This window comes from Streptomyces sp. NPDC059695 (genome assembly GCF_042733785.1).
Classification (GTDB): Bacteria; Actinomycetota; Actinomycetes; order Streptomycetales; family Streptomycetaceae; genus Streptomyces.
In genome coordinates, this window is record NZ_JBHWFF010000011.1 from 159,430 (window position 1) to 204,252 (window position 44,823).

Consider the following 44,823-nt stretch of genomic DNA (forward strand, 5'->3'; position numbering starts at 1 on the left):
CCCCGGTTTGTGGGGGGGGTGGGGGGGTGTGTTTTTTTTTCACCCCCCCCCCCCCCCGCCCGCCCGCCCCCCCCCCCCGCCCGCGGGGGGGGGGGCGCCCCCCGCCCCCCTCCGGGAGGCGGTCGGTGCCGCTCAGGGAGCGATCGGCAGCTGCCGCTTGTGCTCGGTGAGCTCGTAGCGGCGGACGATCGTGGCGTACGCGGCCTCGGCGACCGGCTTCCCCTCCAGGAAGTCGTCGATGTCGTCGTAGGTGACGCCGAGGGCGTCCTCGTCGGCCTTGCCCGGGTCGAGGGTCTCCAGGTCGGCCGTGGGGACCTTCCACACCAGCGAGGCGGGGGCGCCCAGCTCGTCGGCGATCGCGCGGACGCGGCGCTTGGTCAGGCCGGTCAGCGGGACGACGTCGGCGGCGCCGTCGCCGAACTTGGTGAAGAAGCCGGAGACGGCCTCGGCGGCGTGGTCGGTGCCGACCACGAGACCGTCGTGGGCGCCGGCGACGGCGTACTGGGCGATCATGCGCTGCCGTGCCTTGATGTTGCCCTGGACGAAGTCCTGGTGGTGGGCGTCGCGGAAGGTCACCCCGCCGGCGAGGCAGGCGTCCAGGGCCGCGTCGCTGGACGCCTTGACGTCCACGGTGAGGACCTGGTCGGCGCGGATGAAGCCGAGGGCGGTCTGCGCGTCCCCCTCGTCGGCCTGGACGCCGTACGGCAGGCGCATCGCGTAGAAGGTGGCGTCGTGGCCGGCGGCGCGGGCCCGCTCCACGGCGAGCTGGCAGAGCCGTCCTGCGGTGGTGGAGTCGACGCCGCCGCTGATGCCGAGGACCAGGGACCGCAGGCCGGTGGAGGTGAGCCGCTCGGTGAGGAAGGCCACCCGGCGCTCGATCTCCGCCGTCGGGTCGAAGGTCTCGGCGACCTGGAGGTCCCGGGCGATCTGCTGCTGGAGGGCGGTGGACGCCGGGTCGGTCACGGAGTTCTCCTCGTCGGGGTTCGGTCGGCGGCGGACCGAGGGGTACGGGACGTACGGGGTGCACGGCGGCGCACCGGGACGTACGAGGTGCGCCGGGGTCGACTCTACGCGCCGCCCGGCCGGCCGTCGGACGCGTCCGGGGCGCAGAGCACCTCGACCCGCTGGACGTGGTTGGCGGCGAAGCCGCCGCGGTTCCACGGCCCGGTGAGCGGCTGGACGTTCCCCGCGGCGTCGGTGGCCCGCACGGTCAGGTGGCGCAGGCCGGGCGTCGCCGTCCAGGTGGCGTGCCAGGCGGACCAGGCCCACGGGTGGGCGGGGTCCCGGTCGAGGACGGCGTCGGTCCAGGCCGCGCCGCCGTCCTCGCTGATCTCGACGCGGGTGACCGGGCCGTGCCCGGACCAGGCGCGGCCGGTGAGCGGGACCGGCCCGGGGCGGACGACGCGGGTGCGGGACATGAAGTCGGGGAAGCCGGGCGGCACCATGAGGGCCCGGGGTGCGACGAGGGTGACCGGCTCCCCGGGTTCGTCCGCCGTCCGGCGCAGCCGGTAGGCGACGCTCTGCTGGAAGCCGGTGTACGGGGTGGCGGTGACGGTGACGTCCCGGAGCCACTTCACGTGGGCCATGCCGTACCAGCCGGGGACGACGAGGCGGAGCGGGCTGCCGTGCTGCGGCGGCAGGGGCGCGCCGTTCATCGCGTACGCGACGAGGACGTCCCGGGCGGGGTCGGCGGCGGTCGTCAGCGGCAGGCTGCGGCGGTAGTCCTGCTCGACGCCCCGCTCGACGCCGTGGTCGGCGCCGGTGAACACCGCCTCGGCCGCGTCCTCGGCGACGCCGGCCTCGGCGAGGAGGGCGGCCAGCGGGACACCGGTCCAGTCGGCGGTCCCGACGGCCTCGACGAGCCAGGGCTGGCTGACGGGGCGGGGGCTGAGCAGGGCCCGGCCGTTGCCCGCGCACTCCAGGGTGACCCGCCGGGTCACGGCGGGCCGGGCGCGGAGCGCCGCGAGGTCCAGGTCGAGGGGCCGCAGGACCCGGCCGTGGACGGCGAGCCGCCAGCGGTCCGGGTCCGTGGCGGGGATGTCGTAGTGCACGAGGAGGTAGTGGAGTCCGGGCGGGGTGACGTCGTACCGCAGGGCCTCCAGGGGGAGGCCGTGGTTGCGCGCGGCGAGGGCGAGCTCGTGCGCGCTGATCCCCTCGCCGTCCTCGGCCACGCGTCCCGGTGCGCTGATGTCACCCGGCCCGCGCCGGGATCCGTCCATACCCTCCATCGTCCGCCCGGGCCGGGGCCGGGGCACCTCGGCGGGGTCCGGGGGCGGGGCCAGGGCTCACGCCTGTGTGCCGGGGCCCTCCAGGGCTCGGGCGAGGCCGTCCTGGGGCAGGCCCGTGAGGGCGCGGACGAAGATCTCCTCGTAGGCCGGTTCGCCTATCGTCGCGCGGGCGGTGTCCGTGTACTTCTCGTGCAGGGCCCGGAGCCCGGGCAGTCCGCGCCGGGGCTGGCCCGTGGCGCGCCAGTACGCCTCGCCCGTGCCGCTCACGTCCGCCGCGCGTTCGCCGTCCCCGGCCGCCGCGAGGGCGGTGGCCAGGACGTCGAGGCCCAGGGCGACGCCGAGGCTCGCGCCGAGGCCGCGGGTGCCTTCGAGCATGGCGCGGGCGTGGCCGGCGGCGGCCAGGGGGTCTCCTTCCAGGAGGCCGGTGAGCGCGAGCTGGTATTCGAGGGCGGTCCGCGTCCAGTGTTCGTCGAGCTCCTGGCACAGGGCGCGCAGGCGGAGCGCCCCCTGCCGGGCCTCGGCGAGCCGGCCGAGACCGGTGAGGGCGAAAACGCGGACCAGGTGGCAGCGGAGCCTCGCGGCGGAGTCGGCGGGGCCGCCCCGCGCGGCGTCGAGGACGTGGCCGACGACGACGTACGCGGACATCGGCCGGCCGGTGGTCAGGGCGAGGAGTCCGGCGAGGGCGGCGGCGTCGAGGGTGAGCTCGCCGGGGCGGTCCCGGCCGCCGCGCGGGGCCTCGTCCCGCTCGGCGTACTCGGTGTACTCGGTGTTCCGGGCTTCGCGGGCGCAGCGTTCGCTCACCTCCTGGGCGGGGCCGAACTCGCCCTGGAGGACCAGGGTGACGCCGAGGGCCCACAGGGCGCGGGCCCGGACGCGGCCGCGGGCCTCGCCGAGGACCAGGGCCTGTTCGAGGCCGTCGCGGGCCTCGCGGAGCCGGCCGCGGCAGGACCAGGCGAAGGCGACGGAGCCGATGAGGTCGAGGGCGGCGTCGGGGTCGGTGCGCAGCAGCCGGTCCAGGGCGGTGCGCAGGTCGGTGTGGTGGGCGTCGACGGTCCGGTACCAGCGGAGCTGGCGGGCGCCGTGCCACTCGGTCTCCGCCCGGCGGGCCAGGCCGCGGAAGTGCGTGGCGTGGCGGTCGGCGACCGTTCCGGTCTCGCCGGTCCGGTCCAGCCAGGTCGCGCCGTACTCGCGGATGGTGTCGAGCATGCGGAGTCTGCCGCCGGCGTCGGGCGGGCGGACGACGGAGGAGCGGACGAGTCCGTCGAGGGCGGCGGGCAGGGTCGCGCGGTCCAGCGGACCGCCCGTGCACACGGCCAGCGCGGAGGAGAGGTCGAAGGGGCCGCGGAAGACGGAGAGCCGGGCCCAGAGGAGGCGTTCGAGGGGCGTGCTCAGCTCGTGGCTCCAGCCGATGGCGGCCCGCAGGGTCTGGTGGCGGCTCGGCCAGACCCGCTCGGTGTGGGCGAGCAGGTCGAAGCGGGCCTCCGGCGGGGCGTCGAGGCGGGTGCCGAGCTGGTCGCGGACGGCTTCGGCGCCCTGGAGGCGGATCTGTGCGGCGGCGAGCTCCAGGGCCAGCGGGATGCCCTCCAGACGTACGCAGATCTCGCCGGCGGGTCCGGCGGCCGGGAAGTCCTGTCCGGCGGCGCCGCGCAGCAGCTGCAGGGCGTCGCCGCCGGCGGGCGGCAGCGGGTCGAGGGGGACGACGTGCTCGCCCGCGACGCCGAGGGGGCGGCGGCTGGTGGCGAGGACGGTGAGTCCGGGGGCGGCGGCGAGGAGTTCGGTGACGAGTCGCGCGCACGGCTCGGCGAGGTGTTCGCAGGAGTCGAGGACGAGCAGCAGGCGGTCGTCGGCCAGCCGGCGGCGGAGTCCGGTGGTGGCCGCGCCGGGGGTGTGGTCGGCGAGGTCGACGGAGTCGGCGACGAGCGGGACGAGGAGCCGCTCGCCGTCGAGCTGGTCGAGGTCGGTCCACCAGGCGCCGTCCGGGAAGCCGTCGGCGGCGTGGTGCGCGGCGCGCAGCGCGAGCCGGGTCTTGCCGACTCCCCCGACGCCGGTCACGGTGACGAGGCGCCGCTCCGCCAACGCGGCGGAGACGCGCTCCAGTTCCGTGCGGCGTCCCACGAAACCGGGGTTCTCGTCCGGCAGATGTCCACGCACGGGAGCAGTGTCCCTCATGCGCGTCCCGAACGGACCGGTGGAACCGGTTCGTTACGCGTGGGCGGACCGCGCTCCGCCGCGACCTGCGGCAATTCGTTTGACCGGGCCGCGGGACGGGGCTGCACTGTGCGGGGCACCGCGGCGGGTGGTGCCGGTGTTCGGGAGGCAGACGCACCGATGGAGATCCGTTCCACGACCGACCAGGACCGACAGCCGCCGGTCTCCTCGGCGCCGCGCCACGTCGCCGTGCACCGGGACGCCGACGGCGTCCCGGACGGATACGCGAGCTACTCGGTGGAGAGCGGCACCCTGACCGTCGACGAGACCGTCGCCGTCGACGACGCCGCCTTCACGGCCCTGGCCCGGTTCGTGCTCGGGCACGATCCGGTCGGCACGGTCGTGTTCAAGCACGTGCCGCCCGGGCACCCGCTGCGCTGGCAGCTCGCGGACTTCCGCGCGGGCGAGGTGGGCGGCGACACCGACTGGCTGTGGGTGCGGCTGCTGGACGTGCCGGGGGCGCTGACCGCGCGCGGCTGGTTCGCGGACGGTGAGCTCGTCCTCGACGTCGAGGATCCGTTCCTCGGCGAGCACGGCCGCCATCTGCTGACCGTCCGGGACGGCAGGGCCGAGTGCGTCCCGACGGACCGGGAGCCGGACCTGTCCCTGGACGTGCGGGACCTGGGTGCGGTGTACCTGGGCGGCACCGCCCCGAGCACCCTGGTGCGGGCCGGGCACGTGACGGCGCACCGGCCGGACGCGGCCGCGCGCGCCGACGCCCTCTTCCGGGGCGAGCGGGACCCGCACTGCCTGCACTGGTTCTGACCGCGGCGGGGCGGCTTCACGGTCCTTCGACCGTCACGTCCACGGAGTACCACCCCTGGGCCCCGTCGGGCATGGTGTCGGTGCGCTCCTCCGGCTGGGTGGCGCCCGTGCCGTCGGTGGCGCGGACGGTGAGGGTGTGGCGGCCGGGGGTGGCGGCCCAGGGGTGGACCCACTGGCGCCAGGTGTCGGCGCTGTCCTCGGCGGCGAGCCGGGCGTCCTGCCAGGGGCCGTCGTCGATCCGTACCTGGACCCGGCGGATGCCGCGGTGCTGGGCCCAGGCGACCCCGGCGACCATGACGGTCCCGGCGGCGGGGCGGGCGAAGGGGCGCGGGGTGTCGATGCGGGACTGGGTCTTGACGGGTGCCTGGGCCGCCCAGCCGCGCGGGACCCAGTAGGCGTCGTAGGCGTCGAAGGTGGTGAGTTCGATCGACTCGATCCACTTGCAGGCGGAGACGTAGCCGTACAGGCCGGGGACGATCATGCGGACGGGGAATCCGTGGGTGAAGGGCAGGGGTTCGCCGTTCATCCCGAAGACGAGGAGGGCGTCGCGGCCGTCCATGACGGTTTCGACGGGGGTGCCGATGGTCATGCCGTCGACGGAGCGGGCGACCAGCTGGTCTGCGGGGCCGCCCGCGGAGGGCGGCCGGACGCCTGCCTCGCGGAGGAGGTCGGCGAGGCGGACGCCGAGCCAGCGGGCGTTGCCGACGTAGGGGCCGCCGACCGGGTTGGAGACGCAGCACAGGGTGATGTCCCGCTCCACCACGGGGCGGGCCATGAGCTCGCGCAGGGTGACGGTGCGTTCCTCGCGGACGCCGCTGCCGTGGATGCGCAGCCGCCAGTGGTCGGCGTCGACCCTGGGGACGACGAGCGCGGTGTCGACCCGGTAGAAGTCGCGGTTCGGGGTGACGAAGGGGCTGATGCCGGGGACGGGGAGCTGTGCTCCGGCGGGCACGGCCGGGGCGGGGGAGGCGGGCCGGGGCAGGCGCAGGGCCTCACGGGAGGCGACGGCGTTCTCCTGTACGGGACTGCCGATGGCGCGGGCGATGGCGGCGGCCCCGGTCGCGGCGAGCCCGGTGGAGGCGGCGACGATCAGGAAGCCGCGCCGGTCCGCCCGCGCGGTGCCGGGCACCGGTGTGAGGAGCCGGCCGGTCAGGACGTACAGCAGGAGGGCTCCGGCGGCGCCGCCGACGAGGGAGGGCACGGCGTCCAGGGCCGAGTCGGAGTCGGGGCGGGTGACGGCGGCGACGGCTCCGAGGACGCCGAAGGCGGCGACGGCCGCCGCGCCGAGCGCGCGGTGGCGGAGCGCGAGCAGCCCGACGCCGAGGGCGAGGACGGCGAGGAGGAGCAGGATGCCGAGCTGGAGGACCGTCTTGTCGTTCTCGCCGAAGGCGCGGATCGCCCCTTCCTTGAGGGCCGCGGGGGTCCGGTCGACGACGGTGCCTCCGACGGCGACGACGGGGCCGGCCTCGGGGCGCACCCAGAAGGAGGCGAGGTCCGCGACGGCCAGGGAGACACAGGCCGAGACGAGGCCGCCGAGCGCGGCGAGGAGTCGGTCGGTGCGGGTGGGTGCGGGGTGTGGCCCGGGCGCGGTCCTGATGGCGTTCATGGGGGGAGTTTCGGCACGCCGGGGCGCCCGGTTGGGTGTGTTCACCCGGGTGGGCGATGCCGGGGAGGGCCGCTACGGGTCGCCCGGCGTCGCCAGGTCGTCCACGGCCCGTGCGCCGACGACCGCCCCGGTGGTCCTCCTGCCTCGGCGGAGCCTGCGTTCGAGCCACGAGGCGAAGCTGGTGAGGGCGAAGTTCAGGACGACGAACAGGACGGCGACGACGGTGAAGCAGGCGATCGTGTTGGCGCCGTAGTTGGCGCTCATCGGGCGGACGGAGGCGAGGAGTTCGGAGAAGCCGAGCATGGCGCCGCCGAGGGCGGTGTCCTTGACGATGACGACGAGCTGGCTGACGAGGGCGGGGAGCATGGCGGTGACGGCCTGCGGCAGGAGGACGTACGCCATCGTCTGGCCCTTGCGCATCCCGATGGCCAGGGCCGCGTCGGTCTGGCCCGCGGGGAGGGCGAGGATGCCGGCGCGGACGACCTCGGCGAGCACGGAGGCGTTGTAGAGGACGAGGCCGGTGACGACGGCGTACAGGGGCCGGACGTCGGGGCTGATGTCGGTGAACTGGGAGTAGGCGGCGTTCGCGAAGAGCATCAGGATCAGGACGGGGATGGCCCGGAAGAACTCGACGACGGTCCCGGCCGCGCCGCGGACGGCGCGGTGGTCGGAGAGCCTGAGGATGCCGAGGAGCGCGCCCAGGGGCAGGGCGATGACCATGGAGAGCGCGGCGGCGATCACGGTGTTCTTCAGGGCGGGCAGGAGGTACGTCTCCCAGACCCGGGGGTCGGTGAAGAAGGGCGCCCACTTGTCCCAGGCGAGCTGGTTCTTGTCGGCGAGGCTCGCCACGACCCACCACACGACGGCGGCGAGGCCGATCAGGAAGAGCAGGGTCCAGAGCAGGTTGCGCCGCCGGGCGCGCGGCCCGGGGGCGTCGTAGAGGACGGTGGGTGAGTCCTTCACCGCTTCACCGCGACCTTCTTGGCCACCCAGCCGAGGAAGAGGCCGGTGGGCAGGGTGAGGCAGAGGAAGCCGACCGCGAAGATCGCGGAGATGAGCAGGAGCTGGGCCTCGTTCTCGATCATCTCCCGCATCAGCAGGGCCGCTTCGGCGACGCCGATGGCGGCGGCCACGGTGGTGTTCTTGGTGAGGGCGATGAGGACGTTGGCGAGGGGGCCGACGACCGAGCGGAAGGCCTGCGGGAGCACGATCAGGCGGAGGATCTGGGGGAAGCCGAGGCCGATGGCGCGGGCGGCCTCGACCTGTCCGAGGGGGACGGTGTTGATGCCGGAGCGGAGGGCCTCGCAGACGAAGGCGCTGGTGTAGGCGGTGAGTCCGAGGAGCGCGAGCCGGAAGTTGATGGTGGTGAACCGGTCGGCGCCGAGGGTGACTCCGAGGGTCTGGAAGAGGCCGAGCGAGGTGAAGACGATGATGACGGTGAGGGGGATGTTGCGGACGATGTTGACGTAGACGGTGCCGAAGCCCCGCATGAGGGGGACGGGGCTGACGCGCATCGCGGCCAGCAGCGTCCCCCAGACGAGGGAGCCGATCGCGGAGTAGACGGTGAGCTGCACCGTCACCCAGAAGGCTCCGAGCAGGTCGTACCCCTGGAGGAAGTCGAACACGGCGGCCTGCTCACTGGACGACGACGCCGATCTTCGGGGCGGGCTCGTTCTTGTAGCCGGCGGGGCCGAAGTTCTTCGTGACCGCGGCCTGCCAGGAACCGTCGGCGACCATCTTCTCCAGGGCCGTGTTGATCTTGGCCTTGAGGTCGCTGCCCTTCTGGACGCCGATGCCGTAGTTCTCGTTGCTCATCTTGAAGCCGCCGAGCTTGAACTTCCCCTTGAACTCGGGCTGCGCGGCGTATCCGGCGAGGATCGAGTCGTCGGTGGTGACGGCGTCGATGACCCCGTTCTCCAGGCCGGTCAGGCACTCGGAGTAGCCGCCGTACTCCTGGAGCTGGGCGTCGGGGGCGATCTTGTCCTTGACGTTCTGCGCGGAGGTGGAGCCGGTGACCGAGCAGAGCTTCTTGTTGTTGAGGTCCGACGGCTTCTTGATGGAGTCGTCGTCGGCCCGGATCAGGACGTCCTGGTGCGCGAGGAGGTACGGGCCCGCGAAGTCGACCTTCTCGGCCCGCTTGGGGGTGATCGAGTACGAGGCGGCGATGAAGTCCACGTCCCCGCGCTGGAGCAGCGTCTCGCGGTCGGCGCTCTTCGCCTCCTTCCACACGATGTCGGACGGGTCGTGGCCGAGCTGCTTGGCGACGTACTTCGCCACGTCCACGTCGAAGCCCGTATAGGTGCCGTCGGGGGTCTTCAGGCCGATGCCGGGCTGATCGAACTTGATGCCGACGGTGATCTTGCCGTTGTCGTCGCGGTGGACCGCGCCGGCCGCGCCGTGCGCGAGGCCGGCGGAGGTGAAGGAGAGGACGACGGCCGCCGCGACGGCGACGGCGGCCCTGTGGGTGCTGAGCGGGTTCATGCGGATCACCCCTGGGGGCTGCGGTTCGGGCGACCGGGGGGCGGCCGCGGGCCCGGTGGTGCGGTCTCGGGCGGGTCAGTGGTGGAGGATCTTGGAGAGGAAGTCCTTGGCGCGCTCGCTGCGCGGGTTGCCGAAGAACTCGTCCGGGGTCGTCTCCTCGACGATCTTCCCGTCGGCCATGAAGACGACGCGGTTCGCGGCGGAGCGCGCGAAGCCCATCTCGTGGGTCACGACCACCATCGTCATGCCGTCCCTGGCCAGTTGCCGCATGACCTCCAGGACCTCGTTGATCATCTCGGGGTCCAGCGCAGAGGTCGGCTCGTCGAAGAGCATCACCTTCGGATCCATCGCGAGGGCGCGGGCGATCGCCACCCGCTGCTGCTGTCCCCCGGAGAGCTGGGCGGGGTACTTGTCGGCCTGGGAGGCGACCCCGACCCGGTCGAGGAGGGCGCGGGCCCGCTCCTCGGCCTCCTTCCGCTCCTTCTTGCGGACCTTGATCTGCCCGAGGGTCACGTTGCCGAGCACGGTCTTGTGGGCGAAGAGGTTGAAGGACTGGAAGACCATGCCCACGTCGGCCCGCAGGGCCGCCAGCTCACGTCCCTCTGCGGGCAGCGGCCGCCCGTCGACGACGATGTCGCCCGCGTCGATGGTCTCCAGGCGGTTGATCGCCCGGCACAGCGTCGACTTCCCCGAGCCCGACGGCCCGATGACGACGACGACCTCGCCGCGGTGGACCGTGAGGTCGATGGACCGGAGGACGTGGAGGGGGCCGAAGTGCTTGTCGACCCCGCGCAGGACGACGAGTGCGTCGCCACCGTCCGGGACGGGCATGGCACCCTCCAGGGTCACGCCCCCGCTTGCCGCTCCCTCCTCAGGTTCATGCTCCGCCCTCGGCCCGGCGCGCGCACTCCGGAGGCGGGGTGTACGGAGGGTGAGCGGCGCGTGCGGAGGGTGCGCAGGGTGCACGGAGGGTGCGCGCCGGGCGGGCTCCGCGCGCGCCGGCACCCGGTCGGCGACCCGGACCCTGCGCGCGGGGGCGGCCGGGCCCACACTGGGGGTGGGAGCCGAGTGTGCGAGGAGGGTCCGCCATGAGCAGAGTCGCGCCCAAGGTCAGCACGTTGCCGCCGGAGCACCGGGAACGTCTGATGGCCTTCGCCGAGGACGTGTACTTCGAGTCCGGCCACCGTCTGTTCGAGGAGCAGCAGCACGCCGACCGGTTCTGGATCGTCAAGACGGGCGCGGTGACCCTCGACGCGAAGGTGCCGGGCCGGGGGTCGCCCGTGATCGAGACCCTGCGCCACGGGGAACTGGTCGGGCTGTCCTGGCTCTTCCCGCCGTACCTGTGCCAGTCGGGGGCCGAGGCCATGACGCCGGTGCGGGCGTACGAGTTCGACGCCCACGCCGTCCGGTCGATGTGCCACTCGGACACGGAGTTCGGCGCCGCGGTCGTGTTCTGGGTGGGGTCGATCCTCGCCCACCGTCTCCATGTGACCCGGGTCCGTCTCCTCGACCTGTACGCGCCGCACGGGAGCGGCATCATGGCCTGACCCCCCCCCCCCGCGGTACGGGCCCCGGGCGGCGGTACGGTGGGCAGGGCGCACCGCGCACCCCCGTACGAGACCCCGTACGCGCACTCCGGCGAGGAGCGGTGAGGCCCGCATGAGCGACCCGAGGACGGCACGCGAGGCGATCGCCCTCGTCACCGACGACTTCACCGAACTCCGCTTCGACGAGGGGCCCTTGCCGGACGACGGGCCGATCGGGTGGCCCGGCTACTCGGCCGCGCACGCGCGGGCCGCCGCGCGTGCGGGCGAGACCGAGTCGGTGGTCTGCGGCACGGCCGTGGTGGGCGGGGTGACGGCGGTGCTGGTCTCCTTCGAGTTCCGGTTCCTCGGCGGGTCCCTCGGGGAGCGGACCGGCGCGCGGGCCTCCGCCGCCCACGCCCTGGCGCGGGAGCGCCGGCTGCCCGTGGTCGTCCTGCCGGCCACGGGGGGCAGCCGGATGCACGAGGGCATGCGCGCCCTCCTCCAACTCCAGCTCCTGGCGCGCGAGTCGGAGCTCACCCGGGCCGCCGGACTGCCTCAGGTCGCGGTCCTGCGGGATCCGACGACGGGCGGCGGCTGGGCCACCCTCGGCGCCGGGTCCGACGTCGTGCTCGCCCTGCCCGGTGCCCAGGTCGGCTTCGCCGGCTCCCGGGTGCGGCCGCCGGACGCGGACCCCGCCGCGTACACGGCCGAGGCGCAGTTCGCCCACGGTCACATCGACGCGATCGTGCCGCCCTCCGAGCTGCGCGGGACCCTCGGGCGGTGGCTCTCGCTGCTGGCCCGCCCCGCCGAGGGCCCGGTGCCGCCGCCGCACGCGCTCGGCGACGCGGGGGCGCCGCCCGCTCCGAGCGGGCGGGAGGCCGTGGCGCGCGCCCGGCACCCGGACCGGCCCCGGGCCGCCGCGTACCTCGACGCCCACTTCACGCTACGCGAGGAGATCTCGGGCGACCGCTGCGGGGGCGTCGACCCGGGCGTGCGGTGCGGCTTCGGCCGGCTCCCGGACGGGCGCACCGTCGCCTACGCGGCGCAGTGCGGCACCGCGACCCGTCCGGCCGGCTTCCGCACGGCGGCCCGGCTGGTGCGGCTCGCCGGCCGCCTCGGGATCCCGGTGCTGACCCTCGTCGACACCCCGGGGGCCGCGAACGACCCGGAGGCGGAGCGCGCGGGCGCGGGGACCGCGATCGCCGATCTCTTCGCGGCGGTCGCCTCCGCCCGCACGCCCCTGACGTCGCTGCTCGTCGGCGAGGGCGGTTCGGGCGGCGCCCTGGCCCTGGCTGCTCCGGGCAACACCTGGGCCACACCGGACAGTTACTTCTCCGTCATCGCCCCCGAACTGGCCACCGCGATCCTGAAGCGCCCTCCCGAGGACGCGCCGGCCACGGCGGACCGGCTCCGTCTGCGGCCCGAGGACCTGGTGGCCCTGGGGGTGGTGCGGGGAGTGGTGGACCGGGCGGACCCGAGGGACCGCTGACGGACGGCTCCGGTGCCCGCACCGGGGGGCACGGCGGCGCGTAGGATCATCATGAAAATCGACAACCGTGTGTTCCGCGGCTTCGGGCGTCCGACGCGTGCGGACGGGCGGACGGGCGGATCACGACACCGGTTCACCACCGGGGCGACGGCGGCCGGAGCCCGGGGCGGCAGAGCCGTCCGCCGTGTGGCCGGACCGCCCGTGAGAGGAACGAGAGCGATGCTCGGCTACTGCCTGGCGGTCGTCCGCCGACTGGCCCCGACCGCGCTGGCGGTCGGCGTGGTGTGCGCGGCGGCCGTGACCGCCGCGCTGGTCCTCGGCGACGGCGCGCCGTGGAGCGGGGCCGCTCCGGAGGCCGTGGCGGTGGGTGCGGTGGTCGCCCTCGCCTTCGCCGCCGTACTGACCGTCACCACCGTGCTGGGCGCCGCCCGCACGGCTCACCGGTACGGTTTCACGCTGAGCGCCGACGCCGTGGCCCTGCCCGCCGTCCGCGAGGTGCGGATGCCGGCCGTGGCGGGCAGGACCGCCCACCAGCTGACGGACAGCGTGCGGTACGAGGTCGAGAACGACCCCGTCCTGCGGGTGCGCGAGGTCACCGCGTTCGGGCACGGCGTCCTGGACCTGACCCTGCGCGGACCGTCGGACACGGCGGTCCTCGTCCGGGTCCGCGTCACGACCGGACCGGAGGAGACGGCCGTCGTCGTGGAGGCGCGTCCCGAGGACACGTACAAGCGGCTCGACGGCGCGCTCTGCTGGGCCCTCGCCCGCGTCGTCGAGGAGCGGGTGGCACGGGCCCTGCGCGCCGAGGCCGGGGACGGCGCCCGCTGACGCCGGGCTCGCCCGCACGGGCGCCCGGACCACGTCAGTCCGCGCGGCCCCCGTCCCGTCCCGGTGGCGCGCCGACCTCCAGCCACACCACCTTGCCCACAGCCCCCGGCGCCTTGTCCTGGCTGCCCCAGGCTCCGGCGAGACGGTTCAGCACCATCAGGCCGTGCCCGCCGGGCAGGGCCGGCGACCGGGGGACCCGCGCGTGCGGGTGCTCCGGGCTGGCGTCGGACACCTCCACGCGCAGCCGGCCGTCCCCGTGCCTCAGGACCAGTTCCTCGGGGCCTCCCGCGTGCAGGCACGCGTTGGTGACGACCTCCGACACCAGCAGCAGGACGTCCTCGACCCGTTGCTCCGCCTCCTCGCCGTCCGCCGGGGTCCAGCCCCAGTCGGCCAGCGCCCGTGCCGTGAAGTCCCGGCAGCGCGAGACGACCCCGCGCGACCCGTGCAGCACGAGCCTGCGGACCTGCTCCGGGGGCGGCCCGGCCGCGCCGTCAGCCACGGGCCTCCTCGCCGTCCCCCGGGGCGGCCTGCTCGTCGGCGAGCGCCGCGGCCAGGTCCCCGTACACGCGGAAGACCCGCTCCGCCCCGGTGATCTCGAACATCCGGTCCACCGGCGGGCGGATTCCGGCGAGGTCCAGGCGCCCTCCGGTCTCCCGCAGCCGCAGCCGCGCCCGCAGGAGTTCGTTCAGGCCGGTCGAGTCGCAGAAGGTCAGGCCCGAGCAGTCGACGACGACCCGCCGGGCCCGGGGGTGGGCGTCGAGCGCCGTGCTCAGCGGTCCGACCGTGTCGTGGTCGAGCTCCCCGCGCAGGGCGAGGACCACCACGTCGTCGGACGTTCCGGCCGCGGCCGGGACCCTGACGGCGAACCGCTCCTCGCCGCCCTCGTCGGCGTCCGTGGACACCACCCACCTCCTCGTACCGTTCGGCGACGTCTCTCCCCTACCCAGTTTCGGACAGGTGGCCGCACATGACCTCCGCGGGGCGGGACGGCCCGGCGGAGGGACCGCCCGCTAGCGGGGCTGGACCGCGCCGTCGTAGACGTGGTCCGGTGTCACGATCGCCGTGATCGCCCGGGCGAGCAGCGTCGACGGCTCCTGGCCCTGGCTGGTGATGTCCGTGTTGATCATGATGACGAGCGTGGCGTCCCGCTCCGGCAGGTACACCGTCACCGTCTCGTACCCCGGGATCGAGCCGTTGTGCCCGATCCAGCCGTTCGCGTCGAAGATGCCGAGGCCGTAGCTCAGCCCCGGGACCCCCGTGGGGAGGGTCTTCAGGCGCTGCTCCTGCGTCCCGGGGCGGAGCAGCTCCCCCGTCGCGAGGATCTTCGCCCAGCGGCGCAGGTCGTGCAGGTCGGAGATCATCGCTCCGGCCGCCCAGGCCCAGCTGGGATTCCAGTCCGTGCTGTCGGCGACCGCGCCGCCGAGGGTCTGGTTCGTGTAGCCCCGGGGGTGGGGCTCGGGGAACTCGGTTCCGCTCGGCAGGAGCGTGTGGCGCAGCTGGGCCGGCCGGAGCACCCGGTTGCGGAGGAAGCCGGCGAGCGGCTGCCCGGTCACCTTCTCGACCACCAGGCCGAGGAGGACCAGGTTGGAGTTCGAGTACTCGAACCTGGCGCCCGGCCTGAACGTGTTCTTGTGCTTGAAGCCGTACGCGAGCGACTCCTCCGGGGTGAAGGAGCGCTGCGGGTCGCTGAGCAGGTCGTGGACGAAGTCCGGGTCGGACGTGTACGGGAAGAGGCCGCTGCGCATCTCGGCGAGGTGGCGCAGGGTGATCCGGTGGCCGTTCGGCACGCCGTGGACGTAGCGGGAGATGGGGTCGTCGAGGCCGATCCGGTGGTCGTCGACGAGCTTCAGGAGCGCGGTGACGGTGAAGGTCTTCGTCTCGCTGCCGATGCGGACGTAGCCGTCGGTGGACATCGGCCGGCCGGTGGCCCGGTCGGCGACCCCGGTCGCGCGGACGTAGCTGCCCCGCCCCGGCATCCAGAGGCCGACGGCGACGCCGGGGATGCCGGCCTGCGCGCGGACGTCCTCGATCGCCCGGTCGAGCCGGGCGGTGAGCTCGGGCCCGAGCCCGCCCGGCGGGCAGTCGTCCTCGCCGTGCCGGTCGGCGCCGACGGCGCTCACGGCGTGGACTGCGGCGGCGGGCGTCGCCGTCATCGGGGCCAGCACGGACGCCACGAGCAGCGTCGCGGCGAACAGCCGGCGGGAGGGGGTGCGTCTCATGTGGGGGGCGCCTCTTCCGGATCAGGAGAGCTTCGGGACGGCCACATCACCACCGGGGGCCGGCACGGCGACGTTCCGCCCCGGCGCCCGTCCGGCGAGTCCACCCGTACGGGGCCACGCGTACGGGACCACGCGGGAAGCCGGGACGGCCTCCGGCCCCGGCCGCCGGACGTCGGATAATGACGGCCGACCCCTACACCTGGAGACGAAGGACCGATGACACCGACAGTGGGCCTGCGGGTGAAGCTGACAGCCGATCTCCGGCTGGCGGGACAGGTGGTTCCGGCCGACGAACCGCCCGGTGAGGCCGGGACGGGCCCGGGAGCGGGCTTCCTGGTCCTGGCGGCCGGAGTCGAGGGCACGGTCGAGCGGGTGGACGAGGACCGGCCGCAGAGCCACGAGGTCCGCGAGTACGAGCGGCTCAAGTCGCTGCTCGACGACTTCGGCCACCAGATGCCCCCGGGCAGCAGGCGGCAGCTGGAGGAGCAGGTCGCCGCGCTCGAGCCCGAGTGGACCGCGTACCGGGAACGGAAGCTGCGCCTGACCGTCCGCGTGCGCTTCGACAACGGCTTCGCGCTGGACGACGCCCCCGGGGACCTGTTCGTCTCCCTCTGACCTTCCTCTGACCTTCCTCTGACCTTCCTCTCCCGCAGCACTGCTTTGCGGTTTCCGCAACGTTCTTTGCCAGTCCTCCTCCTTCGGTCCGAGTCTGGACACCGTCCGCACTCGTCGAAGGGGGAACTCACGTGCTCACGACGTCCCAGGCGGCCCCACCGCCCGCCCCGCTGAGCGCGCGCCGTCGCTGGACGGTGCTCGCGGTCTGCGCGCTCAGCATGTTCCTGGTCGGTGTCGACGCCACCATCGTCAACGTCGGGCTGCCCGAGATCGGGCGGGGCCTCGACGTGGGCACCCGAGGCCTCGAATGGGTCGTCGACGCCTACACCGTGGCCATGGCCAGTCTGCTCATGGTGGCCGGCGCCCTCGCCGACCGGCTCGGCCGCCGCCGGGTCTTCCGGTACGGGCTGGTCGTCTTCGGTCTGGCCTCCCTCGCGTGCGCCTTCGCGCCGTCGCCCGGCGTCCTCGTGGCCGCCCGGGCCGTGCAGGGGATCGGGGCCTCGATGCTGAGTCCGGTGGCCCTGGCGATCGTGGTGAACGCGATGCCCGACCCCCGGGAACGGGCCCGCGCGATCGGCGTCTGGGCCTCGGTGTTCGGGCTGAGCATGGCGGCGGGCCCGGTCACCGGCGGGGCGCTCATCGCCGCGTTCGGCTGGCGTGCGGTGTTCTGGATCAACGTGCCGGTGGTGGTCCTCGCCCTCGTCCTGGTCGCGGTGTTCGTGCCGGAGTCCCGAGGGGAGCGGGCCCGGCGTCTCGACCTGCCGGGTCAGGTGCTGCTCACGGCGGCGCTCCTCCTGACCGTCGGCCTGCTCATCGAGGGCCCCCGCATCGGCTGGACGTCGCCCGCGGCCCTCGCCGGATACGTGCTGACGGCGGCGGCCGCGGCCGGCTTCGTCCGGGTCGAACTCCGGCGCGACGAGCCCCTGATGGACCTCGGCCTGTTCCGCCGGCCGCCGTTCGTCATGGCGGTGCTCGGCGCCACGGCGGTCTTCGTCGCCCTCAACGTGACCCTGCTGCTCAGCACCCTCTACCTCCAGCAGGCCCGTGGCTGGACCCCGCTCGCGAGCGGCGCGGCCACGCTGCCGATGGCCCTCGGGGCCACGCTGTGCGCGCCGTGGTCCGGCGTCCTGGTGGGCCGCGTCGGACCCCGGCGTCCGCTGCTCCTCGCGGGCGGGTTCACGGCGGCGGGCGGCCTGAGCCTGGTGGGCCTGGACGGGGACACGGGCCTGCCGCTGATCCTGCTCGCCTTCCTCCTGGCCGGGATCGGGTTCGGCTTCGCCAACGCTCCCCTGACGAACACCGCGGTCGCCGGTCTGCCGCCGTCCCGGGCCGGGGTGGCGGGGGCGATCACGTCCACCTCGCGCCAGGTCGGCGTGGCGGTCGGCATCGCCGTCGCGGGCGGACTGGTCTCGGGCGCGGCCCCGGCCGGTCTCGCGGCGGCGACCCGTCCGGGCTGGCTGGTCGTGGCGGCGTGCGGGCTCTTCCTGCTCGTCGTGGCCCGCACGGCGGCGTCCCGCCGCTGAGCCCGGCGAGTCTTGGTCGCGCGCTGCACGCCCGCTGTACGTCCGCTGTACGGGGGCTGTACGGCGCGCGGCGAGAGTGGCAGCACCCGAACGCAGCGGTGTTCGGGGCCCGTTCACTCGATCCAGGAGCCTCTGATGAAGCGCAAGCCCCGTACCCGGGCCGTCCTCGCCGGCGGTCTCGCCGCGGCCGCCCTCGGCACCCTCGTCGCCGGGGTCGGTGTGGCGCAGGCCGACGAGAAGCACGACCGGCGGGCGAAGACGACCGAGCGGGAGATCGCCGGTCTCTTCGACCGCTGGAACGCGGCCCTGCGCTCCGGCGACCCGGAGCGGGTCACCCGCCTGTACGCCGAGGACGCCGTCCTGCTGCCGACGGCCTCGCCGCGGATCCGCACGGACCACGCGGAGATAGCCGACTACTTCGCGCACTTCCTGCGGAAGAAGCCGCGGGGCGAGAAGATCCGTACGGAGATCGAGGTCCTCGACTCCGACTCGGCGATCGACGCCGGCCTGTACCGCTTCCACCTGACCGACCCGAAGACCGGCGTCACCCAGCCGGTCGAGGCGCGCTACACCTACGTGTACGAGAAGCGGGACGGCAGGTGGCTGATCGTCAACCACCACTCCTCGGTGCTCCCGGCCGAGGGCTGATCCACCGGGGCCCTTCGGCCCCGGTCCTCAGCAGGATCCTGACGCACAGTCCGCCGCCGGGCGCGTCCCGCAGGGCCACTCCGCCGCCGTCGTCGGTGACCAGCTGCCTGACGATGGCGAGCCCCAGGCCGGAGCCCGAGCGCCCGGTCAGCCCCTGACCGCGCCAGAACCGGTCGAAGGCCCGGGCCTGTTCGGCGGCGGACATGCCGGGGCCCTGGTCGAGGACCTCGAGGACCACCTCCTCCGGGCCGCCCGTCTCCATCCGTACGGTGATCGTCCCCCGGTCCGGGGAGACCTCCAGGGCGTTGGAGAGCACGTTGTCGAGGACCTGGTCGAGATTGCCCGGTCCGGCGAGCACCCGCGGCAGGTCGTCGGCCTCGCCGGTGAGCACGATGGTCACGCCGCGTTCGTCGGCGGCCGGGCGCCAGACCTTCAGCCGCTCCTCCACCAGCTCGCGCAGCGCCAGCGGTTCGGGCGCGGACACCTTGGCCTCGGCACGGGCGAGCACGAGCAGACCGCTGACCAGCCGGCTCATCCGTACGACCTCGGCGGTGGCCTGGTCGACGTCCTCGCGGACGAACTCGTCGTCGACGCCGTCCGCGATGTTGTCGAGGGAGAGGCGCAGCGCGGTCAGCGGGGTCCGCAGCTGGTGGGAGGCGTCCGCGACGAAGATGCGCTGGGAGGCGACGAGGGTGTCGAGGCGTTCGGCGCCCTGATTGAGCGTGCGGGCCAGGGTCTGCGTCTCCTGCGGCCCGGTGACGGGCGAGCGGGCGGTCAGGTCGCCGTCGCCGAACCGGCTGGCCATGTCGTTGAGCTGGCGCAGCGGCTTGGTCAGCAGCCGGGCGACGATCGCGCCGAGACCGGCGGCGACCGCGAGGACACCGACCGCGAGGATCGCGCGGAAGCCCCAGATCCGCCACAGCCGGTCGGTCAGGTCGGCGGTCGCGTACCGGACGCGCACGGCGCCGACGATCCGTTCCGCCGCGGCGCCCCGCTCCCCCACCGCCGTGTCCTGCCGGGCGAACACGGGCACGGTGACGACCAGTTCCGGTCCCCAGACGAGCCGGGACCCCCAGTCGACGGTGGTCCTGCCGTGGCGCAGCGCCTCGTCGAACGCCGGATCGCCGGGGCGCGCGGGCGGGGACAGCGGCTCCAGCTCGCCGCGGCCGTCGGCGGCCACCCCCTCCACGGTCCCGGGCGTCTCGTCCGCGTAGGCCCGGGCCATCCGGGCCAGCGCCTGCCGGGCGGGCGCGTCGCCGTCCCCGAGCAGCAGCGCCATGGTGGTGGCCTCGCGGCGTACGGACTCCTCGGTGTCGCCGCGCAGTTGGGCGGTGAGGGTGAACGCGACGGGCACGGTGAAGGCGGCGAGCGCCACCGCGACCAGGGCGACGTAGCTGAGGATGAGGCGCCTGATCACGGGTGGTCCCGGGACTCCACGACCAGGCGGAAGCCCACGCCGCGCACCGCCTCGACGGTGACCGCTCCGGCCAGCTTGCGCCGCAGCGCCGCCACGTGGACGTCGAGCGTCTTGGTCGGCCCGAACCAGTTGGCGTCCCAGACGGCTTCCATGATCTGCTCGCGGGACATCAGCGCGCCCGGCTCCTCCGTGAGGAACGCGAGCAGGTCGTACTCCTTGGGCGTGAGCGCCACTTCGGCCTCGTCCAGCCACACCCGCGCGGCCTTGCGGTCGACGCTCAGCCGGGCGCCGTACCGCTGGGGTCCGGCGGGCTGCTCCGCCGGCCGCACCCTGCGCATCACGGCCCTGATCCAAGCAATGACCTCGCGCACCCCGAAGGGCTTGGAGACGTAGTCGTCCGCGCCGATCTCCAGGCCGACGACCCGGTCGGTCTCGTCGCTGCGGGCGCTGATCACGATGATCGGCACGTCGCCGCGCCGGCGGAGCGCCCGGCAGACGTCGAGCCCGTCGGTGTCGGGGAGGCCGAGATCGAGCAGGACGAGGTCGTACGGGGTGGTGACGGCGAGTCCCGCCGCCCCCGTGGTGACCCACTCCACCTCGAACCCGTAGCGCAGCAGCCCGCGTCGCAGGGACTCCGCGACCGGCTCGTCGTCTTCCACCAGGAGTACACGCACGGGGCAACCCTAGTTCGGGTTCCGTACGCCCGTTCACCACCGGAGAGCGGGCCCGGGGTCGGTCGGGGCTCACCCGGTCGAAGTGGTCGTCAGATGCCGGGCCCGTAGCCCGGGTCCGGGCCCTGGCGCGGATGCCACCAGGCCGCGAGACCCCAGAGCGCGAGTCCCGCGACGGCGACGCACACGAGCGCCGCCACCCAGGGCCGGAACCGCCGGACGGCGGCCGCCCAGGTCAGCGGAGGGACGACGAGACCGGCGAAGAGGATGAGCGGCACGTCGACGAGGATCACGCCCCAGTCGCGGGCGTGCGCCTCGAAGCCGCCGTCGATGCTGTACGCGGCCCGGGGCAGCGCGAAGGCGCCCGCGACCGCGACCCCGATGACGGCGAGCAGGCAGCCGACGGCGCTCTCCGCCCGGTCCCGCGATTCCTGTGACGGGTTCTCGCTCATGCCCGGGACGGACGCCGGGAGGCGCCGCCCGGTTCCGCGCACCCGCGCCTTGCGGGCGTCCGCACGGCCCGCGTCCGCCCGCACCGCCGCGTCGGCACCGCCCGCCCGCCCGTCCGTCCGTCCGCACCGCCTGTCCGTCCCCACCGCCGTACGGCTACCGGGTCAGGACGATGGCCGTGAGCACCAGTCCCTCGCGCACGAGCCAGCGGCCGGTGAAGCGGTCGCGCCGGACGCCGCCGGTCACCGGGCCGGGGACGAGCAGCCGGGCGGTGAACGTGCCGGTGTGGCCGCGCGGGTCCGGGGCCGGTTCGAACACCAGGGACGCCTCGTCGAAGCCGAGCTCTCGCCCGGTCAGCGGGTACCAGGTCTTGAAGACGCTCTCCTTGGCGCTGAAGAGCAGCCGGTCCCAGGGGACCCCCGGGAGGCGGGCGGCCAGCTCGTCCAGGTGGCCGCGCTCGCCGGGCAGCGACACGCCGTCCAGGACCCCCTCGGGAAGGGGTTCGGCGGGTTCCGCGTCGATGCCGAGCGACAGGACGTCCGTGGTCCTGGCCAGCGCGGCGGCCCGGTAGCCCGCGCAGTGCGTCATGCTGCCCGCCACGCCGTGCGGCCAGCGGGGCGCGCCGCGGACGCCCGGCGCGAGGGGGGCCTGCGGCAGGCCGAGGCGGCGCAGCGCGAGCCGGGCGCAGAGCCGTACGGTGGCGAACTCGCGCTGCCGTCTGGGGACGGCGCGGGCGACGGCGGCGGCCTCCTCGGGGTAGAGGGCGACGGGCTCCGTGTCGTCGCGGCGCCAGGCGGAGGCGACGGGGGCCGGCAGCAGGTCCGCGATCATCCGGCGCTCCTCCCGGCCTCTTCGGTGGCCCGCTCCCAGGCGCGCAGGAGCTCGCCGGGCAGTCTCCCGCGATCCGGTACCTCGATGCCCTGCGCCCGTCCCCACGCGCGGAGTTCACGGGTGTCCAGCCCACCGGGGCGGCTCATGACCGGCAGCCGGGGGGCCGTCGGTGGCCGTGCGCCGACGGGCCGTTCGGCGTTCGCCTCCCACCGGGAGCGGTGCGGCCGCACGGTGGGAGTGATCGGTTCGAGCATGTCCGCGACAGTACCGGCCGTGACCGCCACTCCCCCGGTCGGCCCCGCTCGCCGACCCGGCGGCGGCGGGTGACGATGGCCTACGGGACCCGTCGGGGGCGAGCCAGTGCTGGAGGCACCCGTGGCGCACCACCGCACCACCACCGACGTCCTGATCGTGGGCGCGGGCCCGGTCGGCCTGAGCGCCGCCGCCGAGCTGCGCCGGCACGGTGTGCACTGCCGTCTCGTCGACCGGCTTCCCGCCCGGCTCCTGTACGCCAAGGCGGTCGGCATCCAGCCGCGCACCCTGGAGCTGTGGGACCGGATGGGCCTGATCAGGGCCGTCCTGGAGGCCGCCGTGCCGCTGCGCGGGCAGATGACCTACGACGAGGGGCGCGAGTCGGGCCGCATCGAGCTCACCCTGCCGCCCGAGGTGCCGTACGGGTTCGCCGCGCTTCCGCAGTACGAGACGGAGCGGCTCCTGGAGGAGTACGTGGCCCGGCTGGGGACGGTGATCGAGCGCGGCACCGAGCTGGTGTCCTTCACCCAGGACCGGGACGGGGTCACCGCGCGGCTGCGCACGGCGTCCGGTGCCGACGAGGAGCTGCGGGTTCCGTACCTGATCGGCTGCGACGGCGCGCACAGCGTGGTCCGCAAGACCCTGGGCCTGTCCTACGAGGGCGGGGCGTTCCAGGAGGCGTACATGCTCGGCGACGTGGTCGCCGACTGGGACCTGCCCCATGAGTACGGCATCCGCTCCAGCCGGAGGGCCGCCGACGGTTCGACCGACGTGCTGGTGTGCATCCCGCTGCCGGGCGAGGGGCGCTACCGGATGTCGATGAAGCTCCCGCCGGGGCTCGCCGGCTCCCCGGACGCCGGCACGGCCCCCGGCACGGGAGCGCCGGACGGTGTGGCGCACGGTCTCCAGGGCGGCGGGGGCCCCGGTCTCGCCGACCTCCAGGCCGTCGTCGACCGGCTCGCGCCGCGCCCGGCCCGCCTGTCGGGGCTGCGCTGGTCGTCGGTGTTCCGCATCAGCCACCGCATCGTCGACCGGTACGGCCGGGGCCGGGTCTTCGTGGCGGGCGACGCGGCCCACATCCATCCGCCGACGGGCGCCCAGGGGATGAACACGGGTGTGCAGGACGCCTGCAACCTGGCCTGGAAGCTCGCCCTCGTGGTGCGCGGCGGGGCGGGTCCCGAGCTGCTCGCCACGTACGACGCGGAGCGCCGTCCGGTCGGTGAGGAGGTGGTCGGACGGACCGTGCGGCACGCCGTGCGGGGCATCGAGGCCGACCCCGAGGACCGCCGGACGCTGCTCCTGCGCGAGGCGCAGCTGCTCGTCGGCTACCGGGGCGGTCCGCTCTCCGGTGCCCCGTACGGCCCGGAGGGCGCTCCCCAGCCGGGCGACCGCGCCCCGGACTGCGCGGGTCTGACCACTCCGGTGGCCGCGTTCCCGCTGCGGCTCCTCGACGTGCTGCGGGGGCGCCCGGGGCACGTGGTGCTGCTGTACGGCTCGGACGGGCGTGAGCTGGCGGGAGCCGCCGCGGCGGCGCGGGAGGTCGCCGGTCTCCCGGCCGTGGCGGTCCTCGCGGCCGGGACGGGCGGCACCGACCGGCCCGCCGGAACCGGCACCCCGGGTGGGGCCGACGGAGCCGACGGGCGCGTGGATCCGTCCCTGCCCGTGTACCGCGACGCCGCCGGGGAGTTCGCACGGCTGTACCTCCCCGACGGCGCCACCGGTTTCCTCGTGCGTCCCGACGGGCAGCTGGGCGCCCGTTTCCCGCTGGCGGGTACCGCCGCCGCCCTGAGCGGCTGTCTCAGGGCCCTGTCCGTGCGGCGGGACGGCCGGCTAGGGGACCCAGTGGTTCCCTGAGGCCGTGATCATGACCTGGAGCTGGATGCTGGCCGAGAAGTAGCTGCTGGTGTCGACCGGGGTGGCCACCATCTTGTTCCACAGGGCGTCGAGCCAGGCCTGGCTGCCCGGGTCGGTCATGGCCGCGACCGCGAACGGGGCGAAGAAGGCGGCCTCGCTGCCCGAGGAGATCTGGGTGCCGTTGAGCTTGTAGCCGACGGCGATCTTGTTCGGGTCGCCGCCGGTCTTGGTCTTGATCCAGCCGTTGAGCTTCCGGGCGGCGGCGAGGGAGCCGGCGTCGCCGCTGGTCACGGCGTCGTCGCCGATGCGCCACGGCGTACGGCAGGCGTTCCACCAGTAGGCGCCGTCGTTGGGGTCCTCCAGGACCTGCCCCGGGGCGGGCTTGGGCGTGGTGTTGGTGTCGACGACGAAGTCGGGCAGGAGTCCGGTGCCGGAGGCGTACGTGGACTGGAGGCGGGAGATCTGGGTCTGGTGCGCGCTGCGCACGGAGTCCCAGGTGGTGTCGCCGGAGGCCGCGCGGAAGGCGCGGAAGTGGTCGACCATCCAGTCCGAGGTGCGGGTGATGTAGTAGTACTGGTCGCCCGAGCCGCTCCAGTCGCCCAGCTTCAGGAGCTTGGTCGTCGGGTTGACCTCGTCCTTCTTGATGGCGGCGATGTGCTTGAGCGCGAGGTCCTTGTAGTTGTACGTGCCGGTGCTGCCCCACTGCTTGTCGGCGAGGAGCAGTCCGTAGGCCACGTCCATGTCGCCGTCCGTGGCGCCGTCCCCGCCGTTGACGCTCTTGCAGGCGGTGTCCTGTTCGGCGGCGAGGAGGTTCGGGTTGACCGAGGACGGGTGGTCGATCTTCCACTTGACGAGACCGTCGAAGATCTTCTTGGCGTCCGGGTCGGCGCCCGCCATGGTCGCGGTGACGACCATGCCGTACCCCTGCGCCTCGGCGACGTACGGGTGGTCGGCGTCGGGCGAGATGACCTGGTACCAGCCGTTGCCGCAGTTCTGCCGGACGAAGGCGGTCTTCCACTTGTTGTAGTAGTCGACGACCTTCTGGTCGAGGGCGGACTGCGTGCCGGTGGGCTTCAGGGTCCCGGCGGCGTACGGCCTGAGGTGGCTGCCGAAGGGGACGGCCGGCCCGGTGCCGCCTCCGCCGCCGGTGCCTCCGGGCGCGCCGTACACCTGGAACTCCCAGAGGGAGTAGCCGTACGCCGTGCCGCGGCCGGTGCCGTACATCCTGACGTACCGTCCGCTGCCGGAGACCGTGAGGTCGTCGGTGGCCCCGTCACCGGCGGTGGTGGAGTAGACGTCGGTCCAGGTCGACCCGTCGTCGGAGGTCTGAATGCGGTAGGCCTTGCCGTACGCGTCCTCCCAGTCGAGCTTCACGCGGGAGATCGTGTGGCGGGTGCCGAGGTCGATCCGTATCCACTGCGGATCCACTCCCTCGGCGCTCGCCCAGCGGGTGGCGGCGCTGCCGTCCACCGCGAGTCCCGCCCCGAAGGCCGAGGTCTCGACGGACGAGGCCGTCACCTGTTTCCCTCCGGACACCAGGCCGTCGGCGGCCTGCGCCTGCGGCAGGACCGTCAGGGGCACCGCCAGCAGACCCGCGATTCCGAGAAGCGTGACGCTTCGTCGACGCATGTCAACTCCCTTTCCCTCCAGGGCCAATGGTTAGGAAATATTCCTAACCATTGGCCGGGAGAGTAGAGAGGCCGCCCGCCCGGCGCAAGACCCCGCGCACGGGGGCGTCAGGTCCTCGCCGCCCGCAGCGCCGTGTGGACCGACCAGACGACCGAGACCAGCGGCACCGCCACCACCGCGCCCACGACGCCCGCGGCGATCGAGCCCGCGATCACCGAGACGGCCACCACCAGCGGGTGCAGCCGCACCGCCCAGCTCATGACGAGCGGGTGCAGCAGGTGCCCCTCGATCTGGCCGATGACCACGATCAGGGCGACGACGATGCCCGCCACCAGCGGCCCCTGTGAGGCGAGCGCCACGACGGCGGCGACCGCGAGGGCGATCGGCGAGCCGATCAGCGGGATGAAGGCGGCGACGAACTCGAGCAGGGCGAGCGGCACGGCGAGCGGGACGCCGAGGGCCCAGAGGGCGATGCCGACGAGCACCGCGTTCACCGCGGCCACCAGGACGATGCCGTGCGTGTAGCCGGTGAAGGTGCTCCAGGCCGCGCGTCCGCCGATGCCCACCCGGCCGCGCACCGACCGCGGCAGCTGCTCCTGGAACCACGCCCAGTGCCGGTCGCCGGAGTGGATGAAGAAGACCGCCGAGAACAGGGCGAGGGCCAGCCCGGCGAGGACGGCGACGACCTGGCCGGCTCCGCTCACCGCCGTGCTGAGGAGGTCCGACCGGTGGCTGGAGAGGTAGTCGCCGACCTTGGACTGCAGGCCGGAGAGCGCGTCCGGGGCGAGGCGGAACGGCGGCCGCTGGAGCCAGCGCTCGATCCGCCCGACGCCGTCCCGGAACTCGTGCACGAGCGTGGTCCGCTGCCCCGCGACCGCCTCGCCGACCAGCGTGAGCACCCCGAGGACGAGGACGATGCCGCCGAGCAGGGTGACGGCGACGGCCGGGCCGCGGGGCAGCCGGCGGGCGACCAGGTCGGCCACGGGCCGCAGCAGTGCGGTGATCACCAGGCCGAGGAAGAGGGCGACGCCGATCTCGTGGAAGCGGCCGAGCACCGCGAACAGGCTGTAGACGAGGAGGCCGACGGCGAGCAGTCGCCAGGCGTAGGCGGCGGCCGTACGGAGGAAGGGGCTGACCGTCGGGGGCGTGGCTGGCTGCATGGCCATCGACGTACCACCGCGGACCGGCCGGGCCACGCCCGAGGGCCGGTATTCGCCCGACCCGGGACCGTCATTCGGCCGTCCGGTGTGCAGAATGGACCCGATTCCGGCGTCTTCACTTTCGGGGGAACGTGACGTGTCCAGACTGAACCGGTGGTACCTCGCCCTTGCCGTGGCCGCCCCGCTCGCGCTCGCGGGCTGCGACAGCGCGCCTCCGCCGCTGGAGTTCGGCGCGGCGAAGCCCTCGGGCCCGAAGCTGGCGGCACGGCCCGCCGCGCACGGCTCGCTGACGCTCGATCAGTGGCCGAACGCCTGCGAGGTGCTGAGCGACGACGAGATCCGGGCGATACTCCCGCAGGCGACCGGTTTCGAACGGGACCCGGTGAAGGTCACGATCATCAACTTCGATCCCCTGTCCGAGTCCGCGCCCGGGACCACCGGCGACGTCCCGGCGGGCGGCTGCGAGTTCAGGTTCGGGCTGCCGTCCGCGTACGAGAGCGAGCACAACAGCAGCGTCAAGGTCACCTTCACGGCCATCGCCGACGCGGCACTCGTCGAGCGGAACTACGCCGAGGACCTCCAGGACGCGCGCAAGCGGGCGGGCGAGGGCACGTACAAGAAGGAGTTCCGGGACCTGGGCACCTCGCTCGGCACCGACGGCTGCTTCCTGCCGGACGTCGCCGACGGACCCACCTGCCACCAGGGCCCCTACCAGTTCGAGGTGAGCGGCCTGTCCACCGCGGACGGCGTCGGGGAGTACCCGGCGTCGAAGCGGAACTGGAGCGAGAAGGTCCTCACCGAGGTGGTACGGACGCTGGGTCCCCGCATGCGATGACGGTGACGGGTCCGGGGGGCGCGGCCGCGGCGGCGGCGGGGCGGGCGGGGTCGGTGCACGCCAGGAGCCGCAGCCCCGGCCGGCCGCCCGCCTTGAACCGGGCCTCGGCGCGCACCCAGAGGCGGAGCAGCGCCGCGTCCGGGTCCGGCCCGGCCGCCGCCTCCCGCAGCTCGGCCCCGGGCAGGAGCCGGCGCAGTACGGGGAGGGGGCCGGGTCGGCGCGTGGCGGGCTCCACGTCGACGCCGAGGGGGCCGGGACCGACGGCCGCCGCCGCGAGGCCGTCGGCGTGGCTGAGGCTGACGCCGAGGCCGGGCCGGCGGCTCAGGTAGGGGCGGCCGTGCCCGTGCCGCCGGCAGTCGTCGCAGAACTGCTCCGGCCCGGAGTCCTCCGGCGGGAGTCCGGTGAACCGGGAGACGCAGAGCCGCAGGAGGAGGCGGGCCGCCGCCACGTCGTCGCGGCGGCCCGGCACGCGGATCCGGTCGAGCCGCCGCCGTTCCCAGGGCGCGAGCAGGCCCTCGTGGAGGGCGGGGTGGTCCAGGACCTCGCCGGTGGTCGCCACGGCGGCCAGGGCCGCCGTCACCGGCGGTGCGGGATCACGCGGCGGCACTCAGGAAGCGCTCCTGGACGCGGCCGATGGTGCGGAAGTCGTCGATCGTGACCTCCTGGAGGTCGATGGAGCTGCCGGAGAGCTCCTCCAGGAGATCGATGAACTCCAGGAAGTCCATGGAGTCGATGAGCCGGGCCTCGATGAGGTCCTCGTCGGCGTCGATCGGCCCGTCGAGACCGGGGTTCTTCTCGTGGAGCCACGCGGCGATGGGATCCATGGGGTGGTGACGCTCCTTGCCGGGTCGGGTGCGGTGGTACGGGTCAGGCCTGGGTGAGGGTGTCGCGGAGCCGGTCGAGGGCCTGCTCGGGGGTGCCGTGGGCGAGGATCATCGCGTGCACCCAGCGCTCGACGCCGAAGGCGACGCACGCGCTGTACGCGGGGCCTTCGGAGCCGGCGCGGATGCCGAGGCGCTCGCCGAAGAAGTTCCGGTGCCGGTTGACGGAGGCGATGGCCGTGCCGTCGGGGGCGCTGAACTCGTGCTTGACGGGGTCGAGTGCCATCAGGCGGGCCCGGGAGCCGCCCTTGTCGTAGAAGGGGTCGTCGGCCACGGCCCGGGACAGGTCGAGGCCGAGGCGTCCGGCCAGCTCCTGGACGAACGCGGCGCCCTGCTCCAGGTGGTCGAGCGCGCCCTGCTTCGTACCGAGGTAGAGGACCTCACGCATGTGGAAGCCCCACAGACGGCGCAGCCCGTCGTAGTGGGTCTCGTTGCGGAAGCAGCGGCCGGCCGCCGAGAGGCGCAGTCCGCCCTCGCCGACGTCCCGGCCCTCCAGGGAGAGCAGCAGGCCGTAGCAGGTGGCGGACGGCAGGAGGTAGCCGGTCGGCCGCAGCGGCAGTTCGCCCGGCGTCTCCCCGGCGGCGAGTCCGTCGAGGGCGTCGGGTGCGAACCGTCCGGCGGAGACGCCGAGATGGGGGAAGTTCCGGAAGAAGTCGAGGCGCGCGAGGCTCTCCACGGAGAGCAGCGGCGGGCCGACCACCTCGGGGGCGGAGAGCCGCGCGGCCAGGCCGGTGAGGAGCGCGTCCAGGCCGTGGAGCAGGGCGGCGTGGACCGGGTCGAGGGTGATCAGGCCCGGTCCGGGGCTCTTCAGGCCGCCGTCCGGCAGGACGGTGGCGCCGGGTGTGATCGTGGTGCCGGGTGTGGTCATGGAAACGCTCCCTCTGGGCGTGGGCGAACAGTCAGGGCGTGGGGTCCTCGTCGACCACGGCACGGCGGAGAAGCCGCCTGATGCTCCATCAGGGACCGGACTGCGCATGGGGACCCTAAGCCAGCTCGTCGACGGTTGTCTAGACCAAAGCTGTCGCGCCAAAGGGGCGCAATCCGGCCATCGGGGCCCTTGACTCCCCATATCGAGGGGGCACTTGACAGAAGAGCTGGTCTAAACCAATTCTTCTCAACGACGTGGCCGCCTGACCTCCGGCCACCGCCTCTGGAGGGACCCATGACGACACCCGCTCCCACCCGACCCGCTCGCCGCCCCCGTCTGCACCGGGCGGCGTCGGACCGGCCGTACTTCAGCGCGGACGGCGAGTCGTACCTCGCCCAGACCACCCTCCGGGAGCTGGAGAAGTCGCGGCCGCTGCGGGTGCTGTCCGAGGAGGACTTCGCCCACTGGCAGACGTACGGCTACGTCGTCGTCCGCGAGGCGATCCCCGCCGAGGCCGCACGGCGCCTGCTCGACTTCACCTGGGACTTCCAGGGTCTCGACCCCGCGCGGCCGGACAGCTGGTACGAGGACCGGCCGTTCCGCTCCGAACTGGACCAGCAGCTGCACGTCTACGGCTTCGTGGAGGCGTACCACCACCAGCTGCTCTGGGACAGCCGCCAGGCCCAGCGGGTCTACGACGCCTTCGTGGACGTGTGGGACTGCGAGGAGCTGTGGGTCACCCAGGACCGCCTCAACCTCAACCCGCCCAACGTGCGCAACCGCGACCGCGCCCTGATCGAGCCCACCGACCGGGGCTTCGACATCGAGCTGCACTGGGACATCGACACCACGCTCGGCGTGCCGCCGCAGCGGGTGCAGGGGATCATCGCGCTCAACGACACGCGCCCGGAGTCCGGCGGCTTCCAGTGCTGCCCCGAGCTCTTCCGGCGGTTCGAGGAGTGGAAGCTCGGCCAGCCGGCCGGACGCGACCCCATCCGGCCCGCCGTGGACCGCACGGAGTTCCCGGTCGTCCGTCCCGATCTGCGCCCCGGCGACCTGCTGATCTGGAACGGCCTCCTCGCCCACGGCGTGGCCCGCAACACCTCGGCCGACCAGGTGCGGGCGGTGCAGTACCTGTCGATGATGCCGGCCCTGGAGGAGCACGCGAAGCTGCGGAAGTCCCGGGTCGAGTCCTGGCGGCACCTGCGCACCCCGCGCTGGAACCGCACCCTGGTCGGCGACCCCGTCCTGCACGAGTCCAAGCGCTATCCCACGGCCACCCTGAACGAGCTCGGCAGCCGGCTCCTCGGGCTCAGCTCCTGGCACGCCCCGGAGACGGACGCCGCCGCGGGACCGGGCGCGGACACGGGAGCGGACGCCGCCGCGGGCGCGGGCCCGCACACGGACACGGCACCGGGCGCGGACGAGGAGTCGGCGTGCGCCGTGTCTGTCTGACCCTCCCCACCCACCGCGCCTGCCCCGACACGATCCGGGCCGTGGCCGCGGAAGCCGCCCACGGGGCCCGCCACTTCGGCGCCGAGGTCCACCTCCTGGTCCTGGACTCCTCCGAGGCCCCGGTCCTCGCCGAGCACCGGCGCACGGTGGCCGCGCTGCCCCCGGTGCCCGGCGTGGTCGTCCACCACCTCGACGAGCCCGCGCAGCGGGCCTTCCTGCGCGAGGTGCTCGCCCGGTCCGGCGCCGCCGAACCGGAGCGCCTGCTGGACCTCATGCTGCCGTCCCGCGTCTCCTACGGCGCCTGCACCAACCGCGCCTTCCTGTTCGCGGAGGCGCTCGGCTGCGCTTCCGTGCACCGCCGGGACTCCGACAGCCGCTACCAGCGACTGGACGGCGAGCCCGTCTTCCCGCTCCACCACGAGCTGGCGGCGCTCGGCCGTCCGGCCGCCGAGGTCGCGGGGCTCGTCTCCCGCAGCCGGCTCGACCCCGCGTCCGCCCACCGGCCGGTGGCCCTGGTCGGCGGCTCGTTCGTTGGCGAGATGTCCGTGGACGTGGCGGAGATCCACCGGCTCGACCCCCTCGTCTACGACGACGTCATCGGCCTGTCCGTACCCGACGGCTATCCGGAGATCTGGCGCGCGAACCTGATCGCCGAGGCGTTCCGCGGCGCCGGTACCGCCGCGTTCACCGGTGACCTGACGACGCTGACCACCGTCAGCCCCTCGCGCGTCGACATGTGCAACATCGCGCTGGCGCGCGAGGTGTACGGCCGGGTGCCGCTGCCGCCCGCCACGGACACCATCGGCAGCGACTACTTCCTCCTCCACCTGGTCCACGACGCCCGGCTGCCCGGCGTGCTGCACAACCGCCACATCGTCAACTTCCACACCCGGGAGCGGCGTTCGGACCGGGGATTCCTCGCCTACCAGCTGCGGTTCGCGAAGTTCCTGCTGTCGGCCCCGCACCTCCACTCCGTGTACGCCGGGACGGCGGCGGCCGGCGCCTCGCTGCTCGACACCGGCGGCGGCCTCCGGGCCTCCGTCGTCGCCGGACTGGTCCGGGAGAGCACCCGGCTCGACCCCCTGGAGAAGGCCGAACGCCTCGACGTCGTCGACCGCTCCTACCGCAGGCTCGGCGGCCGCTACGCCGAGGCGGCCGACTTCCTCGCCGCCCACCGGGAGCGGCTCATCGACGAGGTCCGCCAGGACATGGCGGAGTTCGCCGTCCTGATCGACGCCTGGGCGGACGTGGTCCGCGCGGGCGCGGACCACGGGATGACCTCGAAGGACGTCGCATGACGGCGGAGCCGAGGCCGTCCACGGTCACCGTGCGCTACGCGGGCGGCGAGGAGCGCCGGGGCCCCGTCACGATGGGCCAGGCCAACATGATCCGCTGCATGCTGCGGGACGAGCCCGAGCACATCAACATCCACGCCGTGTGGCCGGTGCCCGGGGGAACACGGACCGAGTCCGCGATCGACGCGCTGCGCGCCCTGGTGGTGCGGCACGAGGCGCTGCGCACGACCTTCCCGCACGCACCGGGCGAAGCGCCGCGCGAGCAGGTCGTCGCGGCCGGGGGCTCGTTCACGGTCACGGTCCTCGACCACGGGACCCTCCCCCGCGACGCCGGCCGCCACGCCGACGCGATCGCCCGCCGGAACCGCGTCGAGCGCTTCCGCCTCGACCGGGACTTCGGGCTCCGGATCTCGCTCGTCGCCGTGGCCGGGGCACCCGTCTTCGTCGCCCTCGCGGCGAGCCACGCCGTGACCGACATCAGCGCCCTCTCCGTCCTGGAGGAGGACTGGCTCGCCCTGCTCGCCGGCCGGACGCTCCCCGCCGTCACGGCCTTCACCCCGCTCGACCTGGCCGCCGAGGAGGCGACGCCGGGTGGGCTGCGGAGGTCGGAGGCGTCCCTGCGGCACTGGGAGCGGATCATCCGCACCGGCCCCCAGGCGATGTTCGCGGAGCCGGGCGCCGTGGGCGCCGAGGTCGAGGCGGAACAGCTGACGCTCCGCTCGCAGCGCGGGGCGCGGGCGCTCGCCCGCGTGGCGGAGCGCACCGGCGGCCTGCCCTCCACGGTGCTGCTGACGGCCTGGTGCGCGCTCGTCGCCCACCGCACGGGCCAGTCCTCGTGCGTCGCCGCCGTCCCGACCTCCAACCGCTTCCTGCCCCGGCTCGCCCGCTCGGTGAACACCGTGTCCCAGGACGCGCTGCTCTCCCTCGACGTGCGGGTGCCGTCCTTCGACGCGCTGCTGCGCAAGGCGTGGGGAGCGGCACTCAACGCCTACCGGCACAGCCAGTTCGACGCGGTCCGCCTCTGGGACATGATCGACGCCGTCACCCACGAGCGGGGCAGCCGCTTCGCCCGCGACGTCGTCTTCAACGACGTCAGCACCGTCCCGGGCCCGCGGCCCGCCGACGCGGCGGACGGGCCCGCACTCGACGTGGTCCGGGGGCCGGCGCAGGTGCTGCCGACCCGCGTGCTGACCTTCGTCCACGAGACGGCGCCGCTGCTCCGGATCGGGATGTGGGTCGATCCCGCGCTGTTCGCGCCGGACGAGGCGGAGGGCTTCCTCACGGGTCTCGTACGGCTCCTGGAGGCGGCCGCGACCGAGGACGTGCCGCTGTCGGCGCTCACCGGGGTGACGGGGGTCCGTCCGGTCGAGCGCGGCACCGGGTGGATCCGGGTGGACGGTTCGTGGGTGTCGACGGCCGAGGTGGCGGAGGTGCTGAGCGGGGCGCTGGGAGGCGTACCCGCGCACGTCGTGGAGGGCACGTCGGAGGGGGAGGGTCTCACGGCCTTCCTCGCGTGCGGCGACTCCCCGCTCACCCCGGAGGAGGCGCACACGGCGCTGATGGAGGCCCTCCCGGGCCGTCCGGGAGTGCTGGCACCCCGCCGGTACGTGATCGTGCGGGACGCGCCGGCGGAGGCGGACCCGGCCGGTGCGTGGCTCCGGCAGCCGATTCTCAGGGAAGGGGCCGGCCGGGACCGGCACAGGTGACATGACGACGAATGACGTGACCGTGGAACGGGAGAAGAACTCCCTTCCGAGCCCGTGGCGTTCGCATCGCTTCCGGCTGTTCTTCGCCGCCCGCAGCACCTCGCTGCTCGCCGACGGCATGCTGATGGTCTCGCTGACCACCGCCGTGCTCGGCGCGGGGTACGGGGCGGCGGGCGTGGGCTACGCGCTGGCCGCCTGGATGGCACCGATCGTCCTGCTGGTGCTGTTCGGCGGCGTGCTCGCCGACCGCTTCACCCCTCAGGTGATGATGGTCGGAGCCGACGTGGTGCGGATGGTGGCCATGCTGGCGCTCGCGGTGCTCCTCGCCGCCGGCGACATGCGGCTGTGGCACATGATGGCGCTCCTCGCGCTCAGCGGCGCCGCGACCGCCATGTTCCAGCCGGGTCTGGCGAGCCTGGTGCCCCGGGTGGCCGAGGACATCCAGCGGGCCAACGCGCTGCTGCGCATCTCCGAGTCGATCTGCACCCTGCTGGGTCCGGGGCTGTCCGGCCTGCTCGTGGCGTACTGGGACGTCGCCGGGTCCTTCGTGGTCATCGCGGCCTTCTACGCGTGCAGCGCGCTCGGCCTGGCCCCGCTGCGGAAGCTCGGAACGGCCCGGGACGAGAGCGACGAGCCGATCCTGCGCCGCCTGGCCACCGGATGGCACGAGTTCCGGTCCCGCTCGTGGCTCTGGGGCGTCATCGCCGTGTGGGCGGTCTACGGCCTGTTCGTCTTCGGTCCGGCGCTGCCGCTCGGCGCGGCGCTGCTGACCGAGCAGCACGGCGCGAGCGGGTACGGCTGGATCGCCTCGGCCGACGGCGCCGGGACGATCGTCGGCGGACTGCTCGGCATGCGGGTCCGCCCGAGCCGCCCCCTCGTCGCGGGCGCGTGCGCGATGTTCTTCTTCTCCCTCAACCCCCTGGCGCCCGCCCTCGGGTGGTCGTTCACCATCACGGCGCTCACCGGTGTCGTGGCCGGCTGCGGGTTCGCGTTCTGGGGCGTCATGTGGGCGACGAGCGTGCAGTCGCACATCCCGCTGGCCGTGCTGAGCCGCGTCTCCGCCTACGACGTGGCCGGTTCGATCATGGTCATTCCGCTGGGCCGCGCGCTGTCCGGGCCGGCCGCCGAGAGCGTGGGCGCCGACCGGGTGCTGCTCTTCTCGTCGGTCATGGGCCTGGTGCTGATCGCCGTCATGCTCGCGGTGCCCGCGGTCCGCGCCCTGCGCCGGGCCCCGGAGGGGGCCGAGGGGCGTCTCAGGCAGGGGTGAGCGCCATCGCCAGGGCCACCACCCCGAGCAGCCCGAGGTACGCGCACGCGTGCACGCGGTCCGGGATGCGGGGCGGGCGGCGGCGCAGTACGGCGATGACCGGCAGGGCTCCGAGGAGCAGGGCGCCCGCCGCGTACGGGTCGACCAGGCCGACGAGCCCGGTGCCGGCCGCCGTGGCGGCGGGCGGCGCGGAGCCGGCGAGGGAGACCACGGCGGCCGGGAGGGCGACGGCGAGGGTGAGGGGGTTGGCCAGCGCGGTGGCCACCCGCATGGGGTGACCGGCCCGACGCAGGGCGGGGACGGTCATGACGCTGCCGCCGACGCCGAGGAACGCGGCGACCGCTCCGATCGGGGCCCCGGCGGTGGCCGGCAGGGGCCTCGGGAGCGGCGAGGACTCCGTGCCAGGCCGGGTCGTGCGGAGGAAGCCGGGCCGGAGCAGCAGGTCGAGGGCGGTCAGGGCGACGTACCCGACGAACGCCCAGCGGACCGGCTCCGGCGGGGCGAAGCGGGTCGCGTACGCCCCGGCGCAGGCGCCCGCCGCGAGGAGCGGCAGCAGGGCGCCGGTGCCGCGCAGGGCGAGGAGCACGGGCCGTGGGGTGACGGCGGTGGCGAAGGCGGCGCTCACGACCATCACGAGGGCCGAGGTGGCGGTGGCCACCGGAAGGGCCGCCGGGCCGAGGGCGGCGTCCGCCCACACCACAATCGGAACGGCCACGAAACCGCCGCCGAACCCGAACAGCACCGTCGTCGCTCCGGTGAGGAGCCCGATCGCCGTCAACGTCATCACGTCCATGGGTCAAGACCATCAGGCCGGCCCGGGTTCCCGCATGCGATGGTCGGCAGCATTCCTTCGCGTCTCGGCCAGTACGGTGGCCCCGTGAGGAACATCCCGCTGGACGACGTCGACCCTCTCGACCGGGCCGTCCTGCCGATCGGCACCGACTATCCCGAGGGGCACGTCCTGGAGTGGCACCGGCACCGGCGCGCCCAGTTCCTCTACGGGGCGACCGGCGTGATGGTCGTGGACACCGCCGACGGCACCTGGACGGTCCCGCCGGAGCGGGCCGTCCTGATCCCGGCCACGATCCCGCACCGGGTCCGGATGCTGGGCGTGAGCACGTGCAGCCTGTACGTGGAGCCGGGCGCCGTCCCGTGGTGGCCGGCGCGCTGCACGGTCGTGGACGTGCCCCCACTGCTGCGGGAACTGCTGCTCGCCGCCGTCGAGTTCGAGCCCGAGTACAGCCTGTCGGGGCGTGAGGGGGCGATCGCGACGCTGCTGCTCCACGAGATCGCCGCGCGCTCCCCGCTCCCCTTCCACGTCGCCATCCCCGCCTCCGGTGACCTCGCGGCGCTGTGCCGGGAGTACCTGGCGGCCCCGGACGCCACGGTCACGAACACGGACTGGGCGGCCGGGACCGCCCTGAGCGAGCGGGCGTTCACCCGGCGCTTCCGGGCGGAGACGGGCGAGAGCCCCGCCGTCTGGCGGTCCCGCGCGCGACTCCTGGCGGCCGTGCCCTTGCTGCGTACCGCGTCGGTGAGCGCGGTGTCGGGACGGCTGGGGTACGCCTCCCCGGCCGCGTTCACGGCGGCCTTCACGCGCGTCTTCGGTCTGCCGCCGTCACGGTTCGCCGCGGGCCGGGGCTGAACGCCCCGGCCGGACCCTCAGCCGCTCAGCGCGTCACGGTCCACTTCTGGTTGGCGCCGCCGGAGCAGCTCCAGATCTGCAGCCGGGTGCCGTTGGCGGAGCTGTTGCCGGTGGCGTCGAGGCACTTGCCGGACGCCGGGTTCACGATGTCCCGCGCGGAGTTGGCGGTCCAGCGCTGGGCTCCCGTGCCGTTGCAGTCCCACAGCTGGACGGGGGTGCCGTCGGCCGTGCCCGCGGAGGTGACGTCGAGGCACTTGCCGAGCGCGCGGACGGTGCCGTCGGCCGCCAGCGTCCACTGCTGGGCGGCGGTGCCGTTGCAGTCGTAGAGCTGGACGGGGGTGCCGTTCGCGGGGTTCGCGCCGGCCACGTCGGCGCACTTGCCGCCGATGCCCGTGAGGGGGCCCGCGCCGGCGGGGCCGTCGGCGGTCGTGACGCGGACGTGGTCCACGACGAGCTGGTTCGGGAAGGCGGTGGAGCCGTCCGGGTCGCCGGGCCAGTAGCCGCCGACGGCGAGGTTGAGGATGAGGAAGAAGGGCTTGTCGAAGACCCAGGTCCGGCCGCCGAGGTCGGCGGGCGTGCGGGTCTGGTAGACCGTGCCGTCCACGGACCAGGTGATCCGGTTGGGAGACCAGTCGACGGCGAAGGTGTGGAAGGCGTCGGCGAAGGCCTGTCCGCCGGGCAGGGTGTAGCCGGCGCCGATGCCTCCGGAGCCGGAGTAGCCGGGGCCGTGCAGGGTGCCGTGGACGGTGGAGGGTTCGAAGCCGACGTTCTCCATGACGTCGATCTCGCCGGAGTTGGGCCAGCCGACCTGGCCGATGTCGTCGCCGAGCATCCAGAACGCGGGCCACATGCCCTGGCCGCGCGGCACCTTCATGCGGGCCTCGGCGTGCCCGTAGCGGGTGGTGAACCTTCCGGCGGTGTTGAGCCGGGCGGAGGTGTACTCGCAGCGTCCGTACCAGCAGGAGTAGTTGCCCGGGTTCTCCTTGCGGGCGGTGATCACCAGGTGGCCCTGTCCGTCGAGCGCGGCGTTGCCGGTGCCGGCCGTGTAGTACTGGCGCTCGTGGTTGCTGACGTTGTCGCCGGTCTCGGTCTGCCAGCGCGTGCCGTCCACGGCGGCCCCCGCGGCTCCGTCGAAGTCGTCGGAGAAGGTGACGGCGGCCGTGGCGGCGGCGGGGCGGAGCGCTTCCGCGGGTCCGGCGGCCGGACCGGGCGCCGCGACGGCGAGCGCGAGGGCGAGGGCCGCCAGGGCGGTGGACAGGGCGCGCACGCGTGAGCGGGAGGAGGTCATGACTGTCTCTTCCGTCGGCTGTGGGGGGGGGTCGCGGCGGGACGGCACACTTCACCGCCTCCATGATTTAAGGAGTGAGGGAAGGGGGCGTCAAGAGGTGCGACGCCCCTTCGACTCCGCGCGGTTCAGCGGGTGTTGTCCGCGTGGGCGAGGGTCTCCCAGGCCGTGAAGAGGCCAGTGAGCGCGTGGAGGCGGCCTCCCGGGGACGGCGACCGAGCCGGCCAGGAGCCCGGCGAGGGGCAGGAGGGACGGTGAACCATCGAGTCATGGAGTTACCCCTTCTCCACGGATGTGAACGCACGAGGGTTGCCGACAGGGGAAGCCGAAGGCCCGAGCCAGTGCCGCCAGGAGCGCCGGTTCAGTTCAAACACGGCCGAACCGGGGCTCTCGTCGGCCACGCGCGAGAGCCGCGCGTTCACGTTCATGAATCGAGGAGAAACGGCGGCGGCGGCCCGTGTCGTGGGAGCGGGCCCGGCTTCCGTACGATTCCCCCCGTTGACACTCATACGTCTGAAGGAGATCCCCATGGCCCAGGTCACGCTGAAGGGCAGCCCCGTGCAGGTCAACGGCGCTCTGCCGACCCCCGGTAGCCAGGCCCCCGACTTCACGCTCGTCGCCGAGGGGCTGGCGGACAAGACGCTCAAGGACTTCGCCGGTCAGCGCAAGGTCCTCAACATCTTCCCGAGCGTCGACACGCCGACGTGCGCCTCCTCGGTCCGCGCCTTCAACGAGAAGGCCGGGCAGCTGGACAACACGGTCGTCCTCTGCATCTCCGCCGACCTGCCCTTCGCCCAGGCCCGCTTCTGCGGCGCCGAGGGCCTCGAGAACGTCAAGAACCTCTCGACGCTCCGCGGCCGCGAGTTCCACACCAACTACGGCGTGGAGATCGCGGACGGCCCGCTGGCCGGTCTGACCGCCCGCGCCGTCGTCGTCCTCGACGAGAACGACACGGTGCTGCACGCGCAGCTCGTGGGCGAGATCGCCGACGAGCCGGGCTACGACGAGGCGCTCGCCGTCCTGAAGTAGTCCTCACCGCGGCGGGACACAGCCGAGGAGCCCTCCACCGGGACCGGTGGAGGGCTCCTTCGCGTCTCCCGCGCTCAGGCGCAGCCGGGACAGAGCCCCCGGTACGTCACGTCCGCCTTGGACACCGTGAACCCGAACCGCTCCTCCGGCGGCAGGACGGCGAGCGGGTCCCCCGCCGGGCGGACGTCGCGGATGATCCCGCAGTTCGAGCAGACCAGGTGCTGGTGCGGGTGGTGCGCGTTCGGGTCGTAGCGCTTGGCCCGCCCGTCCGTGGAGAGCTCCACGACCTCCCCCAGGGCGACCAGCTCGCCCAGGGTGTTGTAGACCGTCGCCCGCGCGATCTCCGGAAGCCGCTCCACCGCGCGCGCGTGGACCTCGTCCGCCGTGAGGTGCACGTGGTCCCCGGCCAGGACCTCCGCGACCACCCGGCGCTGGGACGTCATCCGCCAGCCACGCGCGCGCAGGCGCTCCAGCAGGTCACTCATGTCTCACCTCTTCAGCATCGGCAAACTTGGCGTGGTTCTTGACTTGGACTAGGTCCATCGTAGGATCGGTTTCGAAGATGGCCAAGGGACAGGAAGATTCCAGCACGGCGGGAGAACCACACACGTGAGATCCGCGCCAGGCCCGTCCGCCGAACGCACTTCCTGAGCACTGTGATCCGCCAGGTCCGGAGGGATTCCGATGTCTGAGAACCACGAAGCAACCGTCACCGACGCGAAGGCCGAGGGGGGCGGCTGTCCCGTCGCGCACGGGCGCGCCGCCCACCCCACCCAGAGCGGTGGCAACAGCCAGTGGTGGCCGAACCGGCTGAACCTGAAGATCCTCGCCAAGAACCCGGCGGTGGCCAACCCGCTCGGTGAGGACTTCGACTACGCGCAGGCCTTCGAGGGCCTCGACCTGTCCGCCGTGAAGCAGGACATCGCCGAGGTCCTGACCACCTCGCAGGACTGGTGGCCCGCCGACTTCGGCCACTACGGCCCGTTCATGATCCGCATGGCCTGGCACAGCGCCGGCACCTACCGCATCAGCGACGGCCGCGGCGGCGCCGGCGCCGGCCAGCAGCGCTTCGCGCCGCTGAACAGCTGGCCGGACAACGGCAACCTGGACAAGGCCCGCCGTCTGCTGTGGCCGGTGAAGAAGAAGTACGGCCAGAGCATCTCCTGGGCCGACCTCATGATCCTCGCGGGCAACGTCGCCCTGGAGTCGATGGGCTTCGAGACCTTCGGCTTCGCCGGTGGCCGCGCCGACGTGTGGGAGCCCGACGAGGACGTCTACTGGGGCCCCGAGACCACCTGGCTCGGCGACGAGCGCTACACCGGCGACCGCGAGCTGGAGAACCCGCTCGGCGCGGTGCAGATGGGTCTCATCTACGTCAACCCGGAGGGCCCGAACGCCAACCCGGACCCGATCGCCGCGGCCCGCGACATCCGCGAGACCTTCCGCCGGATGGCGATGAACGACGAGGAGACCGTCGCCCTCATCGCCGGCGGCCACACCTTCGGCAAGACCCACGGCGCCGGCCCGGCCGACCACGTGGGCGCGGACCCGGAGGCCGCCTCCCTGGAGGAGCAGGGCTTCGGCTGGAAGAGCACCTTCCGCACCGGCAAGGGCCCGGACGCCATCACCAGCGGTCTGGAGGTCACCTGGACCACCACGCCGACCCAGTGGGGCAACGGCTTCTTCAAGAACCTCTTCGAGTACGAGTACGAGCTGACGAAGAGCCCGGCGGGCGCCCACCAGTGGGTCGCCAAGAACGCCGAGGCGATCATCCCGGACGCGTACGACCCGGAGAAGAAGCACCTCCCGACGATGCTCACGACCGACCTGTCGCTGCGCTTCGACCCGGTCTACGAGCAGATCTCGCGCCGCTTCTACGAGAACCCGGCCGAGTTCGCGGACGCCTTCGCCCGCGCCTGGTACAAGCTCACCCACCGCGACATGGGCCCGGTCGTGCGCTACCTCGGCTCCGAGGTCCCGGCGGAGGAGCTCCTCTGGCAGGACCCGCTGCCGGCCCGCACCGGCGAGCTGGTCGACGCCGCGGACATCGCCTCCCTCAAGGAGAAGATCCTCGGCTCGGACCTCACGGTCACCCAGCTGGTCTCCGCCGCCTGGGCCTCCGCCGCCTCCTTCCGCTCCAGCGACAAGCGCGGTGGCGCCAACGGCGGCCGCATCCGCCTGGAGCCGCAGCGCAACTGGGAGGTCAACAACCCGGACGAGCTGGCGCAGGTGCTGCGCGTCCTGGAGGGCGTCCAGGAGTCCTTCAACGCGGCCCAGAGCGGCGGCAAGCAGGTCTCCCTCGCCGACCTCGTCGTCCTCGCGGGCGTCGCGGCGGTCGAGAAGGCGGCCGCGGACGCCGGCCACGACGTCGAGGTCCCGTTCACCGCGGGCCGCGTGGACGCCGCCCAGGAGCAGACGGACGTCGAGTCCTTCGCCGCCCTGGAGCCGGCCGCGGACGGCTTCCGCAACTACCTCGGCAAGGGCAACCGCCTCCCCGCCGAGTACCTGCTCATCGACCGGGCGAACCTGCTCGGCCTGAGCGCGCCCGAGCTGACGGTCCTCGTCGGCGGCCTGCGCGTCCTCGGCGTCACGCAGCCGCAGTCCTCGCTCGGTGTCCTCACCGAGACGCCCGGACGTCTGACGAACGACTTCTTCGCCAACCTGCTCGACCTGGGCACGGAGTGGACGTCCGTCTCCGACGACCAGACCACGTTCGAGGGCCGTGACACGGCCACCGGCGCGGTCAAGTGGACGGGCAGCCGCGCCGACCTCGTCTTCGGCTCCAACAGCGAGCTGCGCGCGCTGGCCGAGGTCTACGCGAGCGACGACGCCAAGGCGAAGTTCGTGAAGGACTTCGTGTCGGCGTGGGACAAGGTCATGAACGCGGACCGGTTCGACATCGCCTGATCCTCACCGCGCACCGGGGCCGGGGCGGGGGGGGGGCCCGCCCCCCCAGCGGGGGGGGGCGTATCATCAGATCCCCGCGGGGGCCACACCCCACGACCACACCCCCCCCCCCCGGGGGGCGGCCCCCGCCCCCCCCCCCCCCCCCCCCCCCCGGCCCTTCGCGTACCGACACCCCCGCCCCGTCTTCTTTCTGACGCCGCATGAGACAACCGACGGACCTCCGTCACCGTCCTCACGAGACGAGAGGGGCACCGGGAGCGGGCCGGACGACCGGCCTCCCCCGTGCCCCGACGAGACCGATCGTGAGGAAGACCGCTTTGATACGTGTCACACGCGGCGTGACCACCGCCGTGGCGTTACTCGCCCTGACGGCGGCGTCCCCCTGGCCGGCCGCCGCACAGCCGGCACCCGGATCACCGTCGAGCACGACCCCGGGGGCCCGGTCCGGTGGCCTCACCCTCCCGGAGGGCTGGCGGATCACGGGGACCGGTCCGGACGCGCGGCTCGTCTGGACCTCGCCCGAGCGCATACCCATGGGCGACGCCCGGGTCGAGTTCCACGCCGGCGACCGGCTCCTCGGCCGTCCGCTCGCCGGGCCGGACGGGCGGTCCTTCGCCCTGCCCCTCGGCGACGCCCGGCTCGAAGAGGGCACGCAGCTGCGGGTCACGGCCGGCGGACGACGCCTCGACGCCCCGGGACGCGCGGACGCCGCCGCCGAACGCCCCCTGGCCCCCGCCCCCGTACCCCCGGCCCCGCTGCCCGCGAACCGGGTCGACCCGGGAGTGACCGGCCCGTACCGGACGGTGGGCGGCGAGTACGCCCTGCCGTCCGTACGGCTGCCGGGCTACCCGCAGCCCGTGGAGATGCGCGCCACGGTCGTCGGACCGGCCGGTGCGCCGGGCAGGCGCCCGGTGGCCCTGTTCCTGCACGGCCGCCACGCCACCTGCTACACCCCGGGCACGGAGGACGTCCGGATGACCTGGCCGTGCCCGGCGGGCACCCGGCCGATACCCAGCGAGCAGGGATACCTGCGGGCCCAGCGCCTCCTCGCCTCGCAGGGGTACGTGACGGTGTCCGTCGCCGCCAACGGCGTCAACGGGCAGGACGAGAACGCCGAGGACGCCGGCGCCCAGGCCCGCTCCTCCCTGGTCCGGCTGCACCTCGCCCGCTGGGCGGACTGGGCCGCGCACCCGGCCTCGGCCCCCGCCGCCGTGCGGAGGACCGCACCGGCCGACCTCTCGCGCGTCCTCCTCGTCGGACACTCCCGAGGGGGCGAGGGCGTCAACCGGGCCGCCGTCGACAGCCTGAACCCGCCGCCGGCCGCCCAGGACGGATACCGGGGCCCCGTACGGTGGAAGATCCGCGGCACCGTCCTGATCGGGCCCACGGTCTTCGGCCAGAACCCGGCCCCCGACGTGCCCTCCACGACCCTCCTGCCCGGCTGCGACGGCGACGTGTCCGACCTCCAGGGCCAGATCTACGTGGACGGAACGCGCGGCGTCAGCCGCGGCACCGCCCTGCACAGCGCGGCCTACGTGGTCGGCGCCAACCACAACTTCTTCAACAGCGAGTGGACTCCGGGCCAGGCCAAGGCACCGGCCTTCGACGACTTCTCCTCCGAGGACGGCGCCGACCCCGTCTGCTCACCCGGCACGGCGACCCGCCTGACGGCGACCCAGCAGCAGGCCGCGGGCGCCACCTACATCGCGGCCTCCGCCCGGCTGTTCGTCGGGGGCGACGACGCGGTCCGGCCGCTGCTCGACGGCACCGGCCGCCGCGCCCCCTCGGCCGGACCGGCGCGGGTCCTCACGCACGCCGTCGGCGGGAACCGCACCGCGGCCTTCCTGCCGGGCTCCTCGCTCACCGTCACCGGCGCCGGCCGGCTGTGCGCCCAGGTCACCCCGGACGCGGCCAAGGCCTGCCTGTCGCCCGAGCTGGGCTGGTCGCCGTCGCCGCACTTCGCGTACTGGGAGGCGTCTCCCGAGCCGGGCCGCGACGCCGTCGCGATGACGTGGACGGGCACGGGAAGCCGGGTCACGCTTCGCCCGTCCCGGACCGTCTCCCTCGCAGGCGCCGAGTCCCTGGCACTGCGCGTGATCGTCCCGCCCAACAGCACCGGCACCGAGCTGGACGTCACCGTGACCGACGCCTCCGGGCGGCGCGCCGCCCTGGGCCGCACCCGCGTCGACGGACTGCCGGGCAGCCCGCGCACCGCCGCCCACTGGGGCCGCGAGGTCCGCGTCCCGCTGGCCGCCGCGGCTCGGGCGGGCCTCGACCTGAAGCGGATCGGCACCCTCGAACTGACCCCGCGCGGCGGCACGGGGAGCGCCTGGCTGATGGACGCCTGGGGCTGGCGCCCCGGCACCCCCGCGGCGAACCCCGCGCCCCTCACGCGCGTCGACATCGGCCGCCTGACCGTCAAGGAGGGCGACTCCGGGGTCCGGACCTACCGGGTGCCCGTGACGGTCTCCGGGCGGGGCAGCGGACAGGTCCGCCTGTTCGTCCCCGAGCCGGACGGCGACCGGGTCACCTCCCGCACCGTGACGGTGCGTCCGGGACGCCATGACATCGACGTGCCGGTCCAGGTCCGGGGCAACACGCGCTTCGGCTACGACGTGCGCCACGACGCGTTCGTCAAGGCGGTCCGCGGCACCGTGGTCGGCGCGCACCGGGGCGGCGTGACCGCGCGCAACGACGACGCCATGCCCACCGTGCGCCTGGCGCCCGTCGCGGACGACGTGACCGAGGGCGCGACCCTGAGCTGGCGGTTGACGCTCTCCGCGCCGGCCGACGTCGAGATCGCGGGCGGCATCCTCCTGAAGCCGGTGACCGACGGCCCGGAGCTCTCCACGGCGGACCTCGACCCGGCCTGGGTGGAGGCGCGGTTCGGCGAGGTTCCGCAGCCCGCCCGGCCGCTGTCCGGGGTCATGGAGGACGGGACGCACCTGTGGCTCTCCGTCCCCGCGGGCGAGACGGCCGCGCAGCTGACCGTCCCCACCGTGCGGGACGCGGAGGCGGAGCCCACGGAGTCCCTCCGGGGCGCTCCGTACACGTACGACGAGTCCTGGGAGCCGGTCCTGGGGCCGGAGTTCACGGGCCGGGTGAGGGACGCGGCCTGACGAGCCGGTAGGACCGCCCCTCCGTATGGGGGGCGGGGGGGGGCGGGGGGGTGGGGGTCGGGTCTGGAGCGGTGGGGGGGGGAGAGCAGCCAGACGGGGGGCGCTGGCCACCACACTGACCCTCTGAGAGC

The 44,823-nt window shown here is 74.2% G+C and carries 40 protein-coding genes and 1 pseudogene; 17 read left to right on the forward strand and 24 right to left on the reverse strand.

Going from position 1 to position 44,823, the window contains the following annotated elements; translation table 11 throughout:
• Nucleotides 1–132: 132 nt before the first annotated feature.
• From nadE to ACFV2S_RS16280, 3 genes are all read right to left on the reverse strand, one after another.
• Nucleotides 133–963: an ammonia-dependent NAD(+) synthetase gene (gene nadE, locus ACFV2S_RS16270; RefSeq protein WP_385558727.1), complete on the reverse strand. Its 831-nt coding sequence runs from the start codon at nt 961–963 to the stop codon at nt 133–135.
• Nucleotides 964–1,067: 104 nt separating this feature from the next.
• Nucleotides 1,068–2,219, reverse strand: a complete 1,152-nt coding sequence (locus ACFV2S_RS16275) for a sulfite oxidase (protein ID WP_385558730.1) — start codon at nt 2,217–2,219, stop codon at nt 1,068–1,070.
• Between the two features lie 66 nt (nt 2,220–2,285).
• A complete protein-coding gene (locus ACFV2S_RS16280; RefSeq protein WP_385558733.1) occupies nt 2,286–4,397 on the reverse strand; it encodes an ATP-binding protein in 2,112 nt (703 codons plus the stop codon).
• A gap of 192 nt (nt 4,398–4,589) precedes the next feature.
• Here ACFV2S_RS16280 and ACFV2S_RS16285 point away from each other — a divergent pair.
• Nucleotides 4,590–5,201: pseudogene (locus tag ACFV2S_RS16285) on the forward strand (sterol carrier protein domain-containing protein); the annotation flags it as partial.
• Between the two features lie 16 nt (nt 5,202–5,217).
• On the opposite strand, the gene ACFV2S_RS16290 reads toward ACFV2S_RS16285, so the two are convergent.
• The 5 genes from ACFV2S_RS16290 to ACFV2S_RS16310 form a co-directional block, all read right to left on the reverse strand.
• Complete coding sequence (locus tag ACFV2S_RS16290) at nt 5,218–6,807, reverse strand: molybdopterin-dependent oxidoreductase (RefSeq protein ID WP_385558736.1); 1,590 nt, start codon at nt 6,805–6,807, stop codon at nt 5,218–5,220.
• Between the two features lie 72 nt (nt 6,808–6,879).
• Nucleotides 6,880–7,770: an amino acid ABC transporter permease gene (locus ACFV2S_RS16295; RefSeq protein WP_385558739.1), complete on the reverse strand. Its 891-nt coding sequence runs from the start codon at nt 7,768–7,770 to the stop codon at nt 6,880–6,882.
• On the reverse strand, nt 7,767–8,432 hold the full coding sequence (locus ACFV2S_RS16300) for an amino acid ABC transporter permease (protein WP_385558742.1): 666 nt from the start codon (nt 8,430–8,432) through the stop codon (nt 7,767–7,769). Before ACFV2S_RS16300 ends, ACFV2S_RS16295 begins: the two co-directional genes overlap by 4 nt.
• 10 nt (nt 8,433–8,442) lie before the next feature.
• On the reverse strand, nt 8,443–9,288 hold the full coding sequence (locus ACFV2S_RS16305; RefSeq protein WP_385558745.1) for a glutamate ABC transporter substrate-binding protein: 846 nt from the start codon (nt 9,286–9,288) through the stop codon (nt 8,443–8,445).
• Nucleotides 9,289–9,363: 75 nt separating this feature from the next.
• Nucleotides 9,364–10,119, reverse strand: a complete 756-nt coding sequence (locus tag ACFV2S_RS16310; protein WP_383787084.1) for an amino acid ABC transporter ATP-binding protein — start codon at nt 10,117–10,119, stop codon at nt 9,364–9,366.
• A gap of 257 nt (nt 10,120–10,376) precedes the next feature.
• Here ACFV2S_RS16310 and ACFV2S_RS16315 point away from each other — a divergent pair, with 257 nt between their 5' ends.
• The 3 genes from ACFV2S_RS16315 to ACFV2S_RS16325 all read left to right on the forward strand — a co-directional run bounded on the left by ACFV2S_RS16315 (nt 10,377) and on the right by ACFV2S_RS16325 (nt 13,131).
• Nucleotides 10,377–10,835 carry a Crp/Fnr family transcriptional regulator gene (locus tag ACFV2S_RS16315; RefSeq protein ID WP_385558748.1) on the forward strand — a complete coding sequence of 153 codons (459 nt, stop codon included), beginning with the start codon at nt 10,377–10,379 and terminating at the stop codon, nt 10,833–10,835.
• Nucleotides 10,836–10,947: 112 nt separating this feature from the next.
• Entirely contained in the window at nt 10,948–12,303 is a 1,356-nt protein-coding gene (locus ACFV2S_RS16320) for a carboxyl transferase domain-containing protein (protein WP_385558752.1), read from the forward strand.
• A 219-nt stretch (nt 12,304–12,522) separates the two neighbouring features.
• Entirely contained in the window at nt 12,523–13,131 is a 609-nt protein-coding gene (locus ACFV2S_RS16325; RefSeq protein ID WP_385558755.1) for a hypothetical protein, read from the forward strand.
• 34 nt (nt 13,132–13,165) lie between these two features.
• Here ACFV2S_RS16325 and ACFV2S_RS16330 read toward each other — a convergent pair whose 3' ends face one another.
• The 3 genes from ACFV2S_RS16330 to ACFV2S_RS16340 form a co-directional block, all read right to left on the reverse strand.
• Complete coding sequence (locus ACFV2S_RS16330) at nt 13,166–13,630, reverse strand: ATP-binding protein (protein WP_385558758.1); 465 nt, start codon at nt 13,628–13,630, stop codon at nt 13,166–13,168.
• Nucleotides 13,623–14,033, reverse strand: coding sequence for an STAS domain-containing protein (locus ACFV2S_RS16335; protein WP_385558761.1), 411 nt, complete (start codon nt 14,031–14,033; stop codon nt 13,623–13,625). The genes ACFV2S_RS16330 and ACFV2S_RS16335 overlap by 8 nt, the downstream gene beginning before the upstream one ends.
• Nucleotides 14,034–14,141: 108 nt before the next feature.
• Nucleotides 14,142–15,350 (reverse strand): serine hydrolase domain-containing protein, encoded by a 1,209-nt coding sequence (locus ACFV2S_RS16340; RefSeq protein ID WP_385558764.1) that lies wholly within the window; start codon nt 15,348–15,350, stop codon nt 14,142–14,144.
• A gap of 216 nt (nt 15,351–15,566) precedes the next feature.
• Here ACFV2S_RS16340 and ACFV2S_RS16345 point away from each other — a divergent pair, with 216 nt between their 5' ends.
• From ACFV2S_RS16345 to ACFV2S_RS16355, 3 genes are all read left to right on the forward strand, one after another.
• Nucleotides 15,567–15,965 carry a hypothetical protein gene (locus ACFV2S_RS16345; protein ID WP_385558767.1) on the forward strand — a complete coding sequence of 133 codons (399 nt, stop codon included), beginning with the start codon at nt 15,567–15,569 and terminating at the stop codon, nt 15,963–15,965.
• A 131-nt stretch (nt 15,966–16,096) separates the two neighbouring features.
• Nucleotides 16,097–17,488 (forward strand): MFS transporter, encoded by a 1,392-nt coding sequence (locus tag ACFV2S_RS16350; RefSeq protein WP_385558770.1) that lies wholly within the window; start codon nt 16,097–16,099, stop codon nt 17,486–17,488.
• A gap of 135 nt (nt 17,489–17,623) precedes the next feature.
• A complete protein-coding gene (locus ACFV2S_RS16355; protein WP_385558773.1) occupies nt 17,624–18,136 on the forward strand; it encodes an SgcJ/EcaC family oxidoreductase in 513 nt (170 codons plus the stop codon).
• Here the strand turns inward: ACFV2S_RS16355 and ACFV2S_RS16360 are convergent.
• The 5 genes from ACFV2S_RS16360 to ACFV2S_RS16380 form a co-directional block, all read right to left on the reverse strand.
• A complete protein-coding gene (locus tag ACFV2S_RS16360; RefSeq protein ID WP_385558776.1) occupies nt 18,099–19,553 on the reverse strand; it encodes a sensor histidine kinase in 1,455 nt (484 codons plus the stop codon). The two genes, ACFV2S_RS16355 and ACFV2S_RS16360, sit on opposite strands and share 38 nt — an antisense overlap.
• Complete coding sequence (locus tag ACFV2S_RS16365) at nt 19,550–20,227, reverse strand: response regulator transcription factor (protein WP_385558779.1); 678 nt, start codon at nt 20,225–20,227, stop codon at nt 19,550–19,552. Before ACFV2S_RS16365 ends, ACFV2S_RS16360 begins: the two co-directional genes overlap by 4 nt.
• 89 nt (nt 20,228–20,316) lie before the next feature.
• On the reverse strand, nt 20,317–20,676 hold the full coding sequence (locus ACFV2S_RS16370) for a hypothetical protein (protein WP_385558785.1): 360 nt from the start codon (nt 20,674–20,676) through the stop codon (nt 20,317–20,319).
• 154 nt (nt 20,677–20,830) lie between these two features.
• Nucleotides 20,831–21,505 carry a 4'-phosphopantetheinyl transferase gene (locus ACFV2S_RS16375; RefSeq protein ID WP_385558788.1) on the reverse strand — a complete coding sequence of 225 codons (675 nt, stop codon included), beginning with the start codon at nt 21,503–21,505 and terminating at the stop codon, nt 20,831–20,833.
• Entirely contained in the window at nt 21,502–21,759 is a 258-nt protein-coding gene (locus ACFV2S_RS16380; protein ID WP_385558792.1) for a hypothetical protein, read from the reverse strand. The genes ACFV2S_RS16375 and ACFV2S_RS16380 overlap by 4 nt, the downstream gene beginning before the upstream one ends.
• A 121-nt stretch (nt 21,760–21,880) precedes the next feature.
• Here ACFV2S_RS16380 and ACFV2S_RS16385 point away from each other — a divergent pair, with 121 nt between their 5' ends.
• A complete protein-coding gene (locus ACFV2S_RS16385; protein WP_385558795.1) occupies nt 21,881–23,611 on the forward strand; it encodes an FAD-dependent monooxygenase in 1,731 nt (576 codons plus the stop codon).
• Here the strand turns inward: ACFV2S_RS16385 and ACFV2S_RS16390 are convergent.
• On the reverse strand, nt 23,588–25,240 hold the full coding sequence (locus ACFV2S_RS16390) for a glycosyl hydrolase family 8 (protein WP_385558798.1): 1,653 nt from the start codon (nt 25,238–25,240) through the stop codon (nt 23,588–23,590). The two genes, ACFV2S_RS16385 and ACFV2S_RS16390, sit on opposite strands and share 24 nt — an antisense overlap.
• Nucleotides 25,241–25,347: 107 nt before the next feature.
• On the reverse strand, nt 25,348–26,400 hold the full coding sequence (locus ACFV2S_RS16395) for an AI-2E family transporter (RefSeq protein ID WP_385558957.1): 1,053 nt from the start codon (nt 26,398–26,400) through the stop codon (nt 25,348–25,350).
• Between the two features lie 136 nt (nt 26,401–26,536).
• On the opposite strand from ACFV2S_RS16395, the gene ACFV2S_RS16400 reads away from it, so the two are divergent.
• Entirely contained in the window at nt 26,537–27,235 is a 699-nt protein-coding gene (locus tag ACFV2S_RS16400; protein WP_385558801.1) for a hypothetical protein, read from the forward strand.
• Here ACFV2S_RS16400 and ACFV2S_RS16405 read toward each other — a convergent pair.
• Genes ACFV2S_RS16405 through ACFV2S_RS16415 form a run of 3 tightly spaced genes read right to left on the reverse strand, consistent with a single transcriptional unit; the run spans nt 27,195 to nt 28,984 of the window.
• The gene (locus tag ACFV2S_RS16405) at nt 27,195–27,842 is read right to left on the reverse strand and encodes a 4'-phosphopantetheinyl transferase family protein (protein WP_385558805.1); all 648 of its coding nucleotides are present in this window, start codon (nt 27,840–27,842) and stop codon (nt 27,195–27,197) included. The genes ACFV2S_RS16400 and ACFV2S_RS16405 overlap by 41 nt on opposite strands.
• On the reverse strand, nt 27,829–28,059 hold the full coding sequence (locus tag ACFV2S_RS16410; RefSeq protein ID WP_383787146.1) for an acyl carrier protein: 231 nt from the start codon (nt 28,057–28,059) through the stop codon (nt 27,829–27,831). Before ACFV2S_RS16410 ends, ACFV2S_RS16405 begins: the two co-directional genes overlap by 14 nt.
• A gap of 43 nt (nt 28,060–28,102) precedes the next feature.
• Entirely contained in the window at nt 28,103–28,984 is an 882-nt protein-coding gene (locus ACFV2S_RS16415; protein ID WP_385558809.1) for a hypothetical protein, read from the reverse strand.
• A gap of 294 nt (nt 28,985–29,278) precedes the next feature.
• Here ACFV2S_RS16415 and ACFV2S_RS16420 point away from each other — a divergent pair, with 294 nt between their 5' ends.
• Genes ACFV2S_RS16420 through ACFV2S_RS16435 form a run of 4 tightly spaced genes read left to right on the forward strand, consistent with a single transcriptional unit; the run spans nt 29,279 to nt 34,707 of the window.
• A complete protein-coding gene (locus ACFV2S_RS16420; protein ID WP_385558812.1) occupies nt 29,279–30,439 on the forward strand; it encodes a phytanoyl-CoA dioxygenase family protein in 1,161 nt (386 codons plus the stop codon).
• Nucleotides 30,421–31,737, forward strand: a complete 1,317-nt coding sequence (locus ACFV2S_RS16425) for a DUF6271 family protein (RefSeq protein WP_385558815.1) — start codon at nt 30,421–30,423, stop codon at nt 31,735–31,737. Before ACFV2S_RS16420 ends, ACFV2S_RS16425 begins: the two co-directional genes overlap by 19 nt.
• On the forward strand, nt 31,734–33,440 hold the full coding sequence (locus ACFV2S_RS16430) for a condensation domain-containing protein (protein ID WP_385558818.1): 1,707 nt from the start codon (nt 31,734–31,736) through the stop codon (nt 33,438–33,440). Before ACFV2S_RS16425 ends, ACFV2S_RS16430 begins: the two co-directional genes overlap by 4 nt.
• Before the next feature lies 1 nt (nt 33,441).
• Nucleotides 33,442–34,707 (forward strand): MFS transporter, encoded by a 1,266-nt coding sequence (locus ACFV2S_RS16435; protein WP_385558821.1) that lies wholly within the window; start codon nt 33,442–33,444, stop codon nt 34,705–34,707.
• On the opposite strand, the gene ACFV2S_RS16440 is transcribed toward ACFV2S_RS16435, so the two are convergent.
• Complete coding sequence (locus ACFV2S_RS16440) at nt 34,694–35,500, reverse strand: TSUP family transporter (RefSeq protein WP_385558824.1); 807 nt, start codon at nt 35,498–35,500, stop codon at nt 34,694–34,696. The two genes, ACFV2S_RS16435 and ACFV2S_RS16440, sit on opposite strands and share 14 nt — an antisense overlap.
• 84 nt (nt 35,501–35,584) lie before the next feature.
• Here ACFV2S_RS16440 and ACFV2S_RS16445 point away from each other — a divergent pair, with 84 nt between their 5' ends.
• Nucleotides 35,585–36,352, forward strand: coding sequence for an AraC family transcriptional regulator (locus ACFV2S_RS16445; RefSeq protein WP_385558827.1), 768 nt, complete (start codon nt 35,585–35,587; stop codon nt 36,350–36,352).
• A gap of 25 nt (nt 36,353–36,377) precedes the next feature.
• Here ACFV2S_RS16445 and ACFV2S_RS16450 read toward each other — a convergent pair whose 3' ends face one another.
• The gene (locus ACFV2S_RS16450; RefSeq protein WP_385558830.1) at nt 36,378–37,640 is read right to left on the reverse strand and encodes an RICIN domain-containing protein; all 1,263 of its coding nucleotides are present in this window, start codon (nt 37,638–37,640) and stop codon (nt 36,378–36,380) included.
• Nucleotides 37,641–38,135: 495 nt separating this feature from the next.
• Between ACFV2S_RS16450 and tpx the strand changes: the two genes are divergently transcribed.
• The gene (tpx, locus tag ACFV2S_RS16455; RefSeq protein ID WP_385558833.1) at nt 38,136–38,666 is read left to right on the forward strand and encodes a thiol peroxidase; all 531 of its coding nucleotides are present in this window, start codon (nt 38,136–38,138) and stop codon (nt 38,664–38,666) included.
• A 74-nt stretch (nt 38,667–38,740) separates the two neighbouring features.
• Here the strand turns inward: tpx and ACFV2S_RS16460 are convergent, their stop codons facing one another.
• Entirely contained in the window at nt 38,741–39,151 is a 411-nt protein-coding gene (locus tag ACFV2S_RS16460; RefSeq protein ID WP_385558836.1) for a Fur family transcriptional regulator, read from the reverse strand.
• Between the two features lie 199 nt (nt 39,152–39,350).
• Here ACFV2S_RS16460 and katG point away from each other — a divergent pair, with 199 nt between their 5' ends.
• On the forward strand, nt 39,351–41,573 hold the full coding sequence (katG, locus tag ACFV2S_RS16465) for a catalase/peroxidase HPI (RefSeq protein WP_385558839.1): 2,223 nt from the start codon (nt 39,351–39,353) through the stop codon (nt 41,571–41,573).
• Nucleotides 41,574–41,890: 317 nt separating this feature from the next.
• Nucleotides 41,891–44,692 (forward strand): hypothetical protein, encoded by a 2,802-nt coding sequence (locus ACFV2S_RS16470; RefSeq protein ID WP_385558842.1) that lies wholly within the window; start codon nt 41,891–41,893, stop codon nt 44,690–44,692.
• The last annotated feature ends 131 nt before the right edge of the window (nt 44,693–44,823 follow it).

Bases quoted from the DNA above. Each gene is read 5' to 3' on its own strand.
- ACFV2S_RS16275 (WP_385558730.1), bottom strand. From the start codon at position 2,219: ATGGACGGATCCCGGCGCGGGCCGGGTGACATCAGCGCACCGGGACGC.
- ACFV2S_RS16280 (WP_385558733.1), bottom strand. From the start codon at position 4,397: ATGAGGGACACTGCTCCCGTGCGTGGACATCTGCCGGACGAGAACCCC.
- ACFV2S_RS16290 (WP_385558736.1), bottom strand. From the start codon at position 6,807: ATGAACGCCATCAGGACCGCGCCCGGGCCACACCCCGCACCCACCCGC.
- ACFV2S_RS16305 (WP_385558745.1), bottom strand. From the start codon at position 9,288: ATGAACCCGCTCAGCACCCACAGGGCCGCCGTCGCCGTCGCGGCGGCC.
- ACFV2S_RS16310 (WP_383787084.1), bottom strand. From the start codon at position 10,119: ATGCCCGTCCCGGACGGTGGCGACGCACTCGTCGTCCTGCGCGGGGTC.
- ACFV2S_RS16315 (WP_385558748.1), top strand. From the start codon at position 10,377: ATGAGCAGAGTCGCGCCCAAGGTCAGCACGTTGCCGCCGGAGCACCGG.
- ACFV2S_RS16320 (WP_385558752.1), top strand. From the start codon at position 10,948: ATGAGCGACCCGAGGACGGCACGCGAGGCGATCGCCCTCGTCACCGAC.
- ACFV2S_RS16325 (WP_385558755.1), top strand. From the start codon at position 12,523: ATGCTCGGCTACTGCCTGGCGGTCGTCCGCCGACTGGCCCCGACCGCG.
- ACFV2S_RS16340 (WP_385558764.1), bottom strand. From the start codon at position 15,350: ATGAGACGCACCCCCTCCCGCCGGCTGTTCGCCGCGACGCTGCTCGTG.
- ACFV2S_RS16345 (WP_385558767.1), top strand. From the start codon at position 15,567: ATGACACCGACAGTGGGCCTGCGGGTGAAGCTGACAGCCGATCTCCGG.
- ACFV2S_RS16355 (WP_385558773.1), top strand. From the start codon at position 17,624: ATGAAGCGCAAGCCCCGTACCCGGGCCGTCCTCGCCGGCGGTCTCGCC.
- ACFV2S_RS16370 (WP_385558785.1), bottom strand. From the start codon at position 20,676: ATGAGCGAGAACCCGTCACAGGAATCGCGGGACCGGGCGGAGAGCGCC.
- ACFV2S_RS16375 (WP_385558788.1), bottom strand. From the start codon at position 21,505: ATGATCGCGGACCTGCTGCCGGCCCCCGTCGCCTCCGCCTGGCGCCGC.
- ACFV2S_RS16380 (WP_385558792.1), bottom strand. From the start codon at position 21,759: ATGCTCGAACCGATCACTCCCACCGTGCGGCCGCACCGCTCCCGGTGG.
- ACFV2S_RS16390 (WP_385558798.1), bottom strand. From the start codon at position 25,240: ATGCGTCGACGAAGCGTCACGCTTCTCGGAATCGCGGGTCTGCTGGCG.
- ACFV2S_RS16395 (WP_385558957.1), bottom strand. From the start codon at position 26,400: ATGCAGCCAGCCACGCCCCCGACGGTCAGCCCCTTCCTCCGTACGGCC.
- ACFV2S_RS16410 (WP_383787146.1), bottom strand. From the start codon at position 28,059: ATGGATCCCATCGCCGCGTGGCTCCACGAGAAGAACCCCGGTCTCGAC.
- ACFV2S_RS16415 (WP_385558809.1), bottom strand. From the start codon at position 28,984: ATGACCACACCCGGCACCACGATCACACCCGGCGCCACCGTCCTGCCG.
- ACFV2S_RS16420 (WP_385558812.1), top strand. From the start codon at position 29,279: ATGACGACACCCGCTCCCACCCGACCCGCTCGCCGCCCCCGTCTGCAC.
- ACFV2S_RS16430 (WP_385558818.1), top strand. From the start codon at position 31,734: ATGACGGCGGAGCCGAGGCCGTCCACGGTCACCGTGCGCTACGCGGGC.
- ACFV2S_RS16435 (WP_385558821.1), top strand. From the start codon at position 33,442: ATGACGACGAATGACGTGACCGTGGAACGGGAGAAGAACTCCCTTCCG.
- ACFV2S_RS16440 (WP_385558824.1), bottom strand. From the start codon at position 35,500: ATGGACGTGATGACGTTGACGGCGATCGGGCTCCTCACCGGAGCGACG.
- ACFV2S_RS16450 (WP_385558830.1), bottom strand. From the start codon at position 37,640: ATGACCTCCTCCCGCTCACGCGTGCGCGCCCTGTCCACCGCCCTGGCG.
- ACFV2S_RS16460 (WP_385558836.1), bottom strand. From the start codon at position 39,151: ATGAGTGACCTGCTGGAGCGCCTGCGCGCGCGTGGCTGGCGGATGACG.
- katG (WP_385558839.1), top strand. From the start codon at position 39,351: ATGTCTGAGAACCACGAAGCAACCGTCACCGACGCGAAGGCCGAGGGG.